Raw genomic sequence first — 57,012 nt, forward strand, 5'->3', positions numbered from 1 at the left:
GCGTCCGCCGTCGCGGCAACGGCAGGATTCCGCCGAGCACGGCTCGGCGCTACCGAGCGGGGCATGTAGCGCCGAGCCACGCTCGGCGAGCGCGCCGCGCGGACAGGATTCCGCAGCGATCTGCCACCAGGCAGGTAGAATGCGCACCATGCCTCTTTCCCTGCTCAAGTCGCTCAAGCCGGTCGCCGGCCGCGCCCTGCAAGCCGCGCTGAATCGTGCGCTGGCGCTGGATCCCGATACCCGTCAGGCGTTGACCGCGCTGGATGGCCGACATATCGACCTGACCCTGGACGCCCCTGCGCTGGCCATGCGCATCAGTGTGCATGGCGAGCAGCTTGAGGTCGGCCCGGTCGACCACCGCGAAGCCGATCTGGCGGTGCGCAGCAGCCTGGCCGGTGTGCTGGCCCAGTTGCCGTTGCTGGCCAGGTCGCGCAGCGAACAGGGCGACCCGGCAGGCCGCGTACGGGTGGCCGGGGATGCCGAACTGGCCCGCCGTCTGCAGCAACTGGCCAAAGGCTTTGATCCGGACTGGCAGCTGCCGTTCGTGCGCGTCTTCGGCGAGGTGCTGGGCGTGCAGGTGGCCAACGCACTGCGCAGCGCGCTGCAGCACGCACGCCGCGGCGTCTCCGATCTGGCCCATACGGCGGCGGAGTACGTGACCGAGGAGTCGCGCGACGTGGTACCGCGTGGCGAGCTGGACGCGTTCCATGACGACGTGGACGTGCTGCGCGACGACGTCGAGCGTCTGTCGGCGCGCGTGCAGCGCCTGCGGGGTGCCGCATGAAGGCCCTGCTGCGGGCCAGCCGCATTGGTCGCATCATCCTGCGCTATCGCCTGGATGACCTGCTGCAGGACACGCCGGCCGAACGCTGGCTGCGCCTGGCCAAGCCTTTCGTGCCGCGTGCGTCGGCCGACATCGCCGCACAGTCGCGTGGTGCCCGGCTCCGCCTGGCGCTGCAGGATCTGGGTCCGATCTTCGTCAAGTTCGGCCAGATCCTGTCCACGCGCCGTGACCTGGTGCCGCCGGACATCGCGGTCGAGCTGACCCTGTTGCAGGACCGGGTCAAGCCGTTCGACGGTGAGACCGCGCGCCGCATCGTCGAAGAGACACTGGGCATGCCGGTCAGCGAAGCCTTCGCCAGCTTCGATACCGAGCCGCTGGCCTCGGCGTCGATCGCGCAGGTCCACGCGGCGACGTTGGGCGACGGACGCCAGGTCGTGGTCAAGGTGCTGCGGCCGAACATCGAAAAGCAGATCGTCGCCGACATCGCGTTGCTCAATTCGCTCGCCACACTGGTCGAGCGCACCCACCCGCGTGCGGACAAGATCCGTCCGCGCGAAGTGGTGGCCGAGATCGAGAACACGTTGTCGGCCGAACTGGACCTGCAGCGCGAAGGCGCCAATGCCAGCGTGCTGCGCCGGTTCTGGGAGCACTCTGACGATCTGTACGTGCCGGAAGTGATCTGGAGCCACACCGCCGAACGCGCGCTGACGCTGGAGCGCGTCTGGGGCATTCCCTCCGATGACATCGAGGCGCTGGACCGCGCCGGCATCGACCGCGTGGCGCTGGCGGCCAAGGGAGTAAGGGTGTTCTACACCCAGGTGTTCCGGGACAATTTCTTCCATGCCGACGCCCACGCCGGCAACATCTGGGTCGACGTCGATCCGGCACGGCGGGCGAATCCGCGCTTCATCGCGCTGGACTTCGGCATCATGGGCCAGCTCTCGCAGGAGGATCAGTACTACCTCGCCGAGAACTTCATGGCCATCTTCAACCGCGATTATCGGCGCATCGCCGAGCTGCACGTACAGGCACGCTGGATGCCGGACCACGTGCGCATCGACGATCTGGAAGCGGCGGTACGCTCGGTGTGCGAGCCCTATTTCACCCGTCCGTTGTCGCAGATTTCGCTGGCCGAAGTGCTGATGAAGCTGTTCCGCGTGGCGCAGCGCTACCAGTTGACCCTGCAGCCGCAGCTGATCCTGCTGCAGAAGACCCTGCTGAACATCGAAGGCGTCGGCCGACAGCTCGATCCGCAGATCGATATCTGGGCAGTGGCCAAGCCGGTGCTGTCGAAGATCCTGCGCGAGCGCTACAGCCCGCGCCGGGTGCTGCGCGAGATCGGCAAGCGGGTGCCGGAGATCATGACCCACGCCCCGGACATGCCGCGCCTGGTGCATGCCTGGCTGAGCCAGCAGGTCGAAGGCCGGCATGAACTGTCGATGCGCTCACGCGACCTGGCCGCGCTGGATGTCAGTGTGCAGCGCCTGCAGAAGCACGCCGTGGGCGCGATCACCGGTGTCGGCCTGTTGGCGATCGCCGCGCTGATGTATGTCCTGCAGCCACCGGGCTGGTACATCGGCGACATGCCGGTGTGGAGCTGGGTCTCCGGTGCACTGGGTGCGTTCGCGTTGGCGCGGGCATGGTGGCGATGATGGTGGGCGAATCGGTGGCCGATGAGGCCGTGGCGGCTGTCGCATCGCCGCCGCTGCAACTGCTGCATCAGGACGAGCGCCTGGCCGTGGTCAACAAGCCCGCCGGGTTGATGGTCCATGACAGCAAGCTGGCGCGCGGCGAGGATGATTTCCTCGCGGATCGACTGCGTGAGCAGCTGGGCCGTCAGATCTTCCTGGTCCACCGGTTGGATCGCGCGACCAGTGGGTGCCTGCTGCTGGCCTTTGATCGCGATACCGCGAGCGCGCTGGGCAAGTCGCTGATGGGCGGCGAGGTGATGAAGGATTACCTGACGGTCTGCCGTGGCTGGCCGGCCGAAGCGGCCTGGCGCGTGGACCACGATCTGGATGGCGGCCCGGGCAAGCCGGTGAAAAAGCAGGCCGTCACCGATTTCCAGCGGTTGCAGACCGGCGAGCTGGGCGTGCCGAGCGGGGAGTTCACCACCTCACGCTATGCGATGCTGCGCTGCCAGCCGCAGACCGGGCGCTTCCGGCAGATCCGTCGGCATCTCAAGCACCTGTCTCACCACATGATCGGTGACACCAGCCACGGCGACGGGCGGCACAACCGGATATTCCGCATGCAGGGCGTGCACCGCATGCTGCTGCACGCCGAGCGGCTGCGTTTTCCGCATCCGGAAGGCGGCGTGGTCGACGCGCGCGCCCCGCTGGACCGTGAGTTCCAGAAGGCGCTGGACTTGTTCGGCTGGGCCGTGCCGTCCGCCTGAGCGTCGGTAGCCCGTAGCGCCGAGCCATGCTCGGCGGAGTGTATCCGTCGCCTTCGGCAAACCGCCGCCGAGCATGGCTCGGCGCTACCACGCATTCCCATGTGCTCCCGGTAGTGACGGCCGCTGGCCGTCAGGCCCTTTATAGTGGGGCATGACAGCAGATACCGACCCCGCCGACCTTCCTGCCCTGCTGCAGACACTGCGGATCGCGTGGCAGGCGCAGCGTCCCTCGATCAACCAGCGCGAGGACGACCTGCGTCGCCTGCGTACGGCATTGAAAGCGCGGATGGACGACATGGCCACCGCCATTGCCGCGGATTTCGGCCACCGCTCGCACGCCGAATCGCGCATCGCCGACGGCATGAGCGTGCTGTCGGCCATCGATCATCTGCTCAAGCACCTGCGTCGGTGGTCGCGGCCACGGCGTGCCAGTGCGGGCTGGAAGCTGTGGCCAGCGCGTGCGCAGCTGCGCCCGACCCCGCTGGGCGTGGTCGGCGTCATCTCGCCTTGGAACTATCCGATCACCTTGGCGTTGGTGCCGCTGGCCACGGCCATCGCGGCCGGCAACCACGTGCTGCTCAAGCCCTCAGAGCACACGCCGCGAAGCAGCGCTTTCCTGGCGGAGCTGCTTGCCAGCGTGTTCCCCGCCGCACGCGTAACGGTGGTGCAGGGCGGTGCGGACGTGGCGTCGGCGGTGGCCAGTCTGGCGCTGGACCACCTGGTGTTTACCGGGTCCACAGCCATCGGCCGGAAGGTCATGGCGGCGGCGGCCGAACACCTGGTGCCGTTGACCCTGGAACTGGGCGGAAAGTCGCCGGCCATCGTGTGCAGCGACTATCCCCTGCAGAAAGCGGCGGCGAGGTTGTCTACCGGTAAATGGTTCAATGCCGGACAGACCTGCATCGCACCGGACTACGTGCTGGTTGATGGCCCGCGCCAACGCGCGTTCGTGCAGGCACTGCAGGAGCAGGTCGTCCAGCGCTACGGGGATTTCAGCGACGCTACCGATTACACCCGGATCATCAATGAAGGGCAGTACCAGCGGCTGCTCGGTTATCTGCAGCAGGCGCGCGACCGCAACGTGGAGGTCATTCCGTTGGCCACCATCGATCCGCTGCGTGCAGCCCGCGAACGGTTGCTGGTGCCTACCGTGGTACTGGATCCACCGGACGACCTGGACCTGATGCAGCAGGAAATCTTCGGCCCGATCCTGCCGGTGCGCGCCTATGCGGACCTGGATGCCGCCTTGGCCGATGTGGTGGCACGGGATCGGCCGCTGGCGCTGTATCCCTTCAGCCATGACCACGCCAAGGTGGATCGCATCCTCGCTACGGTGGTGGCTGGCGGAGTGACGGTGAACGACACGCTGCTGCATTTCGCTGCCGATGGCCTGCCGTTCGGTGGTGTGGGTGCCAGCGGCATGGGCGCGTACCACGCACGCGCCGGCTTTGATGCCATGAGTCGGCCGATGCCGGTGCTGTGGCAATCCCGCTGGGCCGCGACCGATTTCCTGCGGCCGCCGTACGCGCGGATACAGGGGCTGCTCAAGCGGCTGGTCGGGTAGCACGAACGGGAGGGTGGCGGGCAGGGCAGGTACAATTCCCGCCATGAAAATCGCCTCGTGGAACGTCAACTCCCTCAACGTCCGCCTGCCGCACCTGGAGCAGTGGCTCAAGGATGCCGGTCCGGACATCGTCGGCATCCAGGAAACCAAGCTGGAAGACCACAAATTCCCGGATGCCGCGCTGGCCAGCGCCGGCTACCGCAGCGTGTTCGCCGGGCAGAAAACCTATAACGGCGTGGCGCTGTTGTCGCGTGAACCGGCCGAGGACGTGCAGATCGGCATCCCCGGCTTCGAGGACGAACAGAAGCGGGTGATCGCGGGCACCTTCGGCGACCTGCGGGTAATCAATCTCTACGTGGTCAACGGCCAGGACATCGGCACGGACAAATACGCCTACAAGCTGCGCTGGCTGGAGGCGGTGCATGCGTGGATCGAAACCGAACTGCAGAAGTACCCGAAACTGATCGTGATGGGGGACTTCAACATCGCCCCGGACGAGCGCGACGTGAACGATCCGCTGGTGTGGAACGAGAACCACATCCTGACCTCGACCGCCGAGCGCGGGGCGTTGAACAAGCTCCTGCAACTGGGGTTGCACGACGCGTTCCGCCTGCACAGCGACGAGGCCGGGATCTTCAGTTGGTGGGACTATCGCGCCGCGGGATTCCGCCGCAATCTCGGCCTGCGGATCGACCTGACCCTGGTGTCTGATGCCCTCAAGGCATCCGCCGTTGCGTCGGGCATCGACCGCGAGCCGCGGACCTGGGAGCGTCCCAGCGACCATGCACCGGCATGGGTGCAGCTGGGTTGAATCGACGAGGCCCGACCTTGGCCGGGCCCCGTCCTGATGTCTCTGCCGGCCAGCGGCCGACCTTACCGCAGCGTCAGCGGATGCTCTTGCGGGTAAACAGGTTGACGATGGCCAGCAGGATCACCGCACCGATCAGCGAGAACAGGAACGTGCGTACCGTGATCGCTTCGTTGATGCCGCCGCCGAACAGGAACCCGGCGATCAGTGCACCGACGATGCCGACCACCACGTTGAGGATGATGCCCTGCTGGGCATTGCGTCCCATGATGATGCTGGCAAGCCAGCCTACGATGCCGCCGACGATCAACCAGATAATGATGCCCATTGCCCCATCTCCTATCTCAAAGAGATTCCAGTTGACGCGTATGGCCGTGAAACCGCTGTGCAGTGGCGTTGACGGGGCGCTGGCATGAGCGCGGGGATGTCAGGGCAGGAAAGGTGGCGGTTCGGTCCCGTCACGGTGTGGCGTCGCCCGCACGTGCCCGGCCAGCGCGGTGAGCCGCAGGCACGACAGGTGCTGGCGCAGGCCTTGGGGGGCGATCCGCTGGCCTTGCCGCTGGTTCGCGACCCCCGTGGCCGCCCGGAACTGTCGGCTGCGTTGTCGCGCTTCGGCACGGGCTGGAGCCACAGCGGCGATGTCCTGCTGGTCGCGCTGGGCGAAGGGGTCCGGCTCGGCGTTGACCTGGAGCTCCTGCGCCCGCGCCCGCGCATGGTGGAGATCATCCGCCGGTTCTTCCATCCTGCAGAGATCGCGTGGCTGGAGGGCCTTGCCGAGGAAGCCCGCGTGCAGTGGTTCTTCCGCGTGTGGTGTGCGAAGGAAGCGATGCTGAAAGCGGACGGGCAGGGCATTTCCTTCGGCCTGCACCGCCTGCAGTTCGGCCCGGCCGACGACGGCACGCTGCAGCTGCAATGGTGCGATCCGGCGTTGGGCCACGCCGCGCGCTGGCACCTGCACGAGTGGCAGGCCAGCGCCAACTTCCGCGCCGCGCTGGCGTGGCATGTCGCCTGACCTGCTTACCGCAGCAGGAAACCGGCGATAATGCCCACATGAGCGAACTTACCCTTCCACCTGCCGTCGCCGACACGCTGCAGCGTGGCCTGGCCGACATGGGCCTGGCGGCCGATGTGGCGCCGCCCCTGCTGCGTTACCTGGCCCTGCTGCACCGCTGGAACCAGACCTACAACCTCACCGCGATCCGCGATCCGCAGGAGATGGTGACCCGCCACCTGCTCGACTCGCTGGCCATGCGACCGCATGTGGTGGACGGGTCGCTGGCCGATCTCGGTACCGGTCCCGGCCTGCCAGGCATTCCGTTGGCCATTGCCTGCCCCGGCCTGCAGGTCACCCTGGTGGAGAGCAACGGCAAGAAAGCGCGCTTCATGCGTGAAGTCGTGCGCCAGCTGGGACTGACCAACGCGCGGGTCGCCGAGTCGCGGGCAGAGGCGCTGGATGAGCCCGGCCAGTACGATCAGTTGACCGCGCGTGCGATGGACACGCTGGAAGGCATCGTGCGCGTCGGCGGCCATCTGTTGCGCCCCGGCGGCGTGCTGCTGGCGATGAAAGGGGTCCACCCGCACGATGAGATCGCCGCGCTGCCCGCGGGTTGGCAGGTGCGCGAGGTCGTGGCGCTGAAAGTGCCCGGCTTGGCGGGAGAGCGCCATCTGGTCAGCGTTGGCGGCCCCTGAAGGGCGCCGCGCTTGCCTGCTGGACAAGGCCGGGATGAAGCCCGATTTCCGCCCGGGGCCGGTTGTACGCATAATGACCAGCCCCAGCAACCGTCGACGAGGCTCACCCGCATGGCCCGCATCATCGCCATCGCCAACCAGAAGGGTGGCGTCGGCAAGACCACGACCGCCGTCAACCTGGCCGCCGCCCTGGCCAACGCGCCCAAGCGGGTGTTGTTGGTCGACCTCGATTCGCAGGGCAACGCGACGATGGGCAGCGGCGTCGACAAGCGCGAGCTGGAAGCGTCCACCTGCGATCTGCTGCTGGGCGAAAGCACGGCCGTGGAAGTTCGGCTGAAAGCGGCCGAGGGCTACGACCTGCTGCCCGGCAACATCGACCTGACCGCCGCCGAAATCCAGTTGATGGGCCAGGGCGAGCGCGAGCAACGCCTCAAGCGCGCGTTGGCACCGATCCGCGATGAGTACGACTACATCCTGATCGACTGCCCGCCGGCGCTTTCGCTGCTGACGTTGAACGCACTGGCGGCCGCCGATTCGATCCTGGTGCCGATGCAGTGCGAGTACTACGCCCTTGAAGGCCTGAGCGCGCTGGTGGAAACCATCGAAGCGCTGCGTGGCAACCTCAATCCGACGCTGGAAATCGAAGGCGTGCTGCGCACCATGTTCGATGTGCGCAACAACCTGGCCAATGCCGTGTCCGGCGAGCTCACCGAACACTTCGGCGACCTCGTGTTCCGCACCATCGTGCCGCGCAACGTGCGCCTGGCCGAGGCGCCCAGCCATGGGCAGAGCATCGTCGGCTATGACCGCGCTTCGCGCGGCGGCGTGGCCTACCTCGGCCTGGCTGGCGAGATCATTCGACGCAACAACGAACGCAACAAGGCCGTCGCGGCCGTGGAGACCGTCTGATGAGCACCAAGCCCGCAGCAGGGAAGAAGCGTGGCCTCGGCCGCGGCCTGGATGCCCTGCTGGGACCGAAGGCATCGGTCAGCCAGGTGCAGGCCACCGCGGTGATCGAGCCGTTGCCGGGCGAAGTGCTGCGCAGGTTGCCCATCGGCCAGCTGCAGCCGGGCAAGTACCAGCCGCGGCGCGAGATGGACGAGACCAAGCTTGCCGAACTGGCCGATTCGATCCGCTCGCAGGGCGTGATCCAGCCGATCCTTGCGCGTCAGCTGCCGGGCGGCAACTACGAAATCGTCGCCGGCGAACGCCGCTGGCGTGCATCGAAGCTGGCCGGGCTGGATGAAGTGCCGGTGGTGGTGCGCGAGCTGGAAGACCGCACCGTCATCGCGATGGCGCTGATCGAAAACATCCAGCGCGAAGACCTCAACCCGCTGGAGGAAGCCGAAGCCCTGCAGCGGCTGATCAGCGAGTTCACCCTGACCCATGCCGAAGCGGCCGAGGCGGTTGGCCGCTCGCGTGCGGCGGTGTCCAACCTGCTGCGCCTGCTGGAACTGCCGATCGCCATCCGCGTGCTGCTGGAGTCGCGCCGCCTGGAGATGGGGCATGCGCGTGCATTGCTGACGCTGGCGCCGGAACTGGCCAGCAAGCTTGCGCAGGAGGCGGCAGACGAAGGTTGGTCGGTGCGCGAGGTGGAGCGCCGTGCGCAGGCCTTCGCGGCCGGCAAGGTGCCCAGCAACCGGCCGCAGGCGGCAGCGAAGACCGCGCCGCAGGCCGACATCGCATCGCTGGAAACCGAACTGAGCGAGTCGTTGGGCGCCAAGGTGGCGATCACCCACGGCCGCGGTGGCAAGGGCAAGCTGATCATCCATTACTCTGACCTGGATACGCTGGACGGCGTGCTCGAACGGCTGCGCGCCCAGCGCGCGTGAGCGTTCGACAGCGCACGCCTGGCCAGGAGCCGTCCATGAGCAACGACTACGACGAGGTCAGTCCGGGCGGCAGTCCGATCCATCGGCACCGTGACGAGAACGCCTTCACCGCCGCATCCGAGGGCCCCAACGTTGCCGCGATCGCGGCACACATCGCGCAGCATCTGGGGCCGGTTGCGGGTGTGTACCACGAGATCATCTCCGACACGGTGCGCATCGACCTGCATGTCGTGGCGGCCACGGATGCGTTCCCTTTCCTGCGCATCGTCACCTCGGGCATGAGCGATCTGCCGATGGATGTGCCGGAAGGCGCCGAATCGCCTGACCGTCTCGAGTTGATGGTGACCCTTCCCGGCACATGGCCGCTCAGTGAGACGGCGCTTGCCGACGAACGCAGCTATTGGCCGTTGCGGCTGTTGAAGACCCTGGCGCGGCTGCCGCACAAGTACGATACCTGGCTGGGCTTTGGCCACAGCATTCCCAACGGCATGCCTGCCGAACCCTATGCGACGACGGTAGGGTTCCAAGGGGCGTTGATCCTGCCGCCTGCCAGTGCACCCGACGCCTTCGCCCACCTGACCACTGACGATGGCACGCTGATCGGCTTCATGGCGGTGGTGCCGGTGTATCCCGAAGAGATGGCATTGAAGCTGGAAGACGATGCGGAAGCCTTGCTGGCCCGCTTCAGCGCCAAAGGCATCAGCGACATCATCGAGCCCTTCCGGCTCAACGTCGGCGCAACGCATTACGGCCTGCACTCATGACGATCCTGCTTACCGGCGCGGCCGGCTTCATCGGTGCGTATACCGCGCAGGCCCTGCTGCAGGCCGGTCGCCCCGTGGTCGGGCTGGACAACTTCAACGACTATTACGATCCACAGCTCAAACGTGATCGGGTCGCCGCGCTGTGTCCGCAGCTCGACCTGCGCACGCTGGATCTCACCGATCGCGACGGCCTGGGCGCGCTGTTCGACGAGGTGCGGCCCACCGCGGTCATCCACCTGGCAGCGCAGGCGGGCGTGCGCTATTCGCTTGAGAATCCGCACGCCTACGTCGACAGCAACATCAGCGGGTTCGTCAACATCCTGGAACTGTGCCGCCACCACAACGTGCAGCATCTGGTCTATGCCAGCAGCAGTTCGGTGTACGGCGACTCGGCAACGCCGCCCTTTTCCGAAGACCAGCGCGTGGACCAGCCGCGTTCGTTGTATGCGGCCACCAAGGCAGCCAACGAGCTGATGGCCTATACCTACGCACAGCTGTTCGGGCTGAAGGCCACCGGCCTGCGGTTCTTCACCGTGTACGGGCCATGGGGGCGACCGGACATGGCGCCGCTGTTGTTCTCGCGTGCGGTGCTGGCGGGCCGATCGATCGACGTGTTCAACGAAGGGCACATGCAGCGTGACTTCACACATGTTTCCGACATCGTCGCCGGTATTCTCGGCGCGCTCGCACATCCCGGCGACGGTCCTGTGCCGCACCGGGTGTTCAACCTCGGCAACCACACCCCCGTGGAGCTGGAGCGGTTCATCAGTGTGATCGAGCAGGCCGCAGGCCGCCCCGCCACCAAGATCTACAAGCCCATGCAACCGGGCGACATGGTCCGCACCATGGCCGATACGCGTCGCGCCCATGACGCATTCGGCTATGAGCCGGCCCTGCCGATCGAGCAGGGCCTGCCCCCGGTGGTGGCATGGTGCCGCGACTATTTCGGCGATCGTGCCTGATCCACCGTTGCTGGGCAGCCGGGTTCATCTTCGGCTAACCTCGGCAGCGGAGAATGCGCGCTCTTTGTTTTCACCCCGGCCGAGTGCCCCATGAGCCATCCCGAGCTGTCTGTTGTGGTCCCGGTGTTCAACGAACGCGATAATGTCGCGCCGCTGGTGGCTGAAATCACCGCCGCCCTGCGGGGACGCATCGCCTTTGAAATCGTCTACGTCGACGACCAGTCACGCGACGACACGCTGGCGGTGCTGCGGGCGCTGAAGTCCCAGACGCCGGAACTGCGCGTGCTGCACCATGTCAGCCAGAGCGGGCAAAGCACGGCCGTGCGCAACGGGGTCAAACATGCGCGGGGCGCGTGGATCGCGACCCTGGACGGTGACGGCCAGAATGATCCAGCCGATATTCCCGGGCTGCTCGACGCGCGTGCGCGGGCTGATGCCAGCGTCAAGCTCTTCGCCGGTTGGCGGGTCAACCGCAAGGACAGCGGCAGCAAGCGCTGGGCCAGCCGCTGGGCCAATGCGATCCGTGCGCGCATGCTGCGCGATGACACGCCGGACACGGGCTGCGGCATCAAGCTGTTCGAGCGCGAGGCCTTCCTGGACCTGCCGTACTTCGATCACATGCATCGCTACCTGCCGGCCTTGATGCAGCGTGCCGGCTGGCAGACCACCAGCGTGCCGGTCAACCACCGCCATCGCACCACGGGCGTGTCCAAGTACACCAACCTGGGCCGCGCGCTGGTCGGCATCCGCGACCTGCGCGGCGTGGCCTGGCTGATCACCCGCAGCCGCCGTACTGTCGTGGAAGAAGCCTGATGGAACTGCACTGGCTGGACCAGCCGCTGACCTGGTTGTACTGGACCGGGCTGCATGTGACGGGTTGGAAGCTGATCGGCTATACCGGCGCGCTGATGTTCGGGGGCCGCTGGCTGGTCCAGTTCGTCGCCTCGCGGCGTGCCGGCAAACCGGTGATCCCGCGCCTGTTCTGGTACATGAGCGTGGTCGGCAGCCTGATGACGCTGAGCTACTTTCTGTTCTCGGCCAAGCAGGACTCCGTCGGTGTGCTGCAGAATCTGTTCCCGGCGTTCACTGCCCTGTACAGCCTGAAACTGGATATCGACCACCGCGGCTGGAAGCGCGACAAAGCCGCGCACTGACGGGGCGACGCACACCCCTGCATCCGCCGCCCCTGCATAGACGCGATCGAGGCCATTGCCCGGCACGGGCAGGACATTCGACCCATGTCGCAGGCAGCCAACGGTGCCATGATCGGTGGTCTGCCTTCCCGGGAACCTGTCGCTCGTGAAAAACCGTCTTGCCGTTGCCCTGCTGCTTGCCCTTTCCTCGCCGTTGGCCGTCCATGCCGCCGTGCCCACTGCCACGACCGCGCCGGCCAGCGTCGCCAACGAACGCGCTGCCGATGCCGCGTTCCGCGCTATCTATGAAAAGGAATGGGCCTGGCGCCAGGAGGGCGGCGGTGAAGCCAGCGAAGACGGCGATGCGCCGGCCGGCGCGGCACGGCTGCCCGACGTGGGCCCCGCCGCGCAGCAGGACCGGCTGAAGGTCTGGGACGAGGTGCTTGCGCAGCTGGACCGCACCGACGTCAAGGCGCTGTCTCCGGTGAACCAGGTGAACTTCGCGATCTATCGCGACCAGGTCTTCAACCTGGCCCAGGAGGTGCGCCTGCGGACCTACGAGATGCCGTTCAACTCCGACTCGTCGTTCTGGTCCAACCTGTCCTTCATGGCACGGCGCGAGATGAAGACCGCGCAGGACTACCGCAACTACATCGCCCGCTTGAATGACGTACCGCGCTACTTCGGCCAGCAGACCGACAACATGCGAGCCGGCCTGAAGCGCGGCTTCAGCGTGCCGCGCGCGGTGCTGGATGGACGTGAGGTGGCCATTTCCAACGTTGCCGACCTGAAGGATCCGACCGAATCCCCGCTGTACGCACCGTTCAAGAAGCTGCCCGCCAGCATGCCGCAGGCGGACCAGGCCGCGTTGCAGGCGCAGGCACGCGAGGCGATCAGCGGCAAGGTCATCCCGGCGTTCCAGCAACTGCGTACGTTCTTCCTGCAGGACTACGTGCCGCAGGCGCGCACTACGCTGGCGGCCGAAGCCATGCCCGATGGCAAGGCGTTCTACAAGCAGCAGATCCACGAATACACGACGCTGGACCTGACCCCGGATGCGATCCATCGCATCGGGCTGGATGAGGTGGCACGCATCCAGAAGGAAATGAACGCCATCATCCAGCAGGTCGGTTTCAAGGGCAGCTTCGATGAGTTCCTGACCTTCCTGCGCACCGATCCGCAGTTCTACGCGAAGACCCCGGATGAGCTGCTGCATCGTGCAGCGTGGATCTCCAAGCGCGTGGACGGGGTGATCGGCAAGTACATGACGCTGCCGCGTGCGCGCTTCACCATCGTGCCGGTGCCGCCGGACATCGCGCCGTTCTGGACCGCCGGCCGCGGTGGCATGGGCACCTACTGGCTGAATACCTACAACCTGCCGGCGCGCCCGCTCTACAACCTGCCCGCACTGACCCTGCACGAATCAGATCCCGGCCATGCGCTGCAGGGTGCGTTGGCGGCCGAACAGGGTGACCTGCCGGCGTTCCGTCGCACCAGCTATATCTCCGCCTACGGTGAAGGCTGGGGGCTGTACTGCGAAAAGCTCGGCATCGAGATGGGCATCTATGAGACCCCTTACGAAGACTTCGGCCGCCTGACCTACGAAATGTGGCGTGCGGCGCGTCTGGTGATCGATACCGGCGTGCACAGCAAGGGCTGGTCACGTGACAAGGCCATTGCCTACCTGCGTGACCACACGGCGCTGAGCGAGCATGAGGTCACCACCGAAGTCGACCGCTACATCTCCTGGCCGGGACAGGCCCTGAGCTACAAGCTGGGTGAGATCGCCATCGTCCGGCTCCGCGCACAGGCCGAACGGGAGCTGGGCGAAAAGTTCGACATCAAGGCCTTCCACGACGCCGTGCTGGAACAGGGCTCAGTGCCGTTGCCGGTGCTTGAGCAGCAGATCCAGGCGTTCATTGCAGAGCGCAAGCGCGCATGAGCGATCCACGGTAGCGCCGCAGCAGGGATGCGGCAGCCTTGGGGGGTCACCTCCAAAAGGCTGCCGCATGAACAACGTTCCGGATGATTTCTCCATTCAGTGGCGAACCTTCAGCGTATCGCAGGGGGTCGTGCAGCCCTCGGGCGAGCCACCGGCATGGGCGCCGCTCTCGGTGACCAACGCGCCAGCAATGACCACCACCACGACAATGTGCGGCATGCCGTGCTACCAGCATGGGCTGCGCACCAGTGTCATGGACCTGTTGACCCACGCGGAGCGCAGTACCCTCTACCTGGATTACGCCGTACATTCTTCCGCACTCGCCGATCCGGAGCGCATCATCGCGGTGCGCCCGGACCAGGCCGAGGCTCACCTGACCTACCGGCAGTTGTGCGAGCCGGGCAGCTTCTGCGTGCGTCGTGATGAGGCGGGTAGCTTCGTACTGGTGCATCGTCCGCGGCCGGCTGCGGGGGCAGGTGCACTGGTGCCGCTGGTGCGTACGCCGCTGGAGTTTTCGGCACAGGGCTGGCGCCTTCATGTACCGGAGACAGCTCGCCCGGCATGGAATGGCGTACGCGATGTGCACTTCTCCAGTCTGGACGCGCTGAAAGCGGCGCTCCCTCCCGGTATGAAGGAGGTGACCGGCGCGTCGCTTTGCGATATCGAGGCGACCCATCTGTAGCGGCGCATGCGGTCGCTGCGATTGTGTAACGCCCGATGCGCCCGCTACCCTGCGGGTGATGATCCGTCCACCCCGCCACCGCCGCTTGTTCCTGCTCCGCCTGCTGATGCTGGTGGTGGTGGCGCTGGGTACCGCCGGCGGCGCGCTGGCATCGGCATTGGGTGACCTGCACGAGCTGTCGCACGCGGATCATCCGGCCGTGCCGCATGGCAGTCTGGAAAGCGATAGCGGTCACGACGATGAAGATGTCGGCGACCGGCTGCTGCATGCGCTGGTGCATTGTGGCCATTGTCACGGGCAGGGCGGGCAGCTGCCGATGGGGCACGCTGGCTGGTGCAGCTTGTCTCCCGGCGTCGTTCTGCTTGACGCGGTGTACGACGCCAACGGGACATCGATGATGCCCGATAGTCTGCTGCGTCCTCCGATCCAGGGCTGATCCACCGCCGGCCCGCAGCCGGTGATCTGATCCCTGATACGTCCTTCGGAGAGACCCCATGTGGAAATGCCTGGCCGCCTTGGCGGCCTTGGCGATGGCACCGTGCGCCCCTGCACAGGTGACGCCGCCCCCTGTCCCGTTGACACTCGATGCCGCCATCGAGCGTGTTGCGCACACCCATCCTGACCTGCGACTTCTGCCCTTGCAGCAGGATGCCGCGCAGGCACGACGCGATGCCGCCGGGCTCGCACCGCCGCTGGTGTTCGGCGCAGACGTCGAGAACGCCCTCGGCACCGGTGACAGCCGCGGTGTCCGCTCACTGGAGACCACCGTGTCGTTGGCCGGCGTGCTGGAGCGAGGAGGCAAGCTGGATGCGCGCCGTGCGGTCGCGCAGGCCAACCTCGATGCACTGGCCCCGCAGCGGGAGATCACCCGCCTGGACATGATGGCGGAGGTGGCACGCCGCTACCTGGCCATCACCGCCGCCGCCGCCCGCGAGCGGATTGCCCGGGATGACATCGAACAGCGTCGGCGCGCGGTGGACGCAGCACAGCGGCGCCTGACCGCCGGTGCGTCACCGGCATCGACCCTGATGACCGCACAGGCCGCCTTGGCGCAGGCAGAGCTGGACCGTGACCGTGCCCTGCAGGAGGCCCAGGCAGCGCGGCTTTCGTTGGCCGCGTTGTGGAACGAGCGCAGCGTTGCGTTCGATGTGGTCAGCGGCGATCCGCTGCAGCTGCCTGCGTTGCAGGATTTCGCCCAACTGGCCGATCTGCTCGAGCGCACACCCGAACTTGCGGTGATCGCCGGCGAACAACGTGTGCGTGAGGCACAGCTGCACTTGGCGAGTACCCAACTGCGCGGTGACATGTCCTGGCAGCTCGGCGTGCGCCACGACCGGGCCAGCCGCGATGCATCGCTGGTGGGCGGCTTCAGCATCCCGCTGGGCGCTGCACGGCGGGCCGAGCCGGAGATCCGGGCGGCACGCAGCGAACTGGCGATGAGCGCGCTGGAACGTCAAGGGCGCGCGCTGCAGCTGCACGCCACCTTGGCGGAGGCACATGGACGCTACGGCACCGCCAGGCTGGAGGTCACGCGGATGGACAGCGACGTCGTGCCGCAGTTGCGCCGTGCCGAAAAGGCCGCCGAAACCGCATGGCGCGCGGGTGCCATCAGCTACCTCGAATGGTCGCAGCTGCAGGCCATGCGCATCGAAGCGCGGCAGCGCCAGCTGGATGCGGCCCTGGCCGGACAGGCCGCTCTCATTGAAATCCAGAGGCTCACCGGGCAACCGCTGGTTGCCCCTGCCATCCAAGGAACCGCACCATGACCCTGACCCTCACGATGTTGGCGCGCAGCGCGTTGTCCTTGCTGCTGCTTTCCGCGCTTGCCGCGTGCACCGGCAAGGTGGACAACGGGGCCCCGGGTGCGGGCAAGCCCGCGGTGGACCATGACGCAGCGGAAGCACATGACGAAGAAGAGGCACCGGCCACCACCCACATCGCCGCGTCACAGGCGAGTGCAGCGGGCATCGTCACCGCGCCCGCTGCGGCGGGCACCATTGCCGATGAGCACGAAGTGCAGGGCCTGCTGGCACCCGTCGACGGACGCAGCGCCCAGGTCACTGCACGCTTCCCCGGTCCAGTGCGCGCACTACGGGCGAATGTCGGCGACCGCGTACGCGCCGGACAGCCGCTGGCCAGCATCGAAAGCAACCTCAGCCTGTCGACCTACAGCGTAGCCGCCCCCATTTCCGGCGTCGTGCTGTCACGCCAGGTGCAGCTCGGTGCCGTCGCGGCCGAGGGCCAGGTCCTGTTCGATATCGGCGACCTGTCGCAGCTGTGGGTGGACCTCCACATCCTCGGTTCCGACACGCAGCACATCACCGCGGGCGTGCCGGTCACGGTGACCCGCATGACCGACGGTGCCAGCCAGACCGTCACCCTGGAACGGGTGCTGCCCGGCACCGCGACCGCCAGCCAGAGCACGGTCGCCCGCGCCCTGATCGACAACGCGGACGGCCTGTGGCGGCCCGGCGCGGCCGTGCGGGCGCGCATCGTGGTGGCGAGCACCCCGGCGCCCATCGTCGTACCGCTGACCGCGCTGCAGACGCTGGACGGTGGCGACGTGGTATTCGTGCGCGACGGCGACACCTACACCGCACGCCCCGTGCAGCTGGGCGCGCGCGATGCCCGCCAGGTCGCGGTGACCGATGGACTGCGCGCAGGCGAGCAGGTCGTGGTCGAGCAGAGCTACACGGTGAAGGCGGACATCGGCAAGGCGGGGGCGGCCCATGAGCATTGAACCGTCTCTCGATGGCACCCCGCACGGCCTGCTGGAGCGCCTGGTCCGCGGCGCCATTGCCCAGCGCTGGCTGATGATGGGGCTCACCCTGGCCTTGGTGCTGGTCGGAACGTGGAGCTTCAGCAGGCTGCCGATTGATGCCACCCCGGACATCACCAACGTACAGGTGCAGGTCAACACGGCCGCGCCGGGCTATTCGCCGCTGGAGAGCGAGCAGCGCATCACCTATGCCGTCGAAACCGCGATGGCCGGCTTGCCGGCACTGGACCAGGTGCGCTCGTTGTCGCGCTATGGGCTGTCCCAAGTCACCGTGGTATTCGAAGACGGCACTGATCTGTACTTCGCCCGCCAGCAGGTGGCCGAACGTCTGCAACAGGTCAAGTCGCAGCTGCCGGAAGGAGTGGATCCGCAGCTGGGTCCGATCGCCACGGGCCTGGGCGAGATTTTCATGTACACCCTGGATGCGGCGCCCACGGCCCGCAAGCCTGATGGGACGGCGTACACCGCCACCGATCTGCGCACCCTGCAGGACTGGGTGATCCGGCCGCAGCTGCGCAACGTGCCGGGCGTCACCGAGGTCAACACCATCGGCGGTTTCCAGCGTCAGGTCCACGTCACCCCGGATCCCGCGCGCCTGCGCGCGCTGGGCTTCACCATGGACGACGTGGTCGCCGCCGTGCAGGCCAACAACCAGAACGTCGGTGCTGGCTACATCGAGCGCAATGGCCAGCAGTTCCTGGTGCGCATACCGGGGCAGGTCGCCAACCTGGACGAGATCGGCGACATCGTGCTGGACCGCCGGGAAGGCGTGCCGATCCATGTGCATGACGTGGCGCGCGTGGCCGAAGGCGCAGAGCTGCGCAGTGGTGCGGCCACCCAGAACGGCCACGAAGTCGTGATGGGAACCGTGGTGATGCTGGTCGGCGGCAACAGCCGTGACGTGGCGCAGGCCGCTGCGGCGAAGCTGTCGCAGGCACAACGCAGCCTGCCTGATGGGGTCACCGTGACCGCCAGCTATGATCGCACCGCGCTGGTGGACCGCACCATCCATACCGTGGCGAAGAATCTGCTGGAAGGCGCGTTGCTGGTCATCGTGGTGCTGTTCCTGCTGCTCGGCAACTTCCGGGCCGCGCTGATCACCGCGGCGGTGATTCCGCTGTCGATGCTGTTCACCCTGACCGGCATGGCCCGCGGCGGTGTGTCCGCGAACCTGATGAGCCTGGGCGCGCTGGACTTCGGTTTGATCGTCGATGGTGCCGTGATCATCATCGAAAACTGCCTGCGCCGTTTCGGCGAACGCCAGCACGCGCTGGGCCGCGACATGACCGCCGCCGAGCGTTTCGACGAGACCGCACGCGCTACCGCCGAGGTCATCCGCCCCAGCCTGTTCGGCCTGGGCATCATCACCGCCGTGTACCTGCCGATCTTCGCCCTGACCGGCGTCGAAGGAAAAATGTTCCACCCGATGGCGATCACCGTGGTGCTGGCACTGACCGGGGCGATGCTGCTGTGCCTGAGCTTCGTACCGGCGGCCATCGCGCTGTTCCTGGGCGGAAGGGTCCAGGAAAAAGAGAACCGGGTGATGGCCTGGTTGCGGCGACGCTACCACCCCCTGCTGGACCGGGTGCTGCAGCACGCGCGCTGGGTGATGGCCGGTGCGTTGGTGCTGATCGTGGGATGTGGCGTGCTGGCGACCCGGCTGGGGAGCGAGTTCGTACCCAGCCTCGACGAAGGCGATGTCGCGATGCATGCCATGCGCATACCGGGTACCAGCCTGAGCCAGTCCGTGCAGATGCAGGTGCAGATCGAAACGCGCCTGCTGCAGTTCGCAGAAGTGGAGAAGGTGTTCTCGAAGATCGGTACCCCCGAAGTCGCGTCCGATCCGATGCCTCCGTCGGTGGCCGATACCTTCGTGATGATGAAAGACCGGAGCGAATGGCCCGACCCGCGCAAATCGCGGGCCGCCCTGCTGGGCGAACTGGAAGCGGCGGTGGAACAGCTGCCGGGCAACAACTACGAGTTCACCCAGCCCATCCAGATGCGCATGAACGAGCTGATCTCGGGGGTGCGCGCGGATGTGGCCGTGATGGTCTACGGCGATGACCTGGACACGCTGGTGCAGCTCGGGAAACGCATCGAGAAGCAGGTTGCAGCGGTACCGGGGGCAGCGGATGTACGTCTGGAAGAGACCAGTGGCTTGCCGTTGCTGACCGTACTGCCCGATCGTCAGGCGCTGGCGGGGTATGGGCTGAATCCTGGGCAGGTGCAGTCCACCGTGGCGACGGCGGTAGGTGGCCAGGTGGCCGGCCAACTGTTCGAAGGTGACCGCCGCTTCGACATCGTCGTGCGGCTTCCGGAAGCGTTGCGGCAGGACCCGGCTGCCCTCGCCGATCTGCCCATATCCCTGGAGGCCGCACTCGCTGGCGGCAACGCGGATGAGCTGAGCCGGGGTGTCGGTGCTGCCGGTGGCGGGCCACGGACCGTGCCGCTGCGGGAGCTGGCGCGCATCGAGACCAGTGAGGGACCGAACCAGATCAATCGTGAGAATGGCAAGCGACGCATCGTGGTGACGGCCAACGTGCGCGATCGTGACCTGGGCAGTTTCGTCGCCGATCTGCAGGCCGCGGTCACCGCGCAGGTGCCGCTGCCGACCGGGTACTGGATCGACTACGGCGGCAGTTTCGAGCAGCTCATATCGGCCAGCCAGCGCCTGGCGGTGGTGGTGCCGGTCACCCTGGTACTGATCTTCGCGATGCTGTTCTGGGCGTTCGGTTCGGGTCGCGATGCCGTGGTGGTGTTCAGTGGCGTACCGCTGGCGTTGACCGGCGGTGTGCTGGCGTTGGCCGCACGGGGGATGCCGATGTCGATTTCCGCGGGCGTCGGCTTCATCGCGCTGTCCGGCGTGGCGGTGCTGAACGGTCTGGTGATGATCAGCTTCGTTCGCCAGTTGCGCGCGCAGGGCATGCCGCTGAGCGAGGCCGTACGCGAAGGCGCTCTGGGACGCCTGCGACCGGTGCTGATGACGGCGCTGGTGGCCTCGCTGGGTTTCGTGCCGATGGCCTTCAATGTGGGTGCCGGTTCGGAAGTGCAGCGTCCGCTGGCCACCGTGGTGATCGGTGGCATCGTGTCGTCCACGCTGCTGACCCTGCTGCTGTTGCCGGTGCTGTACCGCTGGCTGCACCGCAACGAACGGTAGTGACCCGAAGGTAGAGCCGACTTCAGTCGGCTTCTAAAAATGCAGGGTAGAGCCGACTTCAGTCGGCTTCCCAAAGTGCAGCCGACTGAAGTCGCCTCTACCCGTTCCAGTCGGTTCCGCGCGCTTCAACGCGCGGGCTGGCTGTCCGGCACCCTGGCGATCACCTTGATTTCAAACTGGAAGCCATACAGCCAGGTCACGCCGATCCCTGTCAGGGTGGGGTAGGGCGCCTCGCCCCAATACTCCGGCACGATCGCCCAGGCTTTTTCGAAGTTCTTTTCCGGGTCGACGATGAACACCGTCACGTCGACTACGTCATCAAAGGTGCACCCGGCCGCAGACAGCACGGCATTGAGGTTGTCGAAGGCGCGGCGCACCTGATCTTCCAACACGGGCTCGGGTGAGCCGTCCTCGCGGCTGCCCACCTGGCCAGACACGAACAGGAAGCCATTGGCGCGTACGGCAGGGGAGTAACGATTACGGTCGTAAAGGGCCTGGCGGCCAGCGGGAAAGACGACATCACGGATCATGGAAGGGCTCCATCAGGATCGCTGCACGGCGCAGCGGGGATGCCTGCATGCTGGACCGCTTCGTGTGCTGGATAAACCGTCCAATCACGCCTAGATTGTTCGGCATAACCGACAGATACAGGCCGCCATGGACCGTTTCGACGCAATGCGCGCCTTCGCCCGGGTGGTCGAAACCGGCAGCTTCACCAAGGCAGCGCACACCCTGCAGGTGGGGCGTACCCGGGTCACCGAACTGGTGCAGCAGCTGGAAACGCACCTGCGCGTGCGCCTGCTCAACCGCACCACCCGGCGGCTCAACCTGACCGCGGAAGGGGAGGCGTACTACCCTCGCGTGGTCGGCCTGCTGGCTGAACTGGAGGCGGTCGAGGGGAGTCTCTCCACCGCCACGGCGGCACCGCGCGGACGGCTGCGTATCGACGTGCCCAGCCCGTTCGCCCGGCTGCTGCTGGTACCGGCGCTGCCGGACTTTCATGCGCGCTATCCGGACATCGAGCTGCATATCGGGGTCAGTGACCGCGAGGTGGACCTGATCGGTGACAGCGTGGACTGCGTGATCCGCGGCGGCACGCCGGACGACCTGTCGCTGGTCGCCCGCCCCCTCGGTGCGCTGCCCTTGGCGGTGTATGCCAGTCCGGACTACCTGCAAGGCCATGGCACCCCGACGCATCCGCGGGACCTCGACGGGCCGCACCACCTCACCGTCGGCTTCCTGCGCCCGCGCACCGGACGCACCCGCCGTTTCATCCTGCAGCGCGGTGATGAACGGATGGACGTGCAGGGCCGTCACGTGATCGCCCTGGATGATGGCGATGCGTATCTCGCTGCCGGCCTGGCGGGTCTGGGCATCGTCTGCGTGCCCGTCTACATGGCGGCCCCTCATGAAGGACGTGCTGAACTCGTGCGCGTGTTCGACGACTGGCACCTGCAGGCGATACCGATGCATGTGATGTTTCCGCCCAACCGGCACGTCAGTCACCGCCTGCGCGTGTTCATCGAATGGGTGACGCAGATGATGGCACCCGGCACGACGGACTGAACTGACGGGAGGCGTTGCCTCCTGCCTTCCGTGCTGCTCGCGCGTGCGGTGCGACAGCGATGCACGCATCCGACCGCCATCGCAGCGCCGCACGGCGACCTCGACGGGTTTGCCTGCTGCAGCGGCTGCGGTGGGTTGCCATGCTGGGTCGGCACCCTGCATCGGCACGCACATGCACATCCAGTCCCTCCGCATCCGCAATTTCCGTTCCATCCAGGACATCAGCGTTTCATTGCTCGGGCCGGGTGATGCACCGGACGGGACAGCGCTGGCCAACGTCAACGTTCTGCTGGGGGTGAACGGCGCCGGCAAGTCGAGTGTCCTGCGCGCCATCGCATTGAGTGTGCTCGCCCCGGTGCTTGAACGCGGCGCAGGGTTCTTTGCCGATGGCCTGGTGCGGACCCTGCGCGCAGGCACGGACGCCAAGGCAGGCGTCCCATGCCGTGCACCGCTGGTGGCCACGCTGGATACGGCGGTGTGGGTTGACGCGCAGGATGGCGCACTCGGCGGCGATTCGGCGAGCGTGGCGTTGACGATGCAGGCGAAGGTCGAGCAGGTCGGTGACTCGGAAGTGCTGCAGTGGATTCCCCCTGACGACCCGCACGTGGCACGCGAGGTTCGTGAGCTCCAGGACACGCGGCAGACCAGTGCCTTCTTTCTGGTGGGCTACGGTGCGACCCGGCGTGTTGAACACGATCACGATGCAGACCCGGCGCAGCGTTTCAAGACCCGCGCCCCGCGCTATGAGCGCGTGGCGGGCTTGTTCGAAGACCATCACAGCATGGTGCCGTTGTCTGCCTGGTGGCCCGCGTATGCCACGCAGAATCCAGGCCGCGGCAAGCAGGTGATCAACCTGATGAACCGGTTGTTGCCCGAATCGTGCCGCATGCACGCGACCGGAGAAAACAGGGGCGATACGGAAGCGCCTGGCTTCAGCATGCACGGCGTCCACGTGCCATTCCGCGCGCTGTCGGACGGCTATCGCGCGTATATCGGCTGGATCGGCGACATGCTGTACCACCTGTGCATGGGTGCGCCCTCAGGCCGCAAGCTGGTGGACAACCGCGGGGTGGTGCTGATCGACGAGATCGACCTGCACCTGCATCCGGATTGGCAACGCTCGTTGCTGCCCACGCTGTCGCGCGCCCTGCCCAACATCCAGTTCATCGTCACGACGCACAGCCCCTTGGTGGTCGGCTCGTTGCAGCCGCAGAACCTGCTGGTCCTTGATGAAAGCGATGACGACGGCGCCCAGTGCCGCCGCCTGCCCGAACAGGTGCACGGGCGCAGTGCGGAACAGGTGCTGCTCAGCCCCTACTTCGGCTTGGCGTCCACCCGCGCACCGGGCGTGGCGGACCGGCTGGAACAGTTGAGGCGCGCAAGCGAGGCGGGGGATCTGCGCGCTGCGGCCGACTATCTGCACCTGCTGTCTTCCGGAGCGCTGTGAGCATGATACGGATCGAGACCGAAACCGACGTCCTGTACGCTGCCATTGCCGCCCATCGGCCGTCGTGGCTGGCCAGGGCCAAGAGCCGGAAAGCGATGTATCGGCGTACAGGACGCTACGTGGAAGGGCAGGACTTCTGGGGCGAGATAAAAGACATCTACATCGAACTGCAGCACGAGAAATGCGCCTACTGCGAGACCCGTCTGGCCGGCAGGGAGCTGAGCAGCAAAGTGCATGAGGTAGAGCACTTCAGGCCCAAGTCGCGGGTGAAGACGTGGCCGCCGGCGACAGGTAAGGGCGCCGTGGGCTTCGTGCCGCCGTGCCGGTTGGGGCGGGCCAGCCGACGTGGCTACTACCTGCTCGCCTACCATCCGTTGAACTACGTCATCGCCTGCACGCGCTGCAACTCGACCTTGAAGGCGGATTACTTCCCGGTCCGCCGGGCGCGCAGCACGCGCGCTGCCCATCCGGACACCGCAATGGCCGAAGATCCGCTGCTGATTTATCCCCTCGGCCATCTGGATGTCGATCCGGCGAGCCTGATCCGTTTTGCGGGTGTGCTGGCTGTGCCGCGGCATGACCGGGGACGGGATTTCGAACGCGCACTGGTGACCATCGCGTTCTTCCAGCTCAATCATCAGGACCTGTGCAGTCGCCGCGCGCGCTTGATCGGGGCGCTGTGGCTTTCGTTGCGCACCAGGGACACGCCCGGACTGCCCGCGCTGTTGATTCAGTACCACCAGCAAGCCGTGGACGCGGCACAGGCCGCTGCGGGAGAGTTCGCGGCCTGTGCACGGGATTTCGTCGCACTGCATGCCACCGATCCTGCGCTGGCCGACCAACTCGGTGAAGCCGCCGCCGCCATGAGCCGGTGAACACGGTGCTCGCTTCTGGCGCCGAGCCACGCTCTGCGGAATCGGCCCGGCGGTGCGATGTCGGATACAGGCCGCGCTGCGCGCTCGCCGAGCATGGCTCGGCGCTACCGGGCTGGTGGCATATCTTTGTAGCGCCGAGCCACGCTCGGCGGATGCGCCCGGCGGTGCGATGTCGGATACAGGCCGCGCTGCGCGCTCGCCGAGCATGGCTCGGCGCTACCGGGCTGGCGGCACATCTTTGTAGCGCCGAGCCACGCTCGGCGGAATCGGTCCGACGCCGCGATGTCGGATACAGCCCGCGCTGCGCGCTCGCCGAGCACGGCTCGGCGCTACCGGGCCGTGGGGAGGGCCGCCTGTATCGCGGCCACCGCGTGGGCCACGCCGTCTTCGCCTGCCATGCGCTGGCCCAACGCAGCGGCCCGTGTGCGCGTTTCGGCCTGCTCGACGAAGGCCAACGCTTCCGCCAGCGATGCAGCGGCCAGTCGCTTCGGCGACAGCGCGCGTGGGGCCACGCGCAGGCGGTGCAGGCGATCTGCCCAGAAGAACTGGTCGGCCGCGAAGGGCATCACCATCGACGGCACGCCCGCCCGGCAGGCCGAGTGTGTGGTGCCGCTGCCGCCGTGGTGAATCGCCAGCGAGGTGAGCGGAAACAGCTTCTCGTGGGGCACCGCGTCGATCACATGGACGCTGGACGGCAACGCCACCTGTGGCATGCCGGACCAGCCAGGCGACAACAGCACGCGTCGCCCCTCCAACATGCGCAACAGCGCGGTCAGCACGGCCTCACGATCAAAGCCGGTCATGCTGCCGAAGCCGACATACACCGGACGCTCGCCGTCATCGAGAAACGCCTGCAAGGCCGGATCCGGCGCCCATTCCAGCGTCTCCGGCATCCGCCATTGCCCGCAGATCCGATGGTCGGACGGCCAGTCCGGCGGAGCCGGCACCAGACTGGGGGAAATACCATAGAGCATCGGCACGTCCGTCCACGGGCTGCGTCGTGGAGGCCTATCCAGCACTGCCCGGCGCGCGTCGTTGATCGGGCCGCGGAACTGCCGCCAGATCAGCTGGTTGACCAGCCGATAGCTCGCCCGGTTGAGCAGCGCCGGGGTCCAGCCCGGTGGCAGGAACGGTGAAGGAAACGCGCCGGTGGGCGTGATCGGGATCATGCCGGTGCCGATCAGGGGAAGGCCATGGTGTTCCGCCACGCTCATGCCGACGAAGGCCGCCAGCCCGCCGGTAAGCACGGCATCACACTCCTTGGCCACTCCATCGGCCTGACGCATCCAGGCCGCGACATGGCGCTGGGCCATGCGTGCCAGTCCGCGGCTGGCGGCGCGCGGGCTGTTGCCGCGGGCGAGCAGCGCCACCACTTCTTCGTGGATGTCGCCGTCGAGTGCCGCATGCGGCACACCCAGCTGACGTGCGCTGCCCAGCGTGCTGCCATCCGCGAGCAGCATCACCTCGTGGCCGGCGTCCATCAGGCCACGGCAGAGCAGGGTCAGCGGGCGGGTATCGCCTTCGGTACCGTAGGTAAGTGCGAGCAGTTTCATGGGGCTCTGTGTAGCAGGCGCCGGGGCAGGGCGCTGTGTACCGGCCGGCCCCCTGCGGGGTGGCCCGGAGCGCGCTTGCGCCAAGGGCTCGTTCGCGGCATACTTCGCGGCTCGCTGTGTCCGGTTGATTCCGGGCGGCGGGGCCGGGAACACGTCCTCCGGTCCGCCCAGGTCAGCGTAACCCTTTGATTCTCTTGACGTGTGGTGGGCAACCATCGAGGCCGCCGTCGCCCGGGCTACGGGCTGACAACAACTACTATCGAGGTGCGCAATGTCCCGCGTATGCCAAGTTTCCGGCAAGCGAGTGCAGACGGGTAACAACGTCTCGCACGCCAACAACAAGACCCGTCGTCGTTTCCTGCCCAACCTGCACGAGCGCCGCTTCTGGGTTGCCAGCGAGAACCGCTGGGTCAAGCTTCGTGTTTCCGCGCATGCACTGCGCACCATCGACAAGAACGGTATCGACTCCGTTCTGGCTGAGCTGCGTGCGCGCGGCGAAAAGGTCTGAGGAGTAAATCATGGCAGGCAAGCGCGACAAGATCCGTCTGATTTCGACGGCCGGTACCGGCCACTTCTACACGACGGACAAGAACAAGAAGAACACCCCCGGGAAGATGGAATTCCTGAAGTACGATCCGGTCGTGCGCAAGCATGTCCCGTACAAGGAAGGCAAGATCAAGTAATCCTTGCGGATTACGGGTCTTCCCGAAGAAAGAACCCGCCGCGAGGCGGGTTTTTTTTTGCCTCCATACCGCCCGTGCCAGAATGCAGGTCGATGTTCCGACGGGCGATGCGATGCTGTTCGAGTGGATGCTGGGGTCATGGTTGTTGCTGCTGGACTGGTTGATCCGGCTGGCCGCGCTGTTCTGGATCCCCACCCGCACCACCCCGGGCGCAGCGCGCAGTTGGCTGCTGCTGGTGGGCTTCGTGCCGTTGCTGGGCCTGCCCCTGTACCTGCTGTTCGGCCATCCGTGGCTGTCCGCCGAACGCGTGCGGCGTCAGGCCGAGGCCTCGCAGGTGATCCGCGAGGAACAGGCGCTGCAGGCCGCGCTGCGCTGGCAACCCTGCCCGGACACCGCGGTGGCCGAGGTGGTGCCGCTGGTGGAGCGCCAGGGCGACTTCATGCCGGTCCATGGCAATGCGCTTGACCTGCTGACCGGGTATGACGAGTCGCTGGCCCATCTGATCGCCGACATCGACCAGGCCGAGGAACGCGTGCACCTGCTGTACTACCTGATGTTCGACGATCAGGTCGGCGAGGCCATCGTCGAAGCGCTGCAGCGTGCCGCCGCGCGTGGCGTGCACTGCCGGTTGCTGCTGGACGCGGTGGGTGCCAAACGCGGCCTGCGCGCGTACCGCAAGCGCCTGCTGGCGCGCGACATCGACGTGCGCGCGATGTTGCCGGGTGGCCTGCGTTGGCGCCGCAGCGGACGCATGGATCTGCGCAACCACCGCAAGATCGCGGTGATCGACAACAAGGTCGGCTACATCGGCTCGCAGAACCTGGCCGATGCCGGTTTCGTGCCGGGCCACCCGAACCGGGAACTGGTGGCGCGCGTGCGCGGCCCCGCCGTGGCCCATCTGGAAGCGGTGTTCGCCAGCGACTGGTACATGGAAACCGGCCAGCGCCTGGACGTGATGGCCGATGTGCCGGTATGCACCGAGGACATCGCCACCCAGCTGCTGCCCAGCGGACCGGCGTATCCGTTCAGCAACGCACGCGATGCGGTCAACGCGCTGATCCACCTCGCCCGCCGCCGCATCGTGCTGGTAACGCCGTACTTCGTCCCTGATGAAGCCACGCTCAGTGCCCTGCGCATCGCAGCGCTGTCCGGCGTGGATGTGCAGCTGATCGTATCGGCCAGCAGCAATGCCGTGCTGACCGCCTGGGCGCAGGAGGCGTACTACGATGAACTGCTGCGCAGTGGCGTGCGCATCGCGTTGTACGAACCCCACTTCCTGCATGCCAAGCACTTGAGCGTTGACGAGGACATCGCCTTGCTGGGGTCGATCAATCTCGATATCCGTTCGTTCGCGCTGAATGCCGAGATCGGCCTGCTGTGCTACGACCGCAAGATCGTCCGCCAGCTGCTGGACATCGAAGCGGAATACCTGCGCCACTCCCGCCCACTGGAACTGGACCAGTGGCGCAGACGTGCCGCCTGGCGTCGCAGCCGTGAAGGCATCGCCCGCCTCGCCGACGCGCTCATGTAAAGGCAGCCCGCTGCCCATCGCCTACAATCGAGTCATGAACGATCAAGCGCATCCACACCGCATCGACCTGGCCATCATCGGGGGCGGCGCCGCCGGCGTGATGGTCGCCCTGCAGGCGCTCCGTCATGCGCGCCACCCGCTGCAGCTGCAGTTGTTCGAGCCCGCTTCCACGCTGGCCGAAGGCATCGCCTACGCCACCCGTGTGCCGCAGCACCTGCTCAACGTACCGGCCGGGCGGATGAGCGCGCTGCCGGACCAGCCGGCGGACTTCATCGCGTATCTGCGCGCGGTGGCGGCCTATCCACAGGATGACGACGCAACCCTCGCCACCCGCTTCGTCTCGCGTCATCACTACGCGGCCTACCTGCGGCAGCGTCTGTCCGAGGCGCAACAGACCAGCGTCGCGCAGCTTGCGGTGGTACAGCAGCCGATACTTGCGCTGCGTCGTGCCGACGATGGGCTCCAGCTGCAGTTCGGCGACGGGCGTACGGCGAGCGCGCGGCAGGTTGTCCTGGCCTGCGGCAACAGCGTCCGCCCGATGCCCGTGGCCGGTGCCGATGCCCTGCCGCACGAGCAGGTCGCAGAAGCCTGGGACTACGATGGCGTGCGCCTGTTGGCGGGTGACGACGCGATCGGCATCATCGGCTCCGGGCTGAGCATGGTGGACAGCGTGCTGGCCCTGTCGGCGGCGGGGCAGACCGGTGTGATCCATGTGTTCTCCCGCCACGGCCTGCTGCCCCTGCCGCATGCACACGGCGCCCCAGCGGAGTTCGACCCGCAGCCCTTGCTCGCCCTGTCGCTGCGCGGCCGCATGCGCGCTCTGCGCCAGCACGCCCGCGATGCGGCCGCGCGGGGCATTCCCTGGCAGAGCGTGATGGAACGCATCCGTCCGCTCGGCCAAGCGCTGTGGCAAAGCCTGGATGCCGCCGACCAGCGCCGCTTCCTGCGCCACGTTGCGCGGCAGTGGGACGTGCATCGGCACCGGATCGATCCCGATGTACACGCCCACCTGCGCGACGCGATGCGCGACGGGCGCCTGCAGCAGCACCGTGCGCGCCTGCAGGGCGTGGTGGAAACCGAAGACGGCCTGCAGCTGGCGGCGCACAGCGCCCAGGACACGCTGCGGCATTGGCACCTTGGTGCCCTGGTCAACGCCACGGGCGTGGAGACGCGTGCCGGTGGCCTGCGCAATCCCCTGCTGCGGCAGCTGCTCGCCGAGGGGTTGGCGCGGCCCGGTCCGCACGGACTGGGCGTGGACAGTGCGCCGCAGGGTGACCGGCTGCTCGATGCAGACGGAACGGCCCACGCGGATATCGCCGTGCTCGGCAGCCTGCGTATCGGCACCCTGTGGGAGAGCCTGGCCGTGCCTGAACTGCGTCAGCAAGCGCAGAACGCCGCGCGTCACGCCGTGCAGGAGCTCGAAGCAGCGATGCCGTAAAATGGGGGCATGGATGTCTCCCACTTGCTTGATGGCCTGAACCCGGCCCAGCGCGATGCCGTTTCCGCCCCTCCCGGCCACCACCTGGTGCTGGCCGGTGCCGGCTCCGGCAAGACGCGCGTACTGACCCACCGCATTGCGTGGCTGCACGAAGTATTCGGCGTGCCGACCCATGGCATCTTCGCGGTGACCTTCACCAACAAGGCCGCCGGCGAGATGCGGCACCGCATCGACGCGCAGCTGCCCCATGGCAGTCGCGGCGCTTGGATCGGCACCTTCCACGGACTGGCCAACCGCCTGCTGCGCCTGCATTGGGCGGACGCCAAGCTGCCCGATTCCTTCCAGGTGATGGATTCGGATGACCAGCTGCGGCTGGTCAAGCGGGTCGTGCAGGCGCTTGAACTGGATGATGGCAAGTACCCGCCCAAGCAGATCGCCTGGTGGATCAACGAGCAGAAGGACGAGGGCCGGCGGCCGCAGCACATCCAGCCCGAGCCGCATGACGCGTGGCTGGACACCATGCGCCAGGCCTACATCGAGTACCAGGCGCGCTGCGACCGCGCCGGCCTGGTCGACTTCGCCGAGCTGCTGCTGCGCGCCCACGAGCTGCTGCGTGACAACCCGGCCCTGCTGGCCCACTACCGCGCCCGCTTCCGCGAGATCCTGGTCGACGAATTCCAGGACACCAACTCCATCCAGTACGCCTTCGTGCGGGTGCTGGCGGGCGACACCGGCCACGTCTTCGTGGTCGGTGACGATGACCAGGCGATCTACGGCTGGCGCGGTGCGAAGGTGGAAAACGTGCAGGGGTTCCTGCGTGATTTCCCCGGCGCGCAGACCATCCGCCTGGAGCAGAACTACCGATCCACCGCCAACATCCTCGGCGCCGCCAACGCGGTCATCGCGCACAACCCGGACCGCATCGGCAAGGAGCTGTGGACCGACAGCGGCGACGGTGATCCGATCGATCTGTACGCGGCCTACAACGAAATGGACGAGGCGCGCTACATCGTCGAACGCGCACGTCAGTGGGTGCGCGATGGCGGCAGCCACGGCGAAGTGGCGGTGCTCTACCGCAGCAACGCGCAGTCGCGCGCGCTGGAAGAAGTCCTGCTGAGCGAGCAGGTGCCTTACCGCGTTTACGGTGGCATGCGCTTCTTCGAGCGTGCGGAAATCAAGGACGCGTTGTCTTACCTGCGGCTGCTGTCCAATCGCAACGACGACGCAGCGTTCGAGCGCGCGGTCAACACGCCCACGCGCGGCATCGGCGATCGCACTCTCGACGAAGTGCGCCGCGAAGCGCGCGCGCAGGGTATTTCGCTCTGGGAAGCCACCATGCTGGTCACCCAGGGCAGCGCGCTGGCCGGGCGTGCACGCAACGCACTGGCCGGTTTTCTGATGCTGGTCAACGAACTGCAGGCGCAGACCGCAGAGATGACGCTCGCCGAGCGCATCGACCACGTGCTGTCGCGCTCGCTGCTTCGCGAACACTGGAGCAAGGAAAGCCGCAACGCACTGGATTCGGAGTCCCGCACCGACAACCTCGACGAACTGGTTTCAGTGGCGTCGCGCTTCGTGCGTCGTGCCGATGATGTCGAGGAAGTCGAAGACATGGACGAGCTGGTCGCCTTCCTCGCCTACGCCGCTCTGGAGGCCGGTGAAGGCCAGGCACAGGCCAATGAAGACGGCGTACAGCTGATGACGCTGCACTCGGCCAAGGGGCTGGAATTCCCGCTGGTGTTCCTGGCTGGCATGGAAGATGGCTTGTTCCCGAGTGCGCGCTCGCTGGAAGAAAGCGGGCGCCTGGAAGAAGAGCGTCGGCTTGCCTATGTGGGCATCACCCGCGCACGGCAGAAGCTGGTGCTCTGCTACGCCGAATCACGGCGCATCCATGGCCAGGACAACTACGGCGTGCCCTCGCGGTTCCTGCGCGAGATCCCGCGTGAATTGCTCCATGAAGTGCGGCCGAAGGTGCAGGTGTCGCGGCCTTCTTCGCTGGGCGCCAGCCGCACTGCCGGCCACGCGTCGCTGGACGTGCCGCCGATGAAGCTGGGCACGCTGGTCACGCATCCGAAGTTCGGCGAAGGCATGGTCACTGATTACGAGGGCAGCGGTTCGCACGCGCGCGTGCAGGTGGAGTTCGCTGACGCCGGTAGCAAGTGGTTGGTGATGGCGTATGCGAATCTGACGGCGGCATGACACCTGCGTAGCGGCCCGGTGGATTCATTGGATGAATCGAAGGCTACGTTTGTGAAAGCCGGTGGCGATTCACACCTGCATTGTGTCCCGCCGTAAATACCGGAACTGTCCATGCTATCGCCCACCTGCGCCGCAGCGGCTGCTCATGCTCCCCACCCGTCTGTGAGACAGGGGCAAGAGCCGACCGCAGGCCCCTCATCGGCTCCCCATCAGGTGGCCAATGCGGCGGCGCTGCCACGAAACGCACTGCCCATCCTCGATCTATCCGGTGCGCACGCCATCAAGTGGCAGGGCGCCGGTAGTGGAGCGGCGATGCTGGTCGAACTCAATCGCGAACAGTGGCGGGTAAAGCAGACCGATTGCAGTGCGCAGGAAGTCACCATGGCCAAGCTGTTCCAGCTGACCGGCCTGCCTGTGCCGGAAACCGCGCTGGCCAGCCCGCTGAGCACGCAGGCGGGTACCGCGCCGGGCGTCGCGTCTCGCTTTGAGGAAACGTTCTATGACCTCGGCAAATTTCTCACCACGGAGCACGCGCTGGCACGGGTAGGCGAGAAGGATCCGCAAGCTGCGCAGCGTTACTCTGCACTGCAGCTCGCGCATCAGGATGCGACCGCTGCATGTAGTCAGCTGCTTGCACAGGCCAAGGTTGCCCAGCCATGGGAGTTACCCCCTGAGCTGCATGCGGCACATGCCAAGATTGATCAGGCACGCTTCAACGCGCTGGAACAGATGAACCGCATGCTGCCCCTTGCGCTGCGCTGTGAACAGCTGCGCCACTATGTTGTCTCTCGCTGGGTGGCGAACTGGGATCAACTGAATTACCGGATGGAGAATTTCGGCTACGTGATGCGTAATGGTGAGCCGGTGGGAATGAGCCTGGACTTCGGTGCCTGCGGACCGCTGGGTTTCCGCAACATGCGCACCGGCGCGATGATGCCCAAGGAGGCGAGCAAGGACGTGGCGATCTGCCAGCGACCGCCGTCACTGTTCCCGATGCCACCTGAATTCAAGATCTTCGCGTATAAATTCGATGCAATGGACTGTGATCCCGGCCCACTGCATGAAACAGAGCGTTGGCCGTACGGTTTCCAGTCTGAAACCATTGCCGAGCTGATACGTCCGTCAGTGCCCCTCGATTCGGCGGTTTCCGATACCTTGGCGGAAATGGGATACAGGCTCTCGTTGATTCCCGATGAGGCCATCTGCGCGGTGACCGAAATGTACTGGCAACCTCCTGCGCAGGCGCGTCCCAATGCATGGCCCGCGCCATCAGTACTCGCCGTGCTGTTGGGCGAGCGCCGTGACGCGATGCTGAAGCGAGTAGACAGCACGCAGCTGGGGCACTGGGTCCAGGAAGATCCCGAGCGTGCGCAGCGGGTGAGAACTGAAATGGCCAAGGCGATGCAGCCCCTGATACAGGCGTCAACGGACCATGACGCAGAACGCTTGATCGCAGCCCGACATGAAGCGCTGCTACGCACGATCGAGCGCGGCGCAGTGCCGATGCTCAACAGCAAGCATCGCGAAATACGTTCGTTGCAGGCGTTCCACAATGCAGTGAGGCAGTTGCGCGAAGGGCTGGATGCAGGTAACAGCAAGGTGATCAGCGCTGCCGCCGCCGAGCTCATGTCACCAGATGTGTATCAGTCACTGCTGCAGAGTCTGGATTTTGGGCCTGGCTACCAGCCACATACAGTCGCTGCGTTCACCGCCAACCAGGACTGGCTGCTGCTGATGCGCAAGCTGGTGCAAGAGCAGAGAGTCGATGCGAATGCGGTGCTAGCGTTGCTGATGACGCCGATAGAGTTCGCTGCCTATCCCGCCAGCGTCGGTTTTCATACTGCCGACCGTCCTGAGGTAGGCATGGCCTTCATCCAGTTGCTGGATGCGCTGATTGAAGCCCCCAACGGCGTGACGCGCGAGGTGATGCGCGCTCAGCTGCTGAAAGCCAAGCAGCCCGGGACAGCCAACTACTTTTCGGCACTGCTGCAGTCCGACGCGGCGCAAGGCTGGATCAACCGCCTCAAGGCTTCGCAGTTGTGGCCGTCATCGGCCGAGGTAAGCGAGCACAGGTCGCCGCACGCAGCCAACATGTTCAAGGTGAGGTCCGGCATGCTCAAGCTGCGAAACGCAGTGCTGGGCAGTGATACGTCCCTTGGCGAGACCAATTTCTCGGTGGTGCGCGCCAAGATGGAGCTTCAGCAGCTTGTCGAGGAAGTAGACCTCGCTTATTGCCCGGCCAAGCAGTTGCTGCTGGAGTCCAAGCTGTTCCGGCAGGACGTTCTCTCTAAAGTCACACTGGTCTCTTATGACGAGTTGAATTCCCTCGATCACGCCGTGACCGACGCGGTTGGAGAGGCATGGAGGGATGCGCTGCGCAAGTATCCGGCGCTACGCGGGGTCCCTGTGCCTGCAAGCTTGTTGGAGCAGCAGCAACAAGAGGCCGCGCGAGGGTATACCGAGCAGATGCAGGCGGACCGTCATGGCCCTGCCTCCACCCGGATCCAGGGTGCGTGGAAGCGCTATGAAGCGCAGGTGCTGGCGCAGCCGCAGATGACCCGCAGTGAGCGGGGCCTGGCGTGGAAACAGTGCATCGAGCAGGCCGCAGATGAGATCGGTTCTATGGTGAGCGGTCGCGAGATTCCCATCGTTCCGCAGGTGGAGACCGCCTCCATCGCATCGCAGGTGCACACACACGCGGCCCGCCAAGCCAGTGAGGCTGCGGCGGTTCAGGCAGCGGAACAGGCCCAGAGCCAAGCGCAGAAACAGGCGGCCGCGCAGGCGAGCCAGCAGGCAAAACAGTCGGCGCAGTCCCACGCAGCGGAGCAGGCGAAGAAGGCGGTGCCGTCCTTGGCGGCGACTGCCGTGGCGGCGCATGCGCAGGCAGCGGCGGCCAAGGCCGCGCAGAAACACGCTGCGGACAAAGCGGCACATGAAGCCGCATCGCGTGCGGCGCGCGACGCGGCGATAAGCAACAGCCAGTTCCAGGACGAAGTGAAGACCCGCCTGGCCATGCTGCGCGCGCCGGATGCGCAGGGCGTAGCGTCCTCGTCGCGACAGACCACCGCGCAGATCGCGCAGCGCCTGACCGCACTGCAGGACGATCGCCTGAACGCGCCACTGGAAGCACGCCTGCGGGCACTGCGTGACGCACCTGCGGCGGCAGGCGCATCGGCTGGGCGTACCCGCAGTGCGCTGCGCGAGAAGAAATAGCCAAGCGTCAGCAGCGAGGCGTCATGCCGGTGGCGTACGCCAGACCCCGCCGCAGCAGGGCCTGCACGTTGGCATCGGCGTATACCGCCGCATCGTGGCCGAAGCCGGTGTACCAGCTGCGGCCCTTGCCCATCGCCCTGCACCAGGCGATGGGGTGGTCCTCGCCCATGCTGCCGCCCTCGTAGCGGGATTCATCCACCGTCGCCAGCACCTGCACGAAAGGCCGCGGATTGCGGCGGTAGTTGTAGATTTCGTCGGTCAGGGTCCATTGCACGGGTTCGACAGCGTCCCCTTCCAGGATGACGTGTGTCGTCTGCAGGCCAGGTGGATGCTTGTCGAACCAGGCGCCGACCAGTTCGCCATACCAGGGCCAGTCGTACTCGGTGTCAGCGGCCGAATGCAGCCCGAGATACCCGCCGCCGCCTTCGATGTAGGCCTGCAACGCCGCCTGCTGGGGGGCATCGAGCACATCACCGGTGGTATTGGCGAACACCACCGCCTTGTACGGGGCGAGGGTGGCCGCAGTGAAGATCCTACTGTCTTCGCTGTGGTCGGTACGCAGGTGCTGGTCACTCGCCAGCTGGCGCAGCGTCTGCACGGCGACCGGGATCGACTCATGGCGAAATTTGGCGGTGCGGGTGAACACCAGGATCGCGTCGGCGGCTGCGGCCGGTAGCGGCAACAGCACGAGACACAGACACCACAGCAGAGCTCGTCGCATGCGGCCGATCATGCCACGGCCTGCCGGGCAGGCATGCTGCACTGCACTGATCCAGCTCAAGGCGCGGCCTGCACATTATCTGTGTAATGGTGATATTCCCACCTGGCCCATCCCGCAAGGAGTCCCGCCATGTACAAACGCATCCTGATCGCCACCGATGGTTCGGAGCTGGCTGAGAAAGGCCTTATGAAAGGGCTCGAACTGGCCAAGGACCTGTCCGCCGAAGTGGACATCGTGACCGTGTCCGAACCATGGGCCGTCGGCATGTACGACGCCATGGGCTGGAGCGTGGGCTACATGAACAGTCCCGAGTACAAGGCGGATCGCGAAGAAAGCGCGCAGAAGATCCTGCAGCCGGCCGTCGCCAAGGCGGAAGCCTACGGGGTGCGCGCGAATGCCGTGCACGTGCTGGACCGCTACGCCGCCGATGGCGTGATCGATATTGCTGACGAGCGCAGCACCGATCTGATCGTGATGACCTCGCATGGGCGACGCGGCGTGACACGTGTGCTGCTGGGCAGCCAGACGGCCGAGGTACTGGCCCGTAGTTCGGTGCCGGTACTGGTCATCCGTTGATCGCCAACGGACCGGGGTCCGTCAGCTGACGTCGGCTTTATCGTGCGAAGCGGCCCATCCGCCACGCCCGCCACATGACCAGCGCGCCGATGGCAAGGCAGACGGCCAGGCCGGGCAGCGAGGCCTCTGGGCCGAAGGCACCGCCGGTGAGCCATTCCGGCATACCTGGAACGGCCGTGCTGCGTGCGATCGCTGGACCCAGTTCGCTGCCCGATACGGCGGCACCGAAGACATAGCCCTGCGTGAAGTTCCAAGCGGCGTGCACGCCGATCGACATCCAGATACGCCCGGTCAGGGCGTAGAACGCAGCCAGCATGATGCCCGCCTCCAGCGCGATGCAGACCGCAGCAAAGACGGTGGCGTTCGGATTGGGCATGTGGCCGAAGCCGAACAGCGCTGCAGAGACGGCAAAGGCGATCCAAGGTCCAAAGGCGCGCCAGACCAGACGCAGCAGGATGGCGCGCAGCATCAACTCTTCGATGACCCCCGCCTGCAGCGCTTTGCCGGCGGCGATCCAGGCCGGCGCAGGGCCGGTAAACGTGATGTCGTACAGGCTGCATACGGCCATGATCGCCATCACCGCGGCGAACATCGCCGCACCGAGCAGCAGTCCCAGCAGCACCTCGGGCAGCAACGACCGCAGCGCGATCTCCGACGGGCGGCGCCCCTCACCGAACCGCACCGCCAAGGCATAGATTCCCAATCCGACCAGCACCGAGCCGACATAGCCCAGCAGTTGCGCTGGCCCGCTTGTCTTCGGTAGCAAGGTACCCAGCAGTTGGCCGGTGGACATCGAGCTCATCACCACCAGTACGAACAGCGCCACCACCCAGGCGAGTGCGCGCAACCAGCGGAAGCGGCCGGGCCGCAGCACGCGCTGGTCGCCCAGCTGGATCGGGTGCACGCGGGAACAGAGAGAGATCGCCATCAGGTACATCCTCGGGTGCGGTTGAGTCAGGGAATTGTGGAAGCGTCGTCCGGCAGCGTCGCCGCGGCAGCCGCGATGCGCTCGCCATAGGGGCGCTGGTGCAGGGCCGTGATGGCTTCGTCGAGCAGCACGGACAACGGCGAAGACAGCTCGGCGTCCAGCTGGGCGGCGGCTGCATTGGTGGCCGCCCACTGGCGCTGCAGCGCCGGGATCATCTTCACTGCCTTGGGTGTCAACGCGACGATCCGCTCGCGCGCATCGACTCCGGGCCTCAGGGCCAGCAGGCGGGCCGCGCGCATCTGTGCAACGGTCTGGCTGACGGCCGAATGGCTGATCCCGATCTGCAGCGCCAGCGTTTTGATCGATACCGGGCCCAACCGCATCAGTGCACGCAGCAGCGGGGTGTAGCGGGGCCGCCAATCCAGCCCGGCCGCCACGTAGGCCGACTCCACCTCACCGTCGAGCAGCTCGATCAGATGGCGGACCAGGGTACCGAGGGTGGCGGAGGGCAATGACATGCAGTGAATGTATAAGCGCTGTTATATATCCGCAACAGGACAAAGGTCACGGTGCGTCGCTGCACCGATTCAGTCGCGAAGTTTCAGGGTCTGCGATTCATCCAGGCTGCCGTCACCCTGCAGCACCACATAGCGCTCACCGCTGCGATCGAACAGCACCGGGATGGGTTCGCGGAACAACGGCCGGCGCACGAAACGCAGCTGCCAGCCGAAATGCTCAAGGGTCTGTACTGCGGCCAGCTGTTCGCCGGTCAGCCCTTGGCGAAGGGCGACCTGGTCGAGGGCAGCGTTGCGGCGGTCGGCGGTACTCATCGCAGGAAAGCAGGCATCACCAGCTGTAGAGCTTCCAGTACACAGGGGACACCCCGTCCTTGGAATTATCCATTCGGCCATCGCCGTTCTGGTCGTACATGTAATACGGCGCGCCACGTGCCGGGGTTACCTTGACCATGCGCAACTGGCCGGACACGCGGTATTCCTCCACCACGTCGCCATTGTCCAGCGTGCGCTGGGCAACCTCGGCACCGGCCACGTCGACCGGCGGCATGCCGGCACCGCCGGACGTCGCGCAGCCTGCAAGCAGGAGCGCCAGGACCAGCGGGGTGGCAGGCATCATGCGTTTCATGGACGGGACTCCTGGACCGGACGGGGACGGTGATTATGCCCCACCCGGTGTGGGCGCCGTGCATGCCACGGGCGCGTAGAATCGTCGCATGAGCAGATTAGTCCTTATCGACGGGTCCAGTTACCTGTATCGCGCGTTCCACGCGCTGCCGCCCCTGTCCAATCCGCAGGGTGAACCCACAGGTGCGCTGTTCGGCGTGGTCAACATGCTGCGGTCGACATTGAAAGAGCGCCCCGCGTTCGTGGCGTTCGTTGTCGATGCGCCCGGCAAGACCTTCCGCGACGACCTGTACGACCAGTACAAGGCCAACCGCCCGCCGATGCCTGATGAGCTGCGCAGCCAGATCGAGCCGATGTGCCGGATCGTCGAGGCGCTCGGCATCAGCATCCTGCGCATTCCCGGCGTGGAAGCCGACGATGTGATCGGCACGCTTGCCCTGCAGGGCGTCGCGCGCGATCTGTCGGTGACCATCTCCACCGGCGACAAGGACTTCGCCCAGCTGGTGCGGCCGGGTATCGAACTGGTCAACACCATGACCGGCAGCCGGATGGATTCCGACGCGGCGGTGATGGAAAAGTTCGGCGTACGCGCCGACCAGATCGTCGACCTGCTGGCGTTGATGGGCGATACCGTGGACAACGTGCCCGGCGTGGACAAGTGCGGACCCAAGACCGCAGCGAAATGGCTGGCCGAGTACCAGCACCTGGACGGCGTGATGGCCGCAGCGACTGGCATGAAGGGCAAGATCGGCGAGAACCTGCGTGCGGCACTGGAGCGACTGCCACTGAACCGCGAACTGGTGACCATCCGCACCGACGTCGCCCTGGATGCCGGCCCGCAGGACCTGCCGCTGCGCGAGCGCCATGTTGACGACCTGCGCGAGCTTTACGCACGGTACGGCTTCACCCAGGCACTGAAGGAACTGGAAGGCAGCGCGGGCTTGCCGCCTACCGTCAGCGAGGTGGTGCCAAGCCTGCGCGGCACCGCGGCGGGTTTCGCGCGTGGCGCGGGCGAACAGGCCGCAGTCGCTGACGTGGACCCGTCGCTGTCGGTGCCCGGCGAGTATGAGACCGTGCTCGAGCCACAGCAGCTGCAGGCCTGGGTGGAGCGGCTGCAGCAGGCGGAGCTGATCAGCTTCGACACCGAAACCGATGCGCTGGACGCCATGCGCGCGCGGCTGGTGGGCATCAGCCTGGCCGTGGAGCCGGGCAAGGCGGCCTACATCCCGCTGGGTCATGACTACCCTGGCGCGCCGGCGCAGTTGCCGATGCAGCAGGTGCTCGATGCGTTGCGTCCGGCGCTGGAAGACGCATCGAAGAAGAAGCTGGGCCAGCACGGCAAGTACGACCTGCATGTGCTGCGTCGCCACGGCATCGCGGTGCAGGGCTACCACGACGACACCATGCTGGAGAGTTTCGTGCTGAACTCCACGGCCACCCGCCACGACATGGATTCGCTGGCCCAGCGCTACCTGGGCTACACGACGATCAAGTTCGAAGACGTAGCCGGCAAGGGCGCCAAGCAGATTTCGTTCTCGCAGGTGGGGATCGACGAAGCCAGCCGCTACGCTGCAGAGGACGCCGACGTGACCTTGCGCCTGCACCACGCGCTGCGCCCGCAGCTGGCGGCCGTGCCGAGCCTGGACGAGGTGTACCGCGACATCGAGATGCCGCTGGTACCGGTGCTGACCCGCATCGAGGCCCATGGCGTGCAGGTGGACATGGCCGAGCTGCGCCGACAGAGCCAGGACTTGTCCACGCGCATGCTGGCCGCCCAGCAGAAGGCCACCGAGCTGGCCGGCCGCAGCTTCAACCTGGATTCGCCCAAGCAGCTGCAGGCGGTGTTGTTCGACGAGCTGAAGCTGCCTGCGCTGGTGAAGACGCCCAAGGGTCAGCCGAGCACCAACGAAGAGGCACTGGAAGCCATCGCCGAGCAGCATGAACTGCCGCGGGTGATCCTGGAGTACCGCGGGCTGGCCAAGCTGCGCAGCACCTACACCGACAAGCTGCCGGAAATGATCAACGCCGATACCGGCCGCGTACACACCAGCTATCACCAGTCAGGCGCCGCCACGGGCCGCCTGTCGTCATCGGACCCGAACCTGCAGAACATCCCGATCCGCACGGAGGACGGCCGCCGTATCCGCCGTGCATTCATCGCGCCGGAGGGCAAGCTGTTGTTGGCGGCCGATTACTCGCAGATCGAACTGCGGATCATGGCGCACCTGTCTGGCGACCCTGGTCTGGTGGGGGCATTCGAACAGGGCGCGGACGTGCACCGCGCCACCGCGGCAGAAGTGTTCGGTCGTTCCCTGGAGGAAGTCACCAGCAACGAGCGACGTGCGGCGAAGGCGATCAACTTCGGCCTGATGTACGGCATGAGCGCCTTCGGATTGGCGCGCAACCTGGGCATCGACCGCGGGCAGGCGCAGGACTACGTGGCGCTGTACTTCAGCCGCTACCCCGGCGTGCGCGATTTCATGGAGAGGATGCGGCAACAGGCGCGTGAGCAGGGCTACGTGGAAACCCTGTTCGGCCGACGCCTATACCTGAACGACATCAACGCACGCAACCAGGGGCTGCGGGCAGGCGCGGAACGTGCCGCGATCAATGCGCCGATGCAGGGCACGGCGGCGGACATCATCAAAAAGGCGATGGTGAAGGTGGATACCTGGCTTCGCGAGTCGGCCGCGCCGGCGAAGATGATCCTGCAGGTGCACGATGAACTCGTCTTCGAATGCGAGGCGAGCTACATCGACGAGCTGCGTACCGAGGTCGTCAAACACATGTCGCAAGCAGCTCAGTTGCGGGTTCCGCTGGTGGTCGACACGGGCCATGGACTCAACTGGGACGAGGCGCATTGAAGCCTGAATACGCCTGCTGCGCCGACAGTCTGACTAAACGATGAATATTGCACGGGGCAGCAAAGGCTAAATGGGCCGCCTTCACGATTCATCAATGTTCGTAGTGCTTTTATAGCCATCGACAGGCGCAACGCCTGTTGTGGATCTCTCCCATCCCCTGGAGAAGATCTTGGAACGGGGGCTCCTCCCCAAGCACCCGTTCCCCGGCCCCGTTGACCTCCCCCTGGTCAGCGGGGCTTTTTATTTCCAGCCCCGGTACGCAGCCCCGACCGGTGGCGCCGACTGATGGCGCCGACCGGTAGAGCCGACTGGTAGAGCCGACTGGTAGAGCCGACTTCAGTCGGCTGTCCTCGGCTGTCTTCCCCCTGCCTCACACCCAGTCGCGCGGCACCAGGTAATCCGCCAGCCGCGCCTCGGCACTGCCCGCCTCCGGCTCGAACCCGTACTCCCAGCGTACGCGCGGCGGCAGGCTCATCAGGATGCTCTCGCTGCGCCCACCGCTCTGCAGCCCGAACAACGTGCCGCGGTCGTAGACCAGGTTGAACTCCACGTAGCGGCCCCGGCGGTACAGCTGGAACTCGCGCTCGCGCTCGCCATGCACGGTGTCCTTGCGGCGCTGCACGATCGGCAGGTAGGCATCGAGGAAGCCATCACCGACCGCACGCAGGTAATCGAAGTCCCGCTCGAAGTCGCCGTGCAGGTCATCGAAGAACAGCCCGCCGACGCCACGCGTCTCGTTGCGGTGGCGCAGGAAGAAATATTCATCGCACCAGCGCTTGTGGGCGGGATACCGCTCCGGCCCGAAGGGCGCGCACAGGTCGCGGGCGGTGCCGTGCCAGTGCTGCACGTCCTCGTCGAAGGGGTAGAACGGCGTCAGGTCGAAGCCGCCGCCAAACCAGCTGGCTACCGTCTCACCATCACGCTGCGCCTGGAAGAAGCGCACGTTGGCGTGGGTGGTGGGCACCATGGGGTTGAGCGGATGGAACACCAGCGACACGCCAGTGGCCCGCCAGGTGGCGCCCGCCAGCTCCGGACGGTTGGCCGATGCGGAAGGCGGCAGGCGGCTGCCGGCCACGTCGGAAAAGCCGATGCCGGCCTGCTCGAACACCGCGCCATCGCGCAGGATACGGGTGCGGCCACCGCCCCCCTCGGCGCGCTGCCACTGGTCTTCCTGGAATCGGGCCTGGCCGTCGGCGCCCTCGATGGCGGCGCAGATGCGGTCCTGCAGGTCGGTGAGGTAGGCGCGTACGCGGTCGAATTCGTTCATGCCGTGCAGTTTAGCCGGTGCCCGTCACCCCCTGCAGGCCGGCGTCCTGACGGTAGCGCCGAGCCATGCTCGGCGGAGTGGCTCAGGCCCTGCGGTGCCCGACGCAGGCCCGCATCCTGACGGTAGCGCCGAGCCATGCTCGGCGGAGTGGCTCAGGCCCCGCGGTGCCCGACGCAGGCCGCGCTGCGCGCATCGCCGAGCGTGGCTCGGCGCTACCGACCTGCATCGCCGCAGGTGGCTCACCGCTTATGGTTGCGGGTGCGCGCAGGCGCCTCGGGTTCGGCCACGTCGTCGGCTGCTTCCTGCAGCATCCGGCCCATCGCGATCATGTCCCAGTTGGTCGTGGCCAGAACGTCGCAGGCCACGGCCGTGCCGCTGGCATCCGCCTTGCACAGGTGCTCCAGGGCCGCCCGCGCGTCCACCTCGGCACTGCTGTCCTGCGCGCTGACCAGGTTCTCGCAGCCTTCGCGCACACCGGCACGGCATACCGTCTGGTAGTGCGTGGCGGCCTGCGGCCACTGCTCATCCAGCGCCAGCTGGTTCCCCAGCACGTTGCAGCCCTGCAGCCGCCCCGCCGCGCAACAGGCCTCCGCTGCGCCCTCAGCGGTCGCACCGGGGCAGTCCTGCGGCAGCGGCACGACCTTGAACACCACGGCCGGGCTGCACTGCGCAGCACCGCCGACGCGGCGGTAGACCCGCATCTGCGTCCAATCGTCCATGCCGACCAGATGCCCACCGGACAGCACCTTGAACACGAAATCGCCGCCCTTGTCGTGGCGGATCCGGATCGCGCCGTCTTCCAGCCGGGCCCGGGCGTGGTCGCCGAGGCCAAACCCCACCAGCCCGCCATCAGCGAACTCCAGCGTGTCCAGCAGGCCGCCTTCGCTGCGGTACTCGCCGCAGGGGACCGCAGTGGCAGGCAGCGGCTGCGGCGCGGTGCCCAGTGACTGCAGTGGTGCGTGCAGTTCACAGGCGCGTTCGTCGCCACCCGCGCAGCCCGCTTTCAGCGCGACCAGCGCCGTGTCGTAGCTGCCGGCCGTCCACTGCGCCTGCGCGACCTCGCGGCAGAACTCCCCTTTCGGATGCGCCAGGCAGAGCTTCTGCAGTGTCTGCCGGCGTGCAGCCGGCAGCACGATCTGCCGCTGGTCGAAGATACCGACAAGGGCCATCCCCATCGCCTTGGACAGGGCCGCCTTGGCTGCCTCCTCGCACGCCTGCTCATCGAAGGCAGGATCCGCTTCCTTGCACACAGCGGGTTCCTGCAGCACCGGGTCGTCATTCTGCGGGCGCGTGTCGGCACTGCGCGCCTCACTGGTCCACTCGCGCAGCAGCCCGCTGCACGCGGCCATCGTGCCCTGCTCGCACCAGCGCTGCAGTTGCGGTGCTTCGGCGGTATACATCTGGTTACCGCAGGTGGCGTCGTCATACACCGCGCAGTCCTGCGCAGCGACGCTGCCCGTGGCGGCCAGCAGAGCAAAGGGGAGCAACGCGCGCAGCAGGCGCACAGGCGTCTTCAGTGACATGGGGGACTCCAGGAAAAAACAGAAAAGGAAACGGCAACAGCAACGGCGTCAGTAGCGCGAGCGGATATCCGGACGCATCAATCGCCACGCCAGCCAGCCCTGCAGCGCGGCGAACAGCACGCAGCTGCCGAGCACGGTGAAGGTGAACAGCAGGCGCTGGGCCTGCAGCTCTTCGACCACTGGCGCGTCACCCAGCTTCATGATCAGCGCGGCCGCCACGCGGTCAAGCCACCACGCCACGCCGATATTGCCGATGCCGGTGATGACCAGCAGCCAGACGTAACTGATCAGTCCCCATCGGGTGCCTTTGTAAAGGCCCCAGCTGGAGACCAGCGAAGGCACGCATACGGCGCCCATCAGCAGGCTGGTCAACACAGGGTGTGCCAGCATCCAGCGCAGGCTGCGTGGCCAGTCATGTTCGGTCGCGGCGTCCACCAGCAGCTGCCACGGATGGCTGGCACCCAGCGGCCAGGCCAGCAGCGCCTGGAACAGAAACCACAGCACCATCGCCGCGCAGACCAGCAACGTGGTCAGCGCCAGCGGACGCACGAAATCCGTGCGCGGCGGCGTCATGCGGGGAGCGCCGAGGGTAGGAGGGGCTGATGACATCCGGTGTCCTTGCGGCAGGCGCGCGCTGGAAATCAGCGCGTGGCGAAGAGGGTACGTGCGGCGGGCAGGATATGGCCTTCGCTCAGTGCTGCCAAGCACACCCCGTGGGGTGGGTGCAGGGGAATCCAGATCAGCTCGGCGATCTCGGCCTGTGCGAGCGGCACGCCCTCCACACGGACCCACCAGACGTCGGCCTGTACACGCTGCCCGGGCTCGTTGACTGCCCACGCACTGAACTGGCCCAGCGCGATAGCGGAGTCGGCGAGCAGCTGCACGCCAAGTTCCTCGCGCAGTTCACGCGCCAGCGTCTGCAGCGGCGTCTCTCCCGGCTCCGGCTTTCCACCGGGCTGCATGAAGGCGGCGGCACCGTGCTTGCGCACCACCAGCACGTTGCCACGCCCATCATCGATCACCGCGGCGACGATCCGTATCGTCGCCGCGGCGGGGGTCACTTCACGTTCTCGTTGAACAGCTTGAGGATGCGCTTGTACTGGTCCAGCCACGAGTCGGCGCGGGTGTAGCCGTGGCGTTCGAGCGGATACGGTGCGATGGACCAGTTGTCCTTGTGCAGTTCGATCAGGCGCTGGCTCAGGTTCACCGAATCCTGGAAGAACACGTTGTCATCCATCATGCCGTGGCCGATCAGCAGGTGGTCCTGCAGGTTCTGCGCATATTCGATGGGCGAGGAAACGCGGTACGCCTCGGGGTCGATGTCCGGCGTATTGAGGATGTTGGCGGTGTACGCGTGGTTGTAGTTGTGCCAATCCACCACCGGGCGCAGCGCGGCACCGGCCTTGAACGTCCCCGGCGAACGGAACAGCGCCATGAAGGTCATGAAGCCGCCGTACGAACCGCCGTAGATGCCGGCGCGATCACGGTCGCCCTGCTGCTTTTCCACCAGCCAATCCAGCCCATCCTTGTAATCTTCCAGTTCCGGGTGGCCCATGTTGCGATAGATCGCCGTACGCCAGTCGCGGCCGTAACCTTCGCTGCCGCGGTAATCCATGTCCAGCACGATGTAGCCCTGCTGCACCAGCAGGTTATGGAACATCTGCTCACGGAAGTAGGCGGGGTAGCGCTGGTGCACGTTCTGCAGGTAGCCGGCACCGTGCACGAACATCACGATCGGATACTTCTTGCCGGGTTCCTTGTTCTCCGGCTCGTAGTACTTCGCCCAGACCACGCCGGCACCGTGCTGGGACGGCACCGCCACCAGCTTCGGCTGGATCCACTCACGTGCCTTGAACTCGGCGCTGCGGGTATCGGTCAGTACGCGCGGCTGGCCACCGCCGGCCGGCACCACGGCCAGCTGCGCAGGCAGGTAGGCTGCGGAGTAACGCACCAGCAGCTGCTGGCCATCCGGCGACACCGTGAAGTCTTCCACGCCGTTGAGGCTGGTCAGCTCGCGCACCTGGCGGCTGGCCACGTCCACGCTGCACACTTCGTAATCGTGCGGGGCCTGCTGGTTGCACAGGAAGTAGAACCCCTTGCCATCGGCGGACAGCGTCGGCGCGGAGGTCTCCCACTTGCCGCTGGTCAGTGCCTGCGGCTTGCCGTTGCCGGACTGGGTGTACAGGTGCGAGAAACCGGATGCTTCGGACAGCAGCCACAGCGTGCGGCCATCGGCCATCCAGCCGAAATCATTGAAGCCCCAGTTGATCCACGCCTCATCGGTCAGCCGGTCGCGGGTCTGCAGGCGGCCATCGGCAGCGGTCAGGCTGACGATCCAGCGGTCCTTGTTGTCGTTGGCGCGCAGCATGATCGCAACCTGCTGGCCATCCGCGCTCCAGCGGATGCCGCCACCCATGAAGTCGCTCATCACCTCCAGCGCACGGTTGCCCTTCAGCGCGTCCTTGCCCGCCTTCTTGCGCAGCGCAGCCAGCGGGTCGGTGCCGATGCCGGGAAGCGCATCCAGCGACACTTTTTCCACCTTGCCGCTACGCGCATCGACACGCCAGAGCGTATGCGGCTGCGGATCGTTGCGGCCGACGCGGGTGCGGGTGTCTTCGGTTTCCTCGTAACCGGATTCGGTCACATACAGCGGCATCTTGCTGGTGCGGCCTTCCTCGAAATCCTTCGGCTTGGTCACCACGAGCAGGTGCACCAGGTCCGGCGACAGCACGCTGTCGACGATCTCCACGTCGGCCCCGAGAAACACCGGGCCCGGCGCGCGGGTGCTGTCCGCTTCGCGCCAACGCTGGTCCTGTTCTTTCAGGGCTTCGCGCTGTTCGCGGTCGCGACGCAGGGTTTCCAGCGTACGCAGCTGCTGCTCGCGCAGGGTATCGGCCTTGGGGGGATCGGTCGGGTTTTTCTCTGCCTTCAGGCTGGCCACCTGGGCGACGCCGCTGGCGGCGGTCCAGTGGAACCAGTTCTGCCCGGTGCGCCAGATCACGCCGCCATCGACGGCGAAGTCGACGCCGGCGGCACGCTCGTTGCCACGGGTCAGCTGGGTCAGCGCGCCACTGCGCAGGTCACGGACGAACACATCGCCGTTGCGCACGAACGCCATGCGCGTGCGGCGGCTGTCGTAGATCGGGTTGGCGACGTCGAGGGTGCCGCGCTGGTCGTCAGCGACCTGCGTGGCCACGCCACCGGCAAGCGGCTGGCGGAAGGTGTCGCGGACCGCGCTGCCCTTGCGCTTGAGCTGGTATTCCACCTGCTGGCTGTTCCACGACCACCATGCCCGCTCGACCGGTGGTCCGATCCAGTCCGGATCGGCCATGGCCTGTTCGATGGTGATCGGGGTGGGCGCGGCGTACGCCGCCGGCGCAGCGAGTGCGGCGGACAACAACAGGGAAAGAGGCAGCACTCGGAACATGGGCGGACGGCACCAAGGATGGAAAACCGGCCAAGGGTAGCAGCCCGCTTCCCGCGGCGGCTGGCCCACAGGTCATGCCACCGCGGCAGGCAAAGCCTTCCTGCCGCCGGCACGGTAGCGCCGAGCCGTGCTCGGCGAGCGCGCAGCGCGGGCTGTGTCCGGCATCGCGGTGCCGGAGGGATTCCGCCGAGCGTGGCTCGGCGCTACAACGGGATGCTGCGAGCACGGTAGCGCTGAGCCGTGCTCGGCGAGCGCACAGCGCGGCCTGTGTCCGGCATTGCGGTCCCGGAGGGATTCCGCCGAGCGTGGCTCGGCGCTGCAACGGGATACTGCGAGCACGGTAGCGCCGAGCCACGCTCGGCGAGCGCGCAGCGCGGCCTGTGTCCGACAGCGCGATGCCGGGTCAGTGGTAGCCCGCGCCTGCTTCCACCTTGCCGCGGAACACGCGATACGACCACGCGGTGTACCCCAGAATCACCGGCAACAACACCACCAACCCGACCAGGCTGAAGCCCAACGACGAGGCGGGGGCGGCGGCATCCCACAGGGTCATCGTCGGCGGCAGCAGGTAGGGCCACATGCCCAGCACCAGCCCGGCAAAGCCGAGCACGAACAGCGCCATGCTGAGCAGGAAGGGCGGCAGGTCCCGCTTTGGATGGATGGCGCTGCGCCACAGTGCAAAAGCGACCCCGAGCGTCAGCAGCGGCACGGGGGACAGCCACCAGAAATTGCCGTCACTGAACCACCGTGCCATCAGGCGCGACTGCAGGAACGGAAGCCAGCAGCTGACCACGCCCATGGCCACGATCACGGCCACCACCAACGGCCGCGTCATCTTCCGTGCCAGTGCCTGCACCGGGCCATTGGTCTTCAACAGCAGCCAGGTACTGCCCAGCAGCGCGTACCCGGCGATCAAGGCGACGCCGGTGACCAGCGCGAACGGGCTCAACCAGCCGAACGCGCCGCCCTGGTAGACACCATCGACGATATCCAGTCCCTGCACCAAGGCCCCCAGGATCACGCCCTGCGCGAAGGTGGCCAGCACCGAGCCGACGGCAAACGCCACGCTCCACAGGCGCCGTGAACGGTGCGCCTTGAAGCGGAACTCGAACGCCACGCCGCGGAACACCAGCGCCATCACCAGCAGCAGCACCGGCAGGTACAACGCCGACAGCAGCGCAGAATAGGCCTTCGGGAACGCCGCCAGCAGACCCGCGCCGCCCAGCACCAGCCACGTTTCGTTGCCGTCCCAGATCGGCGCGGCGGTGTTCATCATCTGGTCCAGCTCGTCCTCGCTGTGGGCGAACGGGGCCAGGATGCCGATGCCCAGCACGAAGCCGTCCAGCAACACGTACATCAGCACGCCGAAGCCGATCACCGCGAACCATGCCACCGGCAGCCAGGTTGTCATCTCCATCTCAGCGCTCCTCCAGCGGTTCATCAGCGGCCGACAGCGGACGCGCCGGGGTATGGCTGCCACCATCAAGCGCCGGCCCGTCCTCGTACGGCCTGGGCCCTTGGCGCAGGATCTTCACCAGGTACCAGATGCCCCAGCCGAACACGAAGGCGTAGCCCACGATGTACACGCCGAGCGACAGCGCGGTCATCCACGCACTCTGTGGTCCCACCGCATCAGCAGTGCGCAGCAGCCCGTAGACCACCCATGGCTGGCGCCCCATTTCGGTGACGAACCACCCCGATACCAGGGCGATGAAGCCGGCCGGCAGCATCCAGTTCCAGCCCCGCAGCAGCCACGCAGACTGCAGCAGCTTGCCGCGCCACAGCGCGATGGCCGACAACCATGCCAGCACCAGCATCAGCGTGCCCAGCCCGACCATGATGCGGAAAGCAAAGAACACCGGCGTCACCGGCGGTCGCTCGCTGGCCGGGACCGACGTCAGGGGCTCGAAGGTGCCGTCCAGCGAATGGGTCAGGATGAAACTGCCCAAGCGCGGGATGGCCACCTCGAAATCGTTGCGCTCTTCCTTTTCGTTGGGCAGCGCGAACACCACCAGCGGCACGCCTTCGCCTTCCGCGCTCGGGTGCCAGTGCGCTTCCATGGCGGCGATCTTCATCGGCTGGTGTTTGAGCGTGTTGAGGCCGTGCATGTCGCCGACGAAGATCTGCGCAGGCACCGTGATCGCCGCGAAAATCACGGCGGCCACCAGCATGCGGCGGCCTTCCTCGACGTGCTTGCCACGCCGCAGGTACCAGGCACCGATGCCGCCGATCACGAAGCAGGTGGTGATGAACGAGCCCAGCGCCATGTGTGCGAGGCGGTAGGGGAATGAAGGATTGAACACCACCTGCCACCAGTCGCTGGGGTGCACGATGCCATTGACGATTTCATAGCCGGCCGGGGTGTGCAGCCAGCTGTTGGATGCCAGGATCCAGAACGTGGACACCAGCGTGCCCAGCGCCACCATGCAGGTGGAAAAGAAATGCAGGCGGGGAGATACACGGCCCCAGCCGAACATCATCACCCCGAGGAAGCTGGCCTCGAGGAAGAAGGCGGTCAGCACTTCGTAGGTCAGCAGCGGACCGATCACCGAGCCGGCGAACTGGGTCAGCCGCGGCCAGTTGGTGCCGAACTGGAAGGCCATGACGATGCCACTGACCACGCCCATGCCGAAGGACACGGCGAAGATCTTCTGCCAGAAGAAATAAAGTTCGCGCCAGATCGGATCGCGCGTGCGCAGCCAGCGCCACTCGATGAAGGCCAGCCAGCTGGCCGTGCCGATGGTGAAGGCGGGGAACAGCACGTGGAAACTGACCACGAATCCGAACTGGAAACGGGACAACAACAATGCGTCCAAGTGACGCCTCCTGCCGGGCGCGGGTGGGGATACCGGACCAGTCTGGGTGGGTTTCCGTTAAGAAGGGATGCGACCCGATGACGCTGTGCTTCACTTTGACGCAGGGGCAGGCGTCGCCATCGGCCTGCCTTCTTGCCGCTGCGCTCGCCGAGCATGGCTCGGCGCTACCGGGGGGCCAGCATCGCCGCGCATGCCGAAGGGGATCTCCGTGCAGGCCGACGGGGTAGCGCCGAGCCATGCTCGGCGAGCGCAGCGGTGCCGGAACCCGTCCGATCCGGGGCCCAGCCACCGTCTGCAGACAGCGGGCGTGCTAGCGTGCGCGGCTCCGTGTGACTGCCGCTTCCGCAATGATCGAGTTTTCCGTCGTCGACTGGGCCGCCTGGGCCCCGGGCCTGACTACCCGCAGTGACTGGCAGGCCTGGGCGCGGGCGCCGTGGCCGCCGGAAGGCGAGGGCACGCCGGGTCTCTCCGAAGTGCCCGCCATGCAGCGGCGGCGAATCGAGCGCCTGGGGCGGATGGCGATCCAGGCCGCGTGCTGGTGTGAGCCGGAACAGGGCGCGGACAGTACGGTGCCGTTGATCTTCGCCAGCCGCCACGGTGACGTGGAGCGGTCGATGGAGCTGCTGCGCTCGCTGGTGGCCGATGAGGCCCTGTCGCCCACCACCTTTGGTCTCTCGGTACACAACGCCATTGGTGCGCTGTATTCGATCACCCGCGGTCACCGCGGCAACAATCTGGCACTGGCCGCCGGCAAGGCGACGGTCGAAGCCGCTTGCCTGGAAGCCGTTGGCCTGCTGGCCGACGGCGCGGCAGAGGTGCGCATCATTGCCTACGATCCCCCGTTGCCTGAGCTGTATGCCGAGTTCATCGACGAGCCGGCGCCCTACTACGCCTGGTGCTGGCGGATCGCTGCGGCGTCGCCGGAGGGCACCCGACTGCGGCTGGCATGGCGGGGCGACACCGCCCAGGACGATCCGCCCGGCCCGTTGCCGCATGCGCTGGACCTGCATCGTTTCCTGCTGTCCGGCCAGCGCCACGATGAACGCGTGATCGATGGCCAGCGCTGGAGCTGGCAGCGTGTCGGCTGATCCCGGATCCGGCCTGTTCGGCCGGGCATGGCGGACGCTGGCCACCGGCTTCAGCTTCGCCCTGTTCGGCGTCGGTGGACTGATCGCCGGCATCCTGGTCGCGCCGGCTTTGCTGGTGCTGGTGCATCCCCCGGCACGTCGGCGCCGACTGGCCCGCACATGGGTGCAGCGCAGTTTCGCGCTGCACGTGGCGATCATGCGCGGCCTCGGCGTGATGACCTTCGAGGTCACCGGCGCCCACCGCTTGCAGCGCAAGGGTCTGCTGGTGCTCGCGAACCACCCCACCCTGATCGACGTGGTGCTGCTGGTGGCGCTGCTGCCGGACGCGGACTGCGTGGTCAAACGGGCGGTGGCGCGCAACCCGTTCATGCGCGGGACGGTCAGGGCCGCCGGCTACATCGTCAACGATGACGGGCCCGCCCTGGTGCAGGCCGGCATCGATGCCGTACGGGAGGGGGGCTGCCTGGTGATCTTCCCCGAAGGCACCCGCAGCACGCCGGGCCACCCCCTGCAGCTGCGCCGCGGGGCGGCCAACATCGCCGTGCGTGGCGGCCTGGACATCACCCCGGTACGGATCCGCTGTACCCCGCCGACGCTGGAAAAGGGAGGGAAATGGTATCGTGTGCCCCCGCGTCGCTTCCATGTCTCGCTGGAGGTCGGTGAGGACATTCCGATCGGTACGTTTGTCGACGACGTCGCTGTGGCAGGAGGGGAATCCCTGGCCGCGCGCCGCGTCACCGACCATCTCACCCGTTACTTCCAACCCTGTGGAGAGCTGCCCCGTGCAGGAACTTGAGCACGAGATCAAGGAGCTGATCATTTCCGCGTTGTCGCTGGAAGACATCTCCGCCAACGACATCGATACGACGGCGCCGCTGTTCGGCGAAGGCCTCGGCCTGGATTCGATCGATGCACTGGAACTGGGCCTGGCCCTGCAGAAGCAGTACGGCGTCAGCCTGTCTGCCGACTCCGAAGAAACCCGCCGCCATTTCGGCAGCGTGCAGGCGCTTGCCGCCTTCGTCGCCAGCAGCCGCGCGTGACCTTCTCTGGTATCGCCATGACCAAGACCGAACTGTTCGACCACATCGCCCAGCTGCTGACCGCCGGGTTCGAGATCGAGCCGGCGCTCATCGTGCCGGGTGCCCGCCTGCATGAAGACCTGGACATCGACAGCATCGACGCGGTGGACCTGATCGTGCAGCTGAAGCCACTGCTTGGCCGCAACCTGCAGCCCGATGCCTTCAAGGCCGTGCGCACCGTGCAGGACGTGGTCGATGTCGTTCATGGCCTGCTGCCCGACCAGGCCGCTGCCTGACCGCGCGCTGCGGACCGCCGCCGTGCCCTCCTTCCGCAAAGTCGCCTTCGTCGCCGTATCGCTGGCGTACCCGCTGCTGATGTACGCCGCGATGGGGCGCTTCGAGCCGCGCTGGCTGTCGTTGTTGCTGTTCGCGTTGGCCGTGTTGCGCGCGCTCGGCAGTCGTGAAGCGGTGTGGATGTGGGCCGCTGCGGGCACCGGGCTGCTGGCCGTGGTGGCGTTGCTGGGCAACCAGGCCTTGCCGCTGAAGCTGTATCCGGCCCTGGTCAATGCGGTGCTGTTGGCGGTGTTCCTGGCCAGCCTGCGTTGGCCACCGAGCATGGCCGAGCGCTTCGCGCGCATGCAGGAACCCCAGCTGCCCCCGTTTGCCATCGTCTACACCCGGCGGGTCACCCAGGTGTGGTGCGGTTTCTTCGTCATCAATGGCGGTCTGGCGCTGGCCACCGCGCTGTGGGCGTCCGATGCGACCTGGGCGCTGTACAACGGCCTGCTGGCCTATCTGCTGATGGGCGTGCTGCATGCGGTGGAGTGGACGGTGAGGCGCCGGGTGAAGGCGGCACATGGCCATGGCTGAGTGGATCCCGCTGCACCAGCTGCTGGGCCCGGCGCGGCCGGACCGCTGGATTGGCGGTGCCGGTGCGGATCGTATCGACCACGCCGGGCTGCTGGCCCGGGTGGCGGCGTGGCGGGTGGCGTTCTCGCAGGCGGGAGGACGCGACTGGGCCCTGTACTTCGATGACAGCCTGGCGTTCGCCGCTGCCCTGTTGGGCGCGTGGTCAGCGGGCAAGCGCGTGTACCTGCCTTCCGACAACCTGCCGGCCACGCTGCAGGCGCTGCGGCCGCAGGTCGACGGCGTTGCCGGTGACGTCGACCTGCACTGGCAACCGCTGGCCCCGTCTGCGGTGGGGGCCGATGCCATCGCGCCGGTCATGCTGGACGAACGCGCCTGCCGGCTGGTGGTGTTCACCTCCGGCAGCACCGGGGCGCCGGTCGCGATCGAGAAACGCCTGGACCAGCTGGCCTGCGAAGTGGGTGCGCTGGAGCAGGCCTTTGGTACGCTGCTGGAGGGTGCGCAGGTTCACGGCACCGTGTCACACCAACACATCTACGGCCTGCTGTTCCGGGTGTTGTGGCCCTTGTCGGCGGGTCGGGCGATCCTGCCACGGCGCTTCTTTCACGAAGACCTGGTGGCGGCGCTGTCGACCGGGCCGAGCGTGCTCGTTGCCACGCCTGCCCACCTGAAACGGCTGCCGGCGCAACTGGACTGGCGCGCTGCGCGCACGCACCTGCGCGCGGTGTTCTCCTCTGGTGGGCCGCTACCTGCGCAGGCGGCCGTCGATGTCCGCGCGCTGCTGGACCGTGTGCCGATCGAGGTGTTCGGCAGCAGTGAGACCGGCGGCATCGCCTGGCGTGGCGGTGATGCATCGACCAGCGCGTGGCAGCCGCTGCCGGGCGTGCAGTGGCGGATCGACGACGGCCAGTTGTCGGTTGCCTCCGCGCACCTGCCCGATGGCGGCTGGTGGCGCAGCGAGGATCGTGCCGAGGCTGACGCGCAGGGCGGCTTCCGCCTGTTGGGTCGCGCCGACCGCATCGTCAAGGTGGAAGAGCGACGTGTGTCGCTGGACGCGCTGGAACATGCGCTGCGCGCCCACCCCGCCGTCGCCGACGTCCGCGTGCTGTTGCTGCCGGGCCAACGCGAACAGCTGGCGGCCGTGGTGGTGCCGCGCGATACCCGCCTGCTGCAGGCTGACGAGGCCGGCCGCCGTGCCGCCGGCCGTCAGTTGTCCAACGCCCTTGCCGATGCCCACGACGCCGTCGCGCGGCCACGGCGCTGGCGCTTCGTCGATGCACTGCCCCTCAATGCGCAGGGCAAGACGACCCAGGCCGCCCTGCTGTCGTTGTTCCAGCCGGAGCAGCCGGAGCCGGTGGACCTGCCGCCGGTGCAGTGGCTGCAGCGTGGACCGGCCTCGGCCAGCGCGCAGTTGACCCTGCAACCCGACCTGCGTGCGTTCGATGGGCACTTCCCCGGGGTGCCGGTGCTGCCCGGAGTGGCCCAGGTCGACTGGGCGATCCGCTTGGCCCAGACGGTGTTCGCCCTGCCGGCGCGCTTCGTGCGTATCGACGCGCTGAAGTTCCAGCGGGTGGCGCGCCCGGGTGACACCCTCCTGCTGCAACTGGACTGGGACGCGTCGCGCCGTATGCTCGCATTCCGGTTCAGCTCCGGTCACGGCATCCATGCCAGTGGCAAAGTAGTGTTCGCCGATGCCGATTGAATCCCCGTCCGCTGCCATTGACCATGCCCTGCTGGTGGTGGTGCCGGTGTACGACCACGAACACGCCATCGTCGAGGTGGTGGCAGGCATCCGCGCTGCCGGCCTGCCTTGCCTGCTGGTCGATGACGGCTCGCACGACGCCTGTGCCGCCGTGCTGCGTGCGCTCAGCGCGGGCGATGGGGTGGGGTTGCTGCGGTTGCCGCGCAACGAAGGCAAGGGCGGCGCCATGCTGGCCGGCTTCCGCGAGGCATCACGGCTGGGCTACAGCCACGTGCTGCAGATCGATGCCGATGGCCAGCACGACACCAAGGAGCTCGAACGCTTCGTGGCCTTGTCGCAGGCGCATCCCCACGCCGTGATCTGTGGCATTCCGGCCTACGATGAAACGGTGCCGAAGATCCGCCTGTACGGCCGCTACGCCACCCATGTGTGGGTGTGGATCAACACGCTTTCGCTGCATCTGCGTGATTCGATGTGTGGCTTCCGGGTGTACCCGCTGCCGCCTGTCATCCGCCTGATGGCCGAGGAAACCATTGGCCGCCGCATGGATTTCGATACCGAGATCCTGGTGCGGCTGTATTGGCGTGACATCGCGGTGCTGCACCTGGCGACGCCGGTGACCTACCCACGCGACGGCGTTTCACATTTCGATGTATGGCGCGACAACATGCGTATCAGTGGCATGCACGCGCGGCTGTTCGGCGGCATGCTGCGGCGTGCGCCGCGATTGCTGCGTCGCCGCCTGCGAGGCACGCGCTGATGGCCGCCCGACCGGCGCCGCACTGGGCGGACATCGGCGAGCGCACATCCGTCAGCGGCGTGCTGCTGCTGTGCTGGGTGCACCGCTGGCTCGGACGCTGGCCCTACCGGATGGGCGCATGGCCAGCGGTGGCCTGCCACTGGCTGGGAAACGGCCTGGCGCGGCGTGCCTCGATGCAGTACCTGCAGCGCCTGCAGGCCCACACCGGGGCATTGGGCCACACGCCCGGCTGGCGTGACAGCCTGCGCCACTTCGCCCTGTTCGGCGACACCATGCTGGACAAGCTGCTGGCGCTGGGACGCCGTTATCCGGCGCAGCAGCTGCAGTTGCATGACAACGCGGCGCTGCAGCGCATCGGCCGTGCCGAAGGAGGCGTGTTCCTGACCGCGCACGTGGGCTGCCTGGAGCTGTGCCAGGTATTGGCCGAAAAAGTGCCGGGGCTGCACCTCACCGTGCTGGTCCACACCAAGCATGCGCAGCGCTTCAACAGCCTGTTGGCGCGCCTGGATCCGTTGGCATCGGTAGAACTGCTGCAGGTGACCGAGGTGGGCCCGGCAATGGCAATGGCGCTCGGTCGTCGGGTCGCCGCGGGTGGCTTCGTCGCCATCGTGGGTGACCGGGTGCCGGTAAACAGCGAGCGGGTGGCGCATGCCGATTTCCTGGGACACCGCGCGCCCTTCCCGGTGGGCGGCTATGTCATGGCGTCGGCGCTCGGTTGCCCGGTCTACACCCTGTCGTGCCTGCACCACGGCGACGGTTATCGCGTTCGCTTCGATCTGTTCGCGGAGCGCATCAGCCTGCCGCGCGGGGCACGCGACGCCGCACTGCAGGACTGCGCCCACCGCTATGCGCAGTGGCTGGAACAGCAGGTGACCCAGTCACCGCTGGATTGGTTCAACTTCTTTCCTTTCTGGGACCAGGCACCTGATGCCGACTGATCTTTCCCCTTCCTGCCACTTCGGCGCCGCTGCGCTGACCATCGAAGACGTGGTCGCGCTGGCCGACCGGCGTGTACGTGCCGAGCTCAGCGATGCACCGGCTTTCCGTGCGCGCATCCAGCGCGGTGCCGATTTCCTCGACCGCCTGCTGCGCGAGGACGGGGTCATCTATGGCGTCACCACCGGCTACGGCGACTCGTGCACGACGGTGATCCCGCCCTCGTTGGTCGCCGAGCTGCCGCATCACCTGTACACCTACCACGGCTGCGGGCTGGGTCGTTTCCTGGATGCACAGGAAACCCGGGCCGTCTTGGCGGCTCGCCTCGCCTCGCTGTCACAAGGCATGTCCGGCACCAGCGTGGCGCTGCTGGAAGG

General features: G+C 66.8%; 54 protein-coding genes (1 of these 54 only partly in view). 39 read left to right on the forward strand and 15 right to left on the reverse strand.

The features are described 5' to 3' along the window. The first annotated feature begins 148 nt into the window (after positions 1-148). From IFT65_RS15840 to xth, 5 genes are all read left to right on the forward strand, one after another. Positions 149-784, forward strand: a complete 636-nt coding sequence (locus IFT65_RS15840; RefSeq protein ID WP_192082268.1) for an SCP2 sterol-binding domain-containing protein — start codon at positions 149-151, stop codon at positions 782-784. Further along, positions 781-2,436, forward strand: a complete 1,656-nt coding sequence (gene ubiB / locus IFT65_RS15845) for a ubiquinone biosynthesis regulatory protein kinase UbiB (RefSeq protein WP_192082275.1) — start codon at positions 781-783, stop codon at positions 2,434-2,436. Before IFT65_RS15840 ends, ubiB begins: the two co-directional genes overlap by 4 nt. Continuing rightward, positions 2,433-3,182, forward strand: a complete 750-nt coding sequence (locus IFT65_RS15850; protein ID WP_249405191.1) for a pseudouridine synthase — start codon at positions 2,433-2,435, stop codon at positions 3,180-3,182. The genes ubiB and IFT65_RS15850 overlap by 4 nt, the downstream gene beginning before the upstream one ends. A 151-nt stretch (positions 3,183-3,333) precedes the next feature. Next, positions 3,334-4,746: a coniferyl aldehyde dehydrogenase gene (locus tag IFT65_RS15855; protein ID WP_192082277.1), complete on the forward strand. Its 1,413-nt coding sequence runs from the start codon at positions 3,334-3,336 to the stop codon at positions 4,744-4,746. A 43-nt stretch (positions 4,747-4,789) separates the two neighbouring features. Then, a complete protein-coding gene (gene xth / locus IFT65_RS15860) occupies positions 4,790-5,557 on the forward strand; it encodes an exodeoxyribonuclease III (RefSeq protein ID WP_192082278.1) in 768 nt (255 codons plus the stop codon). A gap of 73 nt (positions 5,558-5,630) precedes the next feature. On the opposite strand, the gene IFT65_RS15865 is transcribed toward xth, so the two are convergent. After that, positions 5,631-5,882: a GlsB/YeaQ/YmgE family stress response membrane protein gene (locus IFT65_RS15865; protein ID WP_188325447.1), complete on the reverse strand. Its 252-nt coding sequence runs from the start codon at positions 5,880-5,882 to the stop codon at positions 5,631-5,633. A 96-nt stretch (positions 5,883-5,978) separates the two neighbouring features. Here IFT65_RS15865 and IFT65_RS15870 point away from each other — a divergent pair, with 96 nt between their 5' ends. The 14 genes from IFT65_RS15870 to IFT65_RS15935 all read left to right on the forward strand — a co-directional run bounded on the left by IFT65_RS15870 (position 5,979) and on the right by IFT65_RS15935 (position 20,494). Beyond that, on the forward strand, positions 5,979-6,566 hold the full coding sequence (locus IFT65_RS15870) for a 4'-phosphopantetheinyl transferase superfamily protein (protein WP_249405189.1): 588 nt from the start codon (positions 5,979-5,981) through the stop codon (positions 6,564-6,566). Between the two features lie 38 nt (positions 6,567-6,604). Further along, entirely contained in the window at positions 6,605-7,243 is a 639-nt protein-coding gene (rsmG, locus tag IFT65_RS15875; RefSeq protein ID WP_192082283.1) for a 16S rRNA (guanine(527)-N(7))-methyltransferase RsmG, read from the forward strand. A 111-nt stretch (positions 7,244-7,354) separates the two neighbouring features. After that, positions 7,355-8,152 (forward strand): ParA family protein, encoded by a 798-nt coding sequence (locus tag IFT65_RS15880; RefSeq protein WP_188325444.1) that lies wholly within the window; start codon positions 7,355-7,357, stop codon positions 8,150-8,152. Then, positions 8,152-9,075, forward strand: a complete 924-nt coding sequence (locus tag IFT65_RS15885) for a ParB/RepB/Spo0J family partition protein (protein WP_188325443.1) — start codon at positions 8,152-8,154, stop codon at positions 9,073-9,075. The genes IFT65_RS15880 and IFT65_RS15885 overlap by 1 nt, the downstream gene beginning before the upstream one ends. A gap of 35 nt (positions 9,076-9,110) precedes the next feature. Continuing rightward, positions 9,111-9,839: a suppressor of fused domain protein gene (locus tag IFT65_RS15890; RefSeq protein WP_192082285.1), complete on the forward strand. Its 729-nt coding sequence runs from the start codon at positions 9,111-9,113 to the stop codon at positions 9,837-9,839. Further along, entirely contained in the window at positions 9,836-10,801 is a 966-nt protein-coding gene (locus IFT65_RS15895) for an NAD-dependent epimerase/dehydratase family protein (RefSeq protein WP_192082287.1), read from the forward strand. The genes IFT65_RS15890 and IFT65_RS15895 overlap by 4 nt, the downstream gene beginning before the upstream one ends. A 90-nt stretch (positions 10,802-10,891) precedes the next feature. Beyond that, positions 10,892-11,614, forward strand: coding sequence for a glycosyltransferase family 2 protein (locus IFT65_RS15900; protein WP_192082289.1), 723 nt, complete (start codon positions 10,892-10,894; stop codon positions 11,612-11,614). Then, positions 11,614-11,955 carry a lipid-A-disaccharide synthase N-terminal domain-containing protein gene (locus IFT65_RS15905; protein WP_188325439.1) on the forward strand — a complete coding sequence of 114 codons (342 nt, stop codon included), beginning with the start codon at positions 11,614-11,616 and terminating at the stop codon, positions 11,953-11,955. The genes IFT65_RS15900 and IFT65_RS15905 overlap by 1 nt, the downstream gene beginning before the upstream one ends. A gap of 145 nt (positions 11,956-12,100) precedes the next feature. Continuing rightward, positions 12,101-13,876, forward strand: coding sequence for a DUF885 family protein (locus IFT65_RS15910; RefSeq protein ID WP_192082290.1), 1,776 nt, complete (start codon positions 12,101-12,103; stop codon positions 13,874-13,876). Positions 13,877-13,943: 67 nt separating this feature from the next. Further along, a complete protein-coding gene (locus IFT65_RS15915; protein ID WP_192082292.1) occupies positions 13,944-14,558 on the forward strand; it encodes a hypothetical protein in 615 nt (204 codons plus the stop codon). Between the two features lie 58 nt (positions 14,559-14,616). Continuing rightward, positions 14,617-14,994: a hypothetical protein gene (locus IFT65_RS15920; RefSeq protein WP_192082293.1), complete on the forward strand. Its 378-nt coding sequence runs from the start codon at positions 14,617-14,619 to the stop codon at positions 14,992-14,994. Between the two features lie 58 nt (positions 14,995-15,052). Beyond that, positions 15,053-16,324 carry a TolC family protein gene (locus tag IFT65_RS15925; RefSeq protein ID WP_192082295.1) on the forward strand — a complete coding sequence of 424 codons (1,272 nt, stop codon included), beginning with the start codon at positions 15,053-15,055 and terminating at the stop codon, positions 16,322-16,324. Next, entirely contained in the window at positions 16,321-17,298 is a 978-nt protein-coding gene (locus IFT65_RS15930) for an efflux RND transporter periplasmic adaptor subunit (RefSeq protein ID WP_192082297.1), read from the forward strand. Before IFT65_RS15925 ends, IFT65_RS15930 begins: the two co-directional genes overlap by 4 nt. 28 nt (positions 17,299-17,326) lie before the next feature. Beyond that, positions 17,327-20,494 (forward strand): CusA/CzcA family heavy metal efflux RND transporter, encoded by a 3,168-nt coding sequence (locus tag IFT65_RS15935; protein ID WP_192082400.1) that lies wholly within the window; start codon positions 17,327-17,329, stop codon positions 20,492-20,494. A gap of 125 nt (positions 20,495-20,619) precedes the next feature. Here IFT65_RS15935 and IFT65_RS15940 read toward each other — a convergent pair whose 3' ends face one another. Continuing rightward, entirely contained in the window at positions 20,620-21,024 is a 405-nt protein-coding gene (locus IFT65_RS15940; protein ID WP_192082299.1) for a RidA family protein, read from the reverse strand. A gap of 127 nt (positions 21,025-21,151) precedes the next feature. Between IFT65_RS15940 and IFT65_RS15945 the strand changes: the two genes are divergently transcribed. From IFT65_RS15945 to IFT65_RS15955, 3 genes are all read left to right on the forward strand, one after another. Next, a complete protein-coding gene (locus tag IFT65_RS15945; RefSeq protein ID WP_192082301.1) occupies positions 21,152-22,060 on the forward strand; it encodes a LysR family transcriptional regulator in 909 nt (302 codons plus the stop codon). A 172-nt stretch (positions 22,061-22,232) separates the two neighbouring features. Further along, on the forward strand, positions 22,233-23,507 hold the full coding sequence (locus IFT65_RS15950) for an AAA family ATPase (RefSeq protein ID WP_192082303.1): 1,275 nt from the start codon (positions 22,233-22,235) through the stop codon (positions 23,505-23,507). 2 nt (positions 23,508-23,509) lie between these two features. Further along, a complete protein-coding gene (locus IFT65_RS15955) occupies positions 23,510-24,382 on the forward strand; it encodes a hypothetical protein (RefSeq protein ID WP_192082307.1) in 873 nt (290 codons plus the stop codon). A gap of 329 nt (positions 24,383-24,711) precedes the next feature. On the opposite strand, the gene IFT65_RS15960 is transcribed toward IFT65_RS15955, so the two are convergent. Continuing rightward, positions 24,712-25,935 carry a glycosyltransferase gene (locus tag IFT65_RS15960; protein WP_192082310.1) on the reverse strand — a complete coding sequence of 408 codons (1,224 nt, stop codon included), beginning with the start codon at positions 25,933-25,935 and terminating at the stop codon, positions 24,712-24,714. A gap of 271 nt (positions 25,936-26,206) precedes the next feature. Here IFT65_RS15960 and rpmB point away from each other — a divergent pair, with 271 nt between their 5' ends. The 6 genes from rpmB to IFT65_RS15990 all read left to right on the forward strand — a co-directional run bounded on the left by rpmB (position 26,207) and on the right by IFT65_RS15990 (position 34,999). Beyond that, a complete protein-coding gene (rpmB, locus tag IFT65_RS15965) occupies positions 26,207-26,443 on the forward strand; it encodes a 50S ribosomal protein L28 (RefSeq protein WP_005411638.1) in 237 nt (78 codons plus the stop codon). 10 nt (positions 26,444-26,453) lie between these two features. Next, a complete protein-coding gene (gene rpmG / locus IFT65_RS15970; protein WP_042613882.1) occupies positions 26,454-26,618 on the forward strand; it encodes a 50S ribosomal protein L33 in 165 nt (54 codons plus the stop codon). Positions 26,619-26,730: 112 nt separating this feature from the next. Further along, the gene (gene cls, locus IFT65_RS15975) at positions 26,731-28,149 is read left to right on the forward strand and encodes a cardiolipin synthase (protein WP_192082402.1); all 1,419 of its coding nucleotides are present in this window, start codon (positions 26,731-26,733) and stop codon (positions 28,147-28,149) included. 34 nt (positions 28,150-28,183) lie between these two features. Then, positions 28,184-29,587, forward strand: a complete 1,404-nt coding sequence (locus IFT65_RS15980; RefSeq protein ID WP_192082312.1) for an FAD/NAD(P)-binding protein — start codon at positions 28,184-28,186, stop codon at positions 29,585-29,587. Between the two features lie 9 nt (positions 29,588-29,596). Continuing rightward, positions 29,597-31,786: a DNA helicase II gene (uvrD, locus tag IFT65_RS15985; protein ID WP_192082314.1), complete on the forward strand. Its 2,190-nt coding sequence runs from the start codon at positions 29,597-29,599 to the stop codon at positions 31,784-31,786. A 312-nt stretch (positions 31,787-32,098) separates the two neighbouring features. After that, complete coding sequence (locus IFT65_RS15990; protein ID WP_206756817.1) at positions 32,099-34,999, forward strand: hypothetical protein; 2,901 nt, start codon at positions 32,099-32,101, stop codon at positions 34,997-34,999. 7 nt (positions 35,000-35,006) lie between these two features. On the opposite strand, the gene IFT65_RS15995 is transcribed toward IFT65_RS15990, so the two are convergent. Further along, positions 35,007-35,720 carry a ThuA domain-containing protein gene (locus tag IFT65_RS15995; RefSeq protein WP_192082318.1) on the reverse strand — a complete coding sequence of 238 codons (714 nt, stop codon included), beginning with the start codon at positions 35,718-35,720 and terminating at the stop codon, positions 35,007-35,009. Between the two features lie 129 nt (positions 35,721-35,849). On the opposite strand from IFT65_RS15995, the gene IFT65_RS16000 reads away from it, so the two are divergent. Next, positions 35,850-36,296, forward strand: coding sequence for a universal stress protein (locus IFT65_RS16000; protein WP_188325425.1), 447 nt, complete (start codon positions 35,850-35,852; stop codon positions 36,294-36,296). Positions 36,297-36,333: 37 nt separating this feature from the next. On the opposite strand, the gene IFT65_RS16005 is transcribed toward IFT65_RS16000, so the two are convergent. The 4 genes from IFT65_RS16005 to IFT65_RS16020 form a co-directional block, all read right to left on the reverse strand. Further along, positions 36,334-37,224, reverse strand: coding sequence for a type II CAAX endopeptidase family protein (locus tag IFT65_RS16005; protein ID WP_192082320.1), 891 nt, complete (start codon positions 37,222-37,224; stop codon positions 36,334-36,336). A gap of 26 nt (positions 37,225-37,250) precedes the next feature. Further along, on the reverse strand, positions 37,251-37,742 hold the full coding sequence (locus IFT65_RS16010) for a helix-turn-helix domain-containing protein (RefSeq protein ID WP_192082322.1): 492 nt from the start codon (positions 37,740-37,742) through the stop codon (positions 37,251-37,253). A 69-nt stretch (positions 37,743-37,811) separates the two neighbouring features. Continuing rightward, on the reverse strand, positions 37,812-38,054 hold the full coding sequence (locus IFT65_RS16015) for a hypothetical protein (RefSeq protein ID WP_188325422.1): 243 nt from the start codon (positions 38,052-38,054) through the stop codon (positions 37,812-37,814). 16 nt (positions 38,055-38,070) lie between these two features. Beyond that, positions 38,071-38,358, reverse strand: a complete 288-nt coding sequence (locus IFT65_RS16020) for a DUF2782 domain-containing protein (RefSeq protein WP_188327383.1) — start codon at positions 38,356-38,358, stop codon at positions 38,071-38,073. Positions 38,359-38,455: 97 nt separating this feature from the next. Between IFT65_RS16020 and polA the strand changes: the two genes are divergently transcribed. After that, the gene (polA, locus tag IFT65_RS16025; RefSeq protein ID WP_192082324.1) at positions 38,456-41,230 is read left to right on the forward strand and encodes a DNA polymerase I; all 2,775 of its coding nucleotides are present in this window, start codon (positions 38,456-38,458) and stop codon (positions 41,228-41,230) included. Positions 41,231-41,600: 370 nt separating this feature from the next. On the opposite strand, the gene hemF is transcribed toward polA, so the two are convergent. The 7 genes from hemF to IFT65_RS16060 all read right to left on the reverse strand — a co-directional run bounded on the left by hemF (position 41,601) and on the right by IFT65_RS16060 (position 50,263). Next, positions 41,601-42,497 carry an oxygen-dependent coproporphyrinogen oxidase gene (hemF, locus tag IFT65_RS16030; RefSeq protein WP_192082326.1) on the reverse strand — a complete coding sequence of 299 codons (897 nt, stop codon included), beginning with the start codon at positions 42,495-42,497 and terminating at the stop codon, positions 41,601-41,603. Positions 42,498-42,736: 239 nt separating this feature from the next. Then, entirely contained in the window at positions 42,737-44,020 is a 1,284-nt protein-coding gene (locus IFT65_RS16035; RefSeq protein ID WP_192082328.1) for a hypothetical protein, read from the reverse strand. Positions 44,021-44,068: 48 nt separating this feature from the next. Then, positions 44,069-44,629, reverse strand: a complete 561-nt coding sequence (locus IFT65_RS16040; RefSeq protein WP_192082330.1) for a hypothetical protein — start codon at positions 44,627-44,629, stop codon at positions 44,069-44,071. A gap of 32 nt (positions 44,630-44,661) precedes the next feature. Continuing rightward, on the reverse strand, positions 44,662-45,081 hold the full coding sequence (locus IFT65_RS16045) for an NUDIX domain-containing protein (protein WP_192082332.1): 420 nt from the start codon (positions 45,079-45,081) through the stop codon (positions 44,662-44,664). Then, positions 45,078-47,447 carry a S9 family peptidase gene (locus IFT65_RS16050; RefSeq protein ID WP_192082333.1) on the reverse strand — a complete coding sequence of 790 codons (2,370 nt, stop codon included), beginning with the start codon at positions 47,445-47,447 and terminating at the stop codon, positions 45,078-45,080. The genes IFT65_RS16045 and IFT65_RS16050 overlap by 4 nt, the downstream gene beginning before the upstream one ends. A gap of 403 nt (positions 47,448-47,850) precedes the next feature. Beyond that, positions 47,851-48,864, reverse strand: coding sequence for a cytochrome d ubiquinol oxidase subunit II (gene cydB, locus IFT65_RS16055; RefSeq protein ID WP_188325413.1), 1,014 nt, complete (start codon positions 48,862-48,864; stop codon positions 47,851-47,853). A gap of 1 nt (position 48,865) precedes the next feature. After that, positions 48,866-50,263 (reverse strand): cytochrome ubiquinol oxidase subunit I, encoded by a 1,398-nt coding sequence (locus tag IFT65_RS16060; protein ID WP_192082334.1) that lies wholly within the window; start codon positions 50,261-50,263, stop codon positions 48,866-48,868. Between the two features lie 347 nt (positions 50,264-50,610). Here IFT65_RS16060 and IFT65_RS16065 point away from each other — a divergent pair, with 347 nt between their 5' ends. The 9 genes in view from IFT65_RS16065 to IFT65_RS16105 are tightly spaced (at most 22 nt apart) and all read left to right on the forward strand, a layout consistent with a single transcriptional unit that may run on beyond the window. Next, the gene (locus tag IFT65_RS16065; RefSeq protein ID WP_188325411.1) at positions 50,611-51,351 is read left to right on the forward strand and encodes a beta-ketoacyl synthase chain length factor; all 741 of its coding nucleotides are present in this window, start codon (positions 50,611-50,613) and stop codon (positions 51,349-51,351) included. Beyond that, positions 51,341-52,147 (forward strand): lysophospholipid acyltransferase family protein, encoded by an 807-nt coding sequence (locus tag IFT65_RS18760; RefSeq protein WP_342365901.1) that lies wholly within the window; start codon positions 51,341-51,343, stop codon positions 52,145-52,147. Before IFT65_RS16065 ends, IFT65_RS18760 begins: the two co-directional genes overlap by 11 nt. After that, positions 52,134-52,391, forward strand: coding sequence for a phosphopantetheine-binding protein (locus tag IFT65_RS18765; RefSeq protein WP_188325409.1), 258 nt, complete (start codon positions 52,134-52,136; stop codon positions 52,389-52,391). Before IFT65_RS18760 ends, IFT65_RS18765 begins: the two co-directional genes overlap by 14 nt. Before the next feature lie 17 nt (positions 52,392-52,408). Continuing rightward, positions 52,409-52,666: an acyl carrier protein gene (locus tag IFT65_RS16080; protein ID WP_188325408.1), complete on the forward strand. Its 258-nt coding sequence runs from the start codon at positions 52,409-52,411 to the stop codon at positions 52,664-52,666. A gap of 22 nt (positions 52,667-52,688) precedes the next feature. Then, positions 52,689-53,240: a hypothetical protein gene (locus IFT65_RS16085; RefSeq protein ID WP_223202932.1), complete on the forward strand. Its 552-nt coding sequence runs from the start codon at positions 52,689-52,691 to the stop codon at positions 53,238-53,240. Continuing rightward, positions 53,233-54,939 carry an AMP-binding protein gene (locus IFT65_RS16090; protein ID WP_192082336.1) on the forward strand — a complete coding sequence of 569 codons (1,707 nt, stop codon included), beginning with the start codon at positions 53,233-53,235 and terminating at the stop codon, positions 54,937-54,939. The genes IFT65_RS16085 and IFT65_RS16090 overlap by 8 nt, the downstream gene beginning before the upstream one ends. Beyond that, positions 54,929-55,699: a glycosyltransferase family 2 protein gene (locus tag IFT65_RS16095; protein WP_192082338.1), complete on the forward strand. Its 771-nt coding sequence runs from the start codon at positions 54,929-54,931 to the stop codon at positions 55,697-55,699. Before IFT65_RS16090 ends, IFT65_RS16095 begins: the two co-directional genes overlap by 11 nt. Further along, positions 55,696-56,637 (forward strand): acyltransferase, encoded by a 942-nt coding sequence (locus tag IFT65_RS16100; protein WP_192082404.1) that lies wholly within the window; start codon positions 55,696-55,698, stop codon positions 56,635-56,637. Before IFT65_RS16095 ends, IFT65_RS16100 begins: the two co-directional genes overlap by 4 nt. Beyond that, positions 56,627-57,012, forward strand: the 5' portion of a protein-coding gene (locus IFT65_RS16105) for an aromatic amino acid ammonia-lyase (RefSeq protein ID WP_192082340.1). Its footprint extends 1,165 nt past the window's final position; only the first 386 of its 1,551 coding nucleotides appear in the window; its start codon is at positions 56,627-56,629; its stop codon lies off the right edge, out of view. Before IFT65_RS16100 ends, IFT65_RS16105 begins: the two co-directional genes overlap by 11 nt.

It is taken from the genome of Stenotrophomonas sp. CFBP 13725 (assembly GCF_014841935.1).
Taxonomy (GTDB): domain Bacteria; phylum Pseudomonadota; class Gammaproteobacteria; order Xanthomonadales; family Xanthomonadaceae; genus Stenotrophomonas.

Bases quoted from the DNA above. Each gene is read 5' to 3' on its own strand.
- IFT65_RS15840 (WP_192082268.1), top strand. From the start codon at position 149: ATGCCTCTTTCCCTGCTCAAGTCGCTCAAGCCGGTCGCCGGCCGCGCC.
- ubiB (WP_192082275.1), top strand. From the start codon at position 781: ATGAAGGCCCTGCTGCGGGCCAGCCGCATTGGTCGCATCATCCTGCGC.
- IFT65_RS15850 (WP_249405191.1), top strand. From the start codon at position 2,433: ATGATGGTGGGCGAATCGGTGGCCGATGAGGCCGTGGCGGCTGTCGCA.
- IFT65_RS15855 (WP_192082277.1), top strand. From the start codon at position 3,334: ATGACAGCAGATACCGACCCCGCCGACCTTCCTGCCCTGCTGCAGACA.
- xth (WP_192082278.1), top strand. From the start codon at position 4,790: ATGAAAATCGCCTCGTGGAACGTCAACTCCCTCAACGTCCGCCTGCCG.
- IFT65_RS15865 (WP_188325447.1), bottom strand. From the start codon at position 5,882: ATGGGCATCATTATCTGGTTGATCGTCGGCGGCATCGTAGGCTGGCTT.
- IFT65_RS15870 (WP_249405189.1), top strand. From the start codon at position 5,979: ATGTCAGGGCAGGAAAGGTGGCGGTTCGGTCCCGTCACGGTGTGGCGT.
- rsmG (WP_192082283.1), top strand. From the start codon at position 6,605: ATGAGCGAACTTACCCTTCCACCTGCCGTCGCCGACACGCTGCAGCGT.
- IFT65_RS15880 (WP_188325444.1), top strand. From the start codon at position 7,355: ATGGCCCGCATCATCGCCATCGCCAACCAGAAGGGTGGCGTCGGCAAG.
- IFT65_RS15885 (WP_188325443.1), top strand. From the start codon at position 8,152: ATGAGCACCAAGCCCGCAGCAGGGAAGAAGCGTGGCCTCGGCCGCGGC.
- IFT65_RS15890 (WP_192082285.1), top strand. From the start codon at position 9,111: ATGAGCAACGACTACGACGAGGTCAGTCCGGGCGGCAGTCCGATCCAT.
- IFT65_RS15895 (WP_192082287.1), top strand. From the start codon at position 9,836: ATGACGATCCTGCTTACCGGCGCGGCCGGCTTCATCGGTGCGTATACC.
- IFT65_RS15900 (WP_192082289.1), top strand. From the start codon at position 10,892: ATGAGCCATCCCGAGCTGTCTGTTGTGGTCCCGGTGTTCAACGAACGC.
- IFT65_RS15905 (WP_188325439.1), top strand. From the start codon at position 11,614: ATGGAACTGCACTGGCTGGACCAGCCGCTGACCTGGTTGTACTGGACC.
- IFT65_RS15915 (WP_192082292.1), top strand. From the start codon at position 13,944: ATGAACAACGTTCCGGATGATTTCTCCATTCAGTGGCGAACCTTCAGC.
- IFT65_RS15920 (WP_192082293.1), top strand. From the start codon at position 14,617: ATGATCCGTCCACCCCGCCACCGCCGCTTGTTCCTGCTCCGCCTGCTG.
- IFT65_RS15925 (WP_192082295.1), top strand. From the start codon at position 15,053: ATGTGGAAATGCCTGGCCGCCTTGGCGGCCTTGGCGATGGCACCGTGC.
- IFT65_RS15930 (WP_192082297.1), top strand. From the start codon at position 16,321: ATGACCCTGACCCTCACGATGTTGGCGCGCAGCGCGTTGTCCTTGCTG.
- IFT65_RS15940 (WP_192082299.1), bottom strand. From the start codon at position 21,024: ATGATCCGTGATGTCGTCTTTCCCGCTGGCCGCCAGGCCCTTTACGAC.
- IFT65_RS15945 (WP_192082301.1), top strand. From the start codon at position 21,152: ATGGACCGTTTCGACGCAATGCGCGCCTTCGCCCGGGTGGTCGAAACC.
- IFT65_RS15950 (WP_192082303.1), top strand. From the start codon at position 22,233: ATGCACATCCAGTCCCTCCGCATCCGCAATTTCCGTTCCATCCAGGAC.
- IFT65_RS15955 (WP_192082307.1), top strand. From the start codon at position 23,510: ATGATACGGATCGAGACCGAAACCGACGTCCTGTACGCTGCCATTGCC.
- IFT65_RS15960 (WP_192082310.1), bottom strand. From the start codon at position 25,935: ATGAAACTGCTCGCACTTACCTACGGTACCGAAGGCGATACCCGCCCG.
- rpmB (WP_005411638.1), top strand. From the start codon at position 26,207: ATGTCCCGCGTATGCCAAGTTTCCGGCAAGCGAGTGCAGACGGGTAAC.
- rpmG (WP_042613882.1), top strand. From the start codon at position 26,454: ATGGCAGGCAAGCGCGACAAGATCCGTCTGATTTCGACGGCCGGTACC.
- cls (WP_192082402.1), top strand. From the start codon at position 26,731: ATGCTGTTCGAGTGGATGCTGGGGTCATGGTTGTTGCTGCTGGACTGG.
- IFT65_RS15980 (WP_192082312.1), top strand. From the start codon at position 28,184: ATGAACGATCAAGCGCATCCACACCGCATCGACCTGGCCATCATCGGG.
- uvrD (WP_192082314.1), top strand. From the start codon at position 29,597: ATGGATGTCTCCCACTTGCTTGATGGCCTGAACCCGGCCCAGCGCGAT.
- IFT65_RS15990 (WP_206756817.1), top strand. From the start codon at position 32,099: ATGCTGGTCGAACTCAATCGCGAACAGTGGCGGGTAAAGCAGACCGAT.
- IFT65_RS15995 (WP_192082318.1), bottom strand. From the start codon at position 35,720: ATGCGACGAGCTCTGCTGTGGTGTCTGTGTCTCGTGCTGTTGCCGCTA.
- IFT65_RS16000 (WP_188325425.1), top strand. From the start codon at position 35,850: ATGTACAAACGCATCCTGATCGCCACCGATGGTTCGGAGCTGGCTGAG.
- IFT65_RS16005 (WP_192082320.1), bottom strand. From the start codon at position 37,224: ATGGCGATCTCTCTCTGTTCCCGCGTGCACCCGATCCAGCTGGGCGAC.
- IFT65_RS16010 (WP_192082322.1), bottom strand. From the start codon at position 37,742: ATGTCATTGCCCTCCGCCACCCTCGGTACCCTGGTCCGCCATCTGATC.
- IFT65_RS16015 (WP_188325422.1), bottom strand. From the start codon at position 38,054: ATGAGTACCGCCGACCGCCGCAACGCTGCCCTCGACCAGGTCGCCCTT.
- IFT65_RS16020 (WP_188327383.1), bottom strand. From the start codon at position 38,358: ATGATGCCTGCCACCCCGCTGGTCCTGGCGCTCCTGCTTGCAGGCTGC.
- polA (WP_192082324.1), top strand. From the start codon at position 38,456: ATGAGCAGATTAGTCCTTATCGACGGGTCCAGTTACCTGTATCGCGCG.
- hemF (WP_192082326.1), bottom strand. From the start codon at position 42,497: ATGAACGAATTCGACCGCGTACGCGCCTACCTCACCGACCTGCAGGAC.
- IFT65_RS16035 (WP_192082328.1), bottom strand. From the start codon at position 44,020: ATGTCACTGAAGACGCCTGTGCGCCTGCTGCGCGCGTTGCTCCCCTTT.
- IFT65_RS16040 (WP_192082330.1), bottom strand. From the start codon at position 44,629: ATGTCATCAGCCCCTCCTACCCTCGGCGCTCCCCGCATGACGCCGCCG.
- IFT65_RS16050 (WP_192082333.1), bottom strand. From the start codon at position 47,447: ATGTTCCGAGTGCTGCCTCTTTCCCTGTTGTTGTCCGCCGCACTCGCT.
- cydB (WP_188325413.1), bottom strand. From the start codon at position 48,864: ATGGAGATGACAACCTGGCTGCCGGTGGCATGGTTCGCGGTGATCGGC.
- IFT65_RS16065 (WP_188325411.1), top strand. From the start codon at position 50,611: ATGATCGAGTTTTCCGTCGTCGACTGGGCCGCCTGGGCCCCGGGCCTG.
- IFT65_RS16080 (WP_188325408.1), top strand. From the start codon at position 52,409: ATGACCAAGACCGAACTGTTCGACCACATCGCCCAGCTGCTGACCGCC.
- IFT65_RS16090 (WP_192082336.1), top strand. From the start codon at position 53,233: ATGGCTGAGTGGATCCCGCTGCACCAGCTGCTGGGCCCGGCGCGGCCG.
- IFT65_RS16095 (WP_192082338.1), top strand. From the start codon at position 54,929: ATGCCGATTGAATCCCCGTCCGCTGCCATTGACCATGCCCTGCTGGTG.